Consider the following 57,671-nt stretch of genomic DNA (forward strand, 5'->3'; position numbering starts at 1 on the left):
TGTTCAAACTTAAAATTAGTTAGTTAATAGGTTAAAGATAAAAAAAAAATACAATTAAAAAATTAATTCTTTTTCAGCGCAACAGGCGGTTTTAAGGTATTTCCGAGCTATTCACTGAATAATAACCGGCTGTTTAGACCAGCCGGTTATTAGCAGAGAGGAAGGGATTCGAACCCTCGATGCACTTTTGGTGCATACACACTTTCCAGGCGTGCGCCTTCGACCACTCGGCCACCTCTCTAAGGGTACTAAATTAAGGGGTTCAATAAACGAAAAATTTATTATTCCACGAAATTTGCCAGGTTAATTTTTAGCTCATTTCGCCTCTCAGAGATGTTTCGAATATGGTTTTAAAGGACTTAGCTGAAACCTTATTTCCCAAGAGGTACATTAATTTGGTGATCGCAGCCTCCGTAGTAATGTCTGCACCGCTAATTATTTGGATTTCCCGGAGGGCCTCGCTGGTCTCATATTGCCCCATTAAGACACTTCCCCCGGAACACTGGGTGACATTCACCACTTTTACACCCCTTTCAATGGCTTCTTTAAGCGCGTTGACAAACCAGGATTGGGTAGGAGCATTACCCGCACCGTATGTTTCCAATACGAGGCCCTTGAGCCCAGGGATATTTAACACGCTCGTCAACACCTCCCTATTAAGACCCGGGAAGAGTTTCAGGATAGCTACATTGGTATCGAGATCCTTGTGCACTAAAAGGCCTTTTCTCCTGGAACCCCTATAGAGGGCATCGTAATTTACCTTCAGGTGCACCCCTGATTCTGCCAGTGGCGGATAATTTAAAGAAGCGAAGGCTTCAAAATGTTCTGCATTGATCTTGGTGGTCCTGTTGCCCCTGTATAATTTGTATTCAAAATAAAGGCACACCTCCTGTATTACGGGACGCCCTCTTTCCTGCAGGGATGCCACCTGAATTGCAGTAATTAAATTCTCTTTAGCATCCGTACGAAGGTCTCCTATCGGCAGTTGTGATCCGGTTAGTACAACAGGCTTTTTCAGGTGCTCCAGCATATAGCTTAAGGCAGAGGCGGTATAACTCATGGTGTCGCTACCATGCAGCACCACGAAGCCCTCGTACTTCTCGTAGTGTTCCTCGATCAGGCCAGCGATCTTTACCCAATGACCCGGGTCCATATTAGAGGAATCCAGGGGTTCCTTAAAAGAGACACTGTCTATAGTACAATCTAGCTGGCCAAGTTCGGGGATCTTTTTTTCCAGCTTGTTAAAATTAAAAGCCTTCAGTGCCCCTGTATCGTAATCCTTGATCATACCTATAGTACCCCCGGTATAGATCAATAATATTTTTGTCGGACTATTTACCATAACCATATATTATATGCCAAAAACCTCTTTGGAATTAGCCGTGGTGATCCTGGCTACTTCTTCCTCGCTTATACCGTATACTTCAGCAACTTTCTCAAGCACATTGAGCAGGTAGGCACTTTCGTTTCTCTTTCCACGGTAGGGCACCGTGGCAAGGTAAGGGGAATCTGTTTCCAGGACAATATGCTGCAGGTCTACTTGATCCAGGAAGGTATCTATTTTACCATTTTTAAAGGTCACAACCCCACCTATCCCCAATTTCATATTAAAACCGATCGCACGTAGGGCCTGTTCATGAGTACCCGTAAAGCAATGAAAAATGCCCGAAAGCCCATCGGTCCCTTCTTCGTCTAACACTTCGAAGATCTCGTCAAATGCTTCCCTGCAATGAATAACTATGGGTAAAGCATAATCCTTAGCCGTTTGAATCTGCCTGGCAAAAGCCTGCTTTTGCTGTTCGATAAAACTTTTATCCCAGTACAGGTCTATCCCTGTTTCCCCGATCGCATACACCTTATGTTCTGCAACTACTCGCTGCACCTGCAGTAACTCTTTTTCAAAATCCTCATTAACATGCGTCGGGTGCAAACCTGCCATCAGGAAAATATGTTCCGGGTATTGCTGTTGCAATTGTAGCATCCCGGGGACATATGATGAATCGATCGCAGGAAGAAAAAATCGACTTACCCCTGCTTTCATCGCTCGTTCAATTACCTGCCTCCTGTCTTCATCAAAAGCTTCGCTATATAAATGGGTATGGGTATCGGTTAAAATCATGGAACAAAAATAGGACTATCTTTGACATTAAAAGAAGCTCTTATGCCCAGTCTTAAAAAGTTTTTAAAATCTAAAAAATATTTGCAGGTACCAATGAAGCTCACCTCCACCAATCACCTGGAGGTGAAGGCAGAGATCAATGGGAACCCCGGCAGGTTCATCTTAGATACGGGAGCCTCTAGCACCTGCGTGGGTATTGAGCAGGCAGAGCGATTTGAGCTAGTTTCAGAACACTCGGACATCATGGCCGCAGGAGCTGGTGCCTCTGACCTGGCGACCAGGATATCTGAAAAAAACAGCATCTGTTTAGGAAAATGGAAGGATAGAAAAGCGCAGATTGTAATACTGGATCTTATGCATGTGAACCAGGCTCTGTTGCTGCATGAAGCTGAGGAAGTAGACGGCATCATCGGGGCCGATTTGCTGGAAACCGGCCGAGCGGTGATCGACTACCATAAAAAGATCCTGTACCTTAGGAAAAAGTAACTTTGAGATGCTTTCGGCTTGAAAATCAGACCTTTCGTCGAACTTTTTCTATATTTCATCAAAACATCATCGGTCTTTTTTAAATTCACTACAAGCCTCCACAACCAAACCACAACCGATGAAATTACTAAGACCGATACTGAGCGGTCTGTTGGTATTTACCGCAATCAGCTGTCAGATAGACTCTGACCTCCAGACTCTTAGTCCTTCCGATGAATTAGCCGGGCAGATCCGGCAACAGTTTGGAGCCATAAATACTTTGAGAATGCCGGATAGCGACGACTTCGGCAGGATCCCGGCTGATCCCAATAATCCTTTGAGCGCTGAAAAAGTGCGCCTGGGCCAATTCTTATTTCACGAAACGGGAATAGCGCAAAACCCAAAGCAAGAGATCGGAAGAGGGACATATTCCTGTGCAAGCTGTCATAACGCAGGGGCGGCGATGCAAAGCGGAAGGTTGCAAGGTATCGCAGAAGGAGGTGAAGGTTTCGGGATCAGCGGAGAAGCAAGAAGGATGTCCTCAGCTTACGACGCGACCAATGTAGATGTGCAGCCTATACGCGTACCTTCTGTATTAAATTCGGCCTACCAGGAAGTAGTTCTGTGGAATGGTCAATTCGGCTCCTTCGGCCCTAACAGCGATACCCAAAGCCAGTGGACCGCCGGCACGGTTAAGGAAACCAATCATTTAGGATTCCAGGGCCTGGAAATACAAGCCATAGCCGGGCTTGGCATGCACCGCATGTTGATTAATGACACCCTGATAAAAGAAAGTCCATACCAGGCTCTTTTTGATGAGGCTTTCCCCGAAGTTGATCCCGGCCAGAGATACAGTAGTTTTACGGGTGGACTGGCCATTGCTGCCTATGTGAGAACACTACTTGCCAACCGCTCCCCATTCCAGCAGTGGCTGAAGGGTACTGATGAGGCGATGACGGAAGAAGAGATAAGAGGCGGCATATTATTTTTCGGTAAAGCAAGATGTTATCAATGTCACAGTGGCCCCGGTCTTAATGGCATGGGATTCCACGCCCTGGGTATGAAAGATCTGGATAATGGCGCAATGATCGGAAGTGTAGATGAAGCAACACGGAAAGGAAGGGGTGGCTTTACCGGCCGACCCGGAGATGATTATGCTTTCAAGACCCCGACACTTTACAACCTGAAAGATGTAAACCATTTAGGGCACGGCGGAAGTTTCAGCAGCATCCGGGAAGTGATCTCTTATAAGAATAACGCTACCCCTGAGAACGAACAGGTCCCGGGAGATTACATCTCTGCCGACTTTAAACCGCTTAATCTCTCTGAACAGGAAATCGACCAACTGGAACAATTTATTTCTGAAGCATTGTACGACCCAGACATCCAGCGCTACATTCCTGTCAGCACTCCGTTTAACAGCTGCTTCCCGAATGCAGATCCACAATCCAGGATAGACCTGGGATGTGATTGACGAATCATCTTAATGGGAAGCAGAACAACTTTTTACCTTATAGACCGTTCCTGTATATCTAAATAAATATTGCTATTCCACCTACCTTTTATTCACTTTTTTAAATTTGCCAGGTTTTCCTGAGAACTACCGGTAATCCTATTTGCATATGTCACATCTTAAATCTGTATATTTCCTCTTTACCTGTTGTATCGCTTTTCTATTCATCAGCTGTGGCCCGGATGAGGAAATCTCCAATCTTGATCCCCATTTTAGCCTGGATGTTCAGTTAGAATATTTGTACGGTGACAGTCGGGCCCTGATCATCCCCGACAGTGAAGACCTTTCCTCTATCCCTTTTGACCCAAAGAACCAATTGACAGAAGAAAAAGTATTGCTCGGCAAATTCCTGTTCCATGAAACCGGACTGGCTGTAGTTCCTAAAACTGAAGCCGGCAGGGGAACATATTCCTGTGCCACTTGTCATCATACAGCTGCAGGATTCCAGAGTGGGATCTTACAGGGTCTGGGTGAAGGCGGATCCGGATTTGGCATGATGGGAGAAGGCCGGCTCCTGGGAGAAGGCTATGACAAAACCAATACCGATATGCAACCCATCAAATCACCAACTATCGTGAATACCGCCTACCAGGAAGTAATGCTCTGGAACGGGCAATTCGGAGCTTTGGGCATAAATAAAGGAACAGAAAACCAATGGAGCGCAGGGACCCCCAAAGAAACTAACCATCTCGGGTTTTCCGGTTTGGAAATCCAGGCCATTGCAGGTCTCGGAGTTCACAGGATGGACTGCCAGCCAGAAATGATCACCCAAAGCAATTATAAGACCTATTTTGATCAAGCTTTTCCCAATGTACCACAGCATGAGCGATATACCAAGATCAATGCAGGTTTGGCAATTGCAGCTTATGAGCGCACTGTTCTGAGCAATGAAGCCCCTTTCCAGTTTTGGTTGAAGGGTGACCGGGGAGCTATGACAGATGAACAAACCGAGGGAGCGCTTCTATTTTTCGGCAAAGCCCGGTGTTATGAATGTCATGACGGTCCCGGACTCAATGGAATGGGATTTCACGCCCTTGGCATGAAAGACCTGGATCACACCAGCATTCTCGGGGAAGTAGATGAAAACACCAGGAAAGGTCGTGGTGGTTTTACCGCGAGGCAGGAAGATGATTACAAGTTCAAGACCCCTACACTGTACAATCTTAAGTCTGCGAGTCACCTAGGTCATGGCGGAAGCTTTTCCACGATCAGGGAGGTCATTGAATATAAGAACAATGGCGTGCCCGAAAACCATGAGGTACCGGTTTCTAAAATTTCATCAAAGTTTAGACCTCTGGGTTTGAGCACTATAGAAATTGATCAGCTCGAAGCGTTTGTAAAGGAAGCTCTATTTGACCCCAACCTTCAGCGCTACACTCCGGAATCTACCCCTATGAACAGCTGCTTCCCGAATGCAGATCCGCAATCCAGGATAGACCTGGGATGTGATTAACAAGAAATTACCGAGTATTCCCTAAAAAAAAAGCTACCGTTTTCGCGGTAGCTTTTTACTTCTGGTCACATATATTTTTATAGTTCCAGCGCTTTTTTCACGTTACCATCCATCAATAATTCTGTCGGGTCTTCCAGGGCCTCCTTAATGGCTACCAGGAATCCTACAGATTCTTTCCCATCGATGATTCTGTGATCATATGACAATGCTACGTACATAATCGGAGCAATGGCAATTGCACCATCGCGGACGATTGGTCGCTCTACGATATTGTGCATCCCCAGGATTCCGCTTTGAGGTGGATTGATAATAGGAGTTGACAGCATTGAACCAAATACTCCACCGTTAGAAATTGTAAAAGTTCCACCGGTCATCTCATCTACTGTAATCTGCCCATCCCTTGCTCTTATAGCCAGGCGTTTAACTTCGGCCTCAATTCCGCGGAAACTAAGGTTTTCGGCATTCCTGATAATAGGAACCATAAGGCCCTTAGGCCCTGATACTGCAATACTGATATCACAGAAATCATAAGTTATCATCTCTTTGCCGTCTATCATAGAGTTCACGGCGGGGTACATCTGCAATGCGCGTATTACCGCCTTGGTAAAGAATGACATAAAGCCGAGACCAACCCCGTGTTTTTCCTTGAATTGCTCTTTATACTCGTTCCTCAATTCGAAGATAGCAGACATATCTACTTCGTTAAAGGTGGTAAGCATTGCGGTCTCGTTCTTCGCAGAAACAAGACGTTCCGCAACCTTCCTTCTGAGCATAGAGAGTTTAGTGCGCGACTCACCACGGCTTCCACCGCTTGGAGAACCCATAGATGGAACAGCCTGTTCAGCATCTTCCTTGGTGACACGACCATCTCTGCCTGTACCTTTTACCGATGAAGCGGCAAGTCCTTTTTCTTCCAGGATCTTACGTGCAGCCGGAGAAGCCACCCCAGACGCATAGGTTTCCTTGGTATCGGCAGGTTGAGGAGCTTTTGCATCCTTGTCGGTTCCTGCTTCTTTCTGCTGTTTAGCCAGGTCTTTTTCCGCATCACTACCCGATCCTTCATCGCCTCCTGATGCGGTATCCGCACCTTTACTGGCGCCTTCAGGTTTGTCGGCACTGGTATCGATAAGACAGACTACTTCCCCTACTCCAACAGCATCCCCTACCTCAGCTTTAAGGGTAATAACACCACTCTCCTCGGCAGGTAATTCTAGTGTAGCTTTATCAGAATCAACTTCTGCGATGGCCTGGTCCTTCTCTACATAATCCCCGTCTTTCACCAACCATTCCGCTATTTCTACTTCGGTAATAGATTCCCCGGGTGAGGGGACCTTCATTTCTAATATCATGCTGTGTTAATTTGTTGTACTGGTTCTTGATATGTTAGACCGCAAATTGTCCTTGCTCTTGTCAAATACGTAATCTATAACTTGTTGATGCCGCATTTTTGATCGAACAGCGCTTCCCGCGGCAGGTGAAGCGTACATTCTCCTGGAGGCAACCCTCAGCTTATGGGCATCTTCAAAATGCATCATCATATGACTCCATGCACCCATATTTCTCGGTTCTTCCTGTGCCCAAACCAGGTCATCTGCATTAGTGTATTTTTCCATGATCTTCTTCATCTGTTCTGTTGGAAGCGGGAACAGTTGCTCAATTCTAACCAAAGCCACATCTTCTCTCCCGTGTTCCTCGCGAGCTGCCAGGAGATCATAATAGAATTTCCCGGTACAAAACACAAGCGATTTTACCTTAGAAACATCAGCTGAGGAATCGTCTATGACTTCCTGGAACTGACCATCGACAAGTTCTTCTACCGTGGACACGGCTTTTGGATGACGCAACAAACTTTTGGGTGTGAATATGATCAACGGTTTCCGGTAATTCACCATCATTTGCCTCCTCAGTAAATGAAAGAGGTTAGCCGGTGTGGTACAATCGGCAACGAACATGTTATCCCTGGCACATAGCTGGAGATAACGCTCCATACGGGCCGAAGAATGTTCTGCTCCCTGTCCTTCATACCCGTGGGGCAGGAACATGACAAGGCCGTTCTGTAATTTCCATTTGTCCTCTGCGGCAGATATGTACTGATCTATCATGATCTGGGCCCCGTTACTGAAGTCACCAAACTGGGCTTCCCAAATGGTCAGGGTGTTAGGGCTGGCCATGGCATAACCATAGTCAAAACCGACAACTCCGTATTCCGATAAGAGGGAATTGTAAATCTGGAACTTGCCCTGGTCCTCAGAAATATGGTTGAGCAGCATTACTTCCTCTTCACTCTCCTCTACTTTCATAACTGCGTGGCGGTGAGAGAAGGTTCCCCTTTCCACATCCTGTCCGGACATGCGAACTCCATAGCCTGAATCCAGAAGCGTTCCATAGGCTAGTAATTCACCCATAGCCCAGTCTAAAGAATTCTTTTCGAAATACATATTCTTCCGGTCCTTGACCAGTTTCTCTACTTTCCTCAGGAATTTTTTCCCTTTAGGAAGTTCGGTGATGGTCTTGGCAATTTTGTCCAGTTGCTTCCTGTCACAGCTGGTATCTACCTTTTCCATCATTTCCCATTCGCGTACATCATCAAATCCGCTCCATTCGTCAGCCATGAATGGAGTGATCTCTGTTTTATCTATTTTCCTGGAATCCTCCAGGTCTTCTTCGAGACTGGCTTTATACTCCTGTTCCAGCTTAGCGACATACCCATCGTCTATGACACCTTCTTCTATCAGCTTTTTAGCATATATATCCCTCGGGTTTTCATGCTGAGCGATGGCTTTATAAAGTTTTGGCTGGGTAAACCTGGGTTCATCCCCTTCATTGTGGCCGTACTTCCGGTACCCTAGTAGATCCAGGAAAATATCGCGTTTAAATCGCATACGGTATTCCAGTGCAAAGATCGCTGCATGTACCACAGCTTCTGCATCATCCGCATTTATGTGTAATACAGGGCTTAGGGTAACCTTAGCCACATCCGTACAATATGTAGAAGTACGAGCATCGAGGTAATTTGTTGTAAATCCGATCTGGTTATTTACAACAATATGTATAGTTCCGTTTGTTTTATAACCGTCCAGGTTTGCCATCTGCACTACCTCGTATACAATCCCCTGACCGGCAATGGCGGCATCCCCATGTACTACGATCGGCAGTACTTTTGAAAAATCATCCGGGTAGTGTACATCCTGCTTTGCCCTGGTAATCCCTTCTACCACTGCACCTACAGTTTCCAGGTGGGAAGGATTAGGCGCAATATTCATATTGATCTGGCTACCGGAATCCGTTTCGCGCAGGGAGGTCCATCCAAGGTGGTATTTTACATCGCCGTCAAAAATTTCCTGTTCGTAATCTTTTCCATCAAATTCGCTAAAAATATCTTTAGCAGATTTTCCGAAAATATTGGTCAGCACATTGAGTCGTCCCCGGTGTGCCATCCCCATGACAAACTGCTTTACCCCCATCCCGGCCGCATGCTCTACGATAGCGTCCAGTGCAGGTATCAATGATTCATTCCCCTCTAAAGAGAAACGTTTCTGACCCACATATTTAGTGTGAAGAAAGGCTTCAAAAGAAACGGCCTCATTCAATTTTTTCAGGATCTGCTTTTTCTTTTCAGGAGTAAACCTTGGGTGGTTGTCATTGACGTTCAACTGCTCCTGAATCCATTTTACTCGTTCGGGGTTCCGGATATACATATACTCTACCCCGATAGCATCACAGTAGATATTCTGTAGATGCCCTACAATTTCTTTGAGGGTGTTCTTCCCGATACCGATAATTTCGCCTGCACTGAACTCCGTATCGAGATCTGCTTGTGAAAGACCAAAGTTATCTAAATCAAGTGTAGGTGAATATTTACGTCGCTCCCGAACGGGATTGGTCCTGGTGAACAGGTGCCCCCTACTCCGGTATCCATCGATCAAACGAATTACCTGGAATTCTTTTTGCAGTGATTCCGGCATAGCAACCTCCTGGCCGTTCCCTAAAACGGCGGTTCCAGAGGCAGTATCTATACCTACTTCGTCCAATGCACTTTCCATACCAAAATCGAATCCCTGGAAGAAAGCACGCCAACTTGGCTCTACACTATCCGGATTCACTAAGTATTTATCGTATAAATCTGCAAAGAAGGAAGTATGTGCAGTATTTAAAAAAGAATATTTATCCATGAAAGCTGTCGCTGATGTTTCTAAACTGAATATTAGATCAAAAATACAACATTTAATACATTCCGAAATATGTGTCTAACTGAATCTTAACAAAATCAAGAGGGATTGATATTTTTCGCTTAGAATTACCGGTAAAAAAGGGTTGTGCGAATAAAAAACACCGGAGATCAGTCGCTCATTTGCGATCGCAGCCACACTTTTTGCCATTCTCGTTTTAAAACCAGGTAGGTGACCTCACGGGATACCTCTACAGCGTCTGATGCCCTGATCTCTTTTACCGCTTTTTCCGGTACGTCGATAACATATAACAAATTCAGGTAATCAGCGAATTTCTCCAATAGCAGCACGTAGATCTTTTCATGAATTGCCGTGGCCAAGGCGGCAGCATCCTGGTCCTCACTCAACGGTAATGAAACATTAGCCCGTTCAAAATCTTTCCGCAACTGGGCCACGGTCTTACCATAGAGACTATGCGAAGCTGCATTCTTGAGCAATGCGATGGAACGGCTATTAGGTTCACTCATGGTTCAGGCAGCGTAATCCGGGTTTAATTTTTAATTATCTCCCCATCTTTCATCACGAAAGTGACTTCTTTCAGAAGCTCAACATCCTGGAGTGGGTTCCCGTCAACCGCGATAATATCGGCTAAGAAATCTTTTTTCAGCTGCCCTAAGGACTGTTCCATTCCAAGGAGCATTGCATTGGTTAGCGTGGCTGATTGTATCGCCTTAATTACCGGCATCCCCGCCTCTGTCATATAAACGAATTCCCGGGCATTCTCTCCGTGGGGAAATACTCCTGCATCGGTACCAAAAGCAATCGGTACTCCAAGCTCGTAAGCTTTTTTAAAGGTATCCTGGATCATGGGTCCGATTTCCGATGCCTTTTTTGCGATAACCGCAGGGAAATACCCCTCTTTTTTAGCATTCTCTGTCACTTCTTTCCCGGCCGTAATGGTGGGAACCAGGTAAGCGTCATACTCCTTCATCAATCGCATGGTTTCTTCACTCATCAGCGTACCATGCTCAATGGTTTTCACCCCTCCTTTTACTGCCCTCTGCATACCGTCATCGCCATGGGCATGTGCGGCAACATGGTAACCGTAATCTGCAGCGGTTTCGGTGATCGCCTTTATTTCCTCTAAAGTGAATTGTGGATTCTGCCCGTTTTTTGCAACACTCAAAACCCCTCCGGTAGCGGTAATCTTTATAAGGTCTGCACCATTCTTGTAACGCTGCCTGACCGCCTTACGGGCATCGTCAACGCTATTGACAACTCCCTCTTTTGGCCCCGGGTCACCCACCAGGTCTTCACGATACCCATTAGTAGGATCTGCATGTCCCCCGGTTGTACCTATTGCTTTCCCTGCGGTAAAAACCCTTGGGCCTTTTATCTTTCTATTTGCTATGGCATCGCGTATGGCAATATTGACCCCGCTGCCGCCCAGGTCGCGCACCGTTGTAAAGCCGGCCATCAGGGTTCTTTGAGCAAAGCCTACAGCGTTAAATGCAATATCTGCTTCATTAAGCGTGTATGCCTGTAGGTAGGCCTTGGGGTTACTTTCACTTTCTATATGCACATGCATATCAATAAATCCCGGCATCACAGTTTTAGATCTTAGGTCGATAATCTTATCCGATGCTGTTCCCCCTACATAACCATCTTTGATATCACTTATCTTATTCCCGTTCACCACGATGGTTTTTTCGGGCAGCAGTTTACCGGTTTTGGTATCGAGTATTGATCCGCATTGCAAATATGTAGTTTGTGCACTCAGCGCGAATGTGGATAACAACAATAGTAAAAGTATCAGGTTCTTCATTGGTATGATCTTAAAATTATCCTCTTATTTTTTGTTCCCATTTCCAGGCCGAAGCCATTGCATCATCCAGGGATGAACTGGCTTTCCAGCCAAGCACTTTGTTCGCCTTAGCCGTATCAGCATAAGCTTTTGTGATGTCGCCCGGCCGCCGGTCTACCACCTTGTAATTGAGTTTCTCCCCCGAAACCCGCTCAAAACTTCCGATAACCTCGAGGACAGAACTACCGGTACCGGTACCTACATTAAATACCTCGTAATTGGTGTTGTTCTTCGCGTCGAGCAGTCTCTGCAATGCAAGGACGTGAGCCTTGGCGAGGTCTACAACATGAATATAATCACGGATACAAGTGCCGTCTTCCGTAGGATAATCGTCTCCGAAGACCGACAACTGCTCCCGCAGGCCAATTCCGGTCTGAGTAATAAACGGCACAAGGTTCTGCGGCACTCCCATAGGAAGCTCCCCGATTTCTGCTGACGGATGTGCCCCAATGGGGTTAAAATAACGAAGTGAAATAGCATTCAAATGGTCGTATACCTTACAGCTGTCCCGAATGATTTCTTCGCCGATCTGCTTCGTATTACCATAAGGGGATTCAGCGGGTTTTACAGGAGCATCTTCGGTTATCGGCATCTGATCTGCCTGCCCATAAACCGTACATGATGAACTGAATATAAAATTAGCCTTATCCTTAGCAGAGAGCTGTTGCAAAAGGTAAACCAGGGTACCCAGATTATTCTCATAATACAATAGCGGATTCTCCACACTTTCACCAACGGCCTTGGAAGCCGCAAAATGAATTACCCCGGAAATATCTCCTCGTTTACTGAAAAATTCCTGCACTGCGCTTTTATCACGAAGATCCATCTTCACAAACTCGGGTGTTTTTCCCGAAATAGCACTTATTCCCCGGAGCACATCTTCACTGGAATTAGAACAATTATCGATGATGACCACCTCGAAACCGGCTTGCTGTAACTCAACGACGGTATGAGAGCCAATAAACCCAAGACCACCGGTAACTAGTATTTTCATATTATTCATTGATAAATCGGATCACCGTATTAGTAATAAAATCAATTTGCTCCCGGTCCAGTTCGGTATGCATTGGGAGGGAGATCACTTCTTTTACCAATTGGTTGGTCACCGGGAAATCGGCTTCATTATACCGGGGATCCGCATAGGCCTTTTGTAAGTGCAGGGGAATAGGGTAGTAAATCCCGAAAGGTATGCCGGCCTGGCTTAAATGAGCCGCCAGGGCGTCTCTCTTGCCATTGGTAACCCGCAAAGTATATTGGTGAAAAACATGGCAGTCGCAGGTATCACAAATACCTTCACACCTGTTCACCGTTTTTGGAGTGATAAGGTGTTCCTGCTCTTTAAAAGCCTGGGAGTACAGACGGGCCGCCTGTCGGCGACTTTCGCAATAGGCATCCAAACGAGGGAGTTTGGCCCTCAGCACAGCGGCCTGTATCGTATCTAATCGGGAATTTACTCCAATAACGTCATGATGGTAACGCTCGTACATGCCGTGGTTCACAATACCCCTGATAGTATGGGCCAGGGAGTCGTCATCTGTAAAAATTGCGCCACCGTCTCCATAGCATCCCAAATTCTTAGACGGAAAAAATGAAGTGGTTCCCACATGACCCATTGTACCTGCCTTCTTCTTACTTCCATCACGGAAGGTATGGTTGGCACCAATTGCCTGGGCATTGTCTTCGATCACATAGAGATTGTGTTTTTCCGCTATGGCAAGGATCTCATCCATGTTTGCACATTGCCCGAACAAATGCACGGGAACGATGGCCTTGGTTTTTGGCGTAATTGCCGACTCTATAGCTTTAGGATTGATGTTAAAGGTATCGGGCTCTACATCGACCAGTACGGGTGTTAACTGCAGTAGTGCAATAACCTCGACCGTTGCTGCAAAGGTAAAATCTGCAGTAATCACCTCGTCTCCCGGTTTTAAATCGAGTCCCATCATCGCGATCTGCAAAGCGTCAGTCCCGTTTGCACATGGAATAACATGTTTTACGCCCAGGTAGGACTCCAGGTCGGCCTGGAATTCGTGAACATCCGGGCCATTGATAAAAGCAGCATTTTCCAAGATACTGCTAATAGACTCGTCTACCTGTTCCTTGATCCCCTGGTATTGCCCCGTAAGATCAACCATCTGTATTTTCTTCATCATCTGATATTGAGGAAACAATATTACGAAATTAGACAGGGTCGGACAACGAATTCGGCTAAAGAAGCTATTTTAGCGGGAAACTTTAACCACGTGTTTTTCCTATACAATTTAGCCAGTCATATCACCTATTTTCTTTTGCGAATTTTGGCCATCTTTCATCCAAAGATCAAGCTGTTCGTCAAAGGACGGAACACAACCTTTAAGACGCTCAGGGACTCAATCAAGGAAGAGGACAAGGTGATCTGGATGCATACAGCATCGCTGGGAGAATACGAGCAAGGCTTACCGATCCTGAAGGAGGTACGTAAAAAATATCCACAGCATAAGATCCTACTCACATTTTTCTCTCCGTCCGGATATGAGATCAAGAAAGATACAGCAGAAGCGGACATTACTGTTTACCTGCCCGGTGATACCCGGGGAAATGTAAAAGAGTTCCTACGGATTGCCCACCCTTCGGCAGTGATCTTCGTGAAATACGAGATATGGCCTAATTTCCTGGATGCCCTGGGTAAGAGTCAAACACCAACCCTGCTCGTTTCTGCCATCTTTAACAGGAAGCAAGTTTTTTTTAAGTGGTATGGAAAATTCATGAAAGAGTCACTGGAGAATTTCACCCACATATTTGTTCAAGATCAAAACTCCAGAAAGCTGCTCGGGCAGATCGGCATAGTCCCGGTGAGTGTTAGCGGAGATACGCGATTTGACAGGGTCAACGAAATCCTGGAAAGGGACAACAGGCTTAGTTTTATGGAAAAATTTAAAGACGGGCAGCTCTGCGTTGTAGCGGGAAGTACCTGGCCAGAAGATGAATCGATAATCACCGGCCATATTAACAGAAGCTCAGGCCATGAGAAATACGTCATCGCCCCACATAAAATGAATCCCAAAAGCTTAGAAAAACTTTCTGCCTCTATTGACAAAAAAACAATTCTGTACTCGGAATTGAATTCAAAAAACATTGGAGACCATCAGGTCCTTATCCTGGACACCATAGGCCTACTGACCAAGGTTTACAGTTACGCAGATATAGCTTATGTAGGCGGAGGCTTTGCCACCGGCCTTCACAACACCCTGGAACCTGCTGTTTTTGGAGTCCCTGTAATCATTGGACCTCAGTATGATTCATTTAAGGAAGCAAATGAATTGGTGGAATTGAAGGGGATTAATGTGGTCAGGGACCAGGAAGAGTTTTCGCAGACCCTGGAATCTTTACTTTCAAAACCTGAATACAGGAAGGAACAAGGTCTTATCAACGAACGATACATTCATTCTAACAAAGGAGCAACAACAATGATTATGGACTATTTCGTTGAGCTCGTTTAATGAGATTCCCTATTACTAATTCCTACGAGCCATCACATAACCCAACTGTAAAAAGCAGGAGCAATCGTATTTTTTTGTAGATTTATAGGAATGGCAAATTTAGAAACCCCTGAACTCCATGGTCATGGGCAGTGGAAATCCTGATCCGTTTACCAGGAAAATTTAGACAATTCTTTCGCCGTTCGGTTTAGGTACATGCAAGTTCCCTCATGTGGTTAGCAACGTTAACGACACAAAATTATTGCCAGCAACCCCGGTGGGTCGTAGATAAAATTAAACATTTGGTCGATTAAAATTACGCGTGGAATTAAATCTATGGTATTATGCGTAAATTAAATGAAATCTTAGGTGTTATGGAGGAGAATTTGGACATGGGAACTCGGGTCCTGAACGGTTTTTTGAGTATCATGGTCGTGATACTGGTATTTATACTACTTTCCGTGGTGGTCGGCCTGATTGCGGCTGCACTTGGCTTCTTCTAGCCCATACGTGAACAAGTAACAACCCAAGCGTCGCTCAGACCAACTTCACTCAGACCCCTTCAACAGGCAAGTATATCCTGAAGGTAGCTCCTTTGCCGGGTTCACTCTCCGCTGTTATTCCTCCATTGTGATTCTGAACAATTTTCTTAACAATTGCCAGCCCTATCCCGGTACCCTCAAACTGATTACGGCCGTGCAATCTTTGAAATACCTGGAAAATGCGTTCGCCGTACTTGCCTTCAAAACCGATCCCATTATCCGAAATCGTAATTTGACAGTACATTTTCTTAGGATCCAACAGTATCTCGGTGATGTTCTTACCGGCAACTTTCTCACTGGAAATATGAATCTCCGGGTCCACGTCTGGTTTCGAAAATTTGATGGAGTTCTCCAACAGGTTGATCAGCAATTGGTGAACCTGAAAAGGAATCATTTTAATCTCGCAGAGTTCCCCGGTGACAATACTGGCATTAGCCTCCTGGAGTTTATCAGAAAGGTCTTCTTTGACTTCTTCCAAAACATCAGCGATAGGCATCATCCGGAAGTCGCCCTGGCTGGTAGAAGTTTTGGAAAAGGCCAACAGATCCTCTATAAGGGTTCGCATCCGTGTAGCTGCAATTATAATCCTGGAAAAATCCTGTTCGTCCCTATCCGTGAACTTAGCACCAGATCGCTCTTTGATACGCGACGTGAACACTTGGATCTTCCTTAGTGGCTCCTGGAGATCATGGCTGGATATGTAAGCGAAAGACTGTAATTCTTCGTTGGTTTGCTCCAGCTCCCGGATGGAATCCCTTAATTGTAGATTAGTTTTATTCAGCAATTCGGTTCTTTCGTAGACCTGTTTCTCCAACTCTTTGGAAAACTCCTCCAGCTTTTTCCGGGAATGTACTTTATCGGTAACATCGTTTACAGTAACCATTATCCCAGAAACGGTTCCGTCCAGCTCCCGGAGTGGTGCGTAATCGTAATCCAGATAAAATTCCCTGGTACCATCGTTTCCTTCTATCCTCGCATGCGATTCTTTTACGGTGAGCGTTTCACCTTTTGCGATAATCTTATTGAGAAGCTCAGGATACTTCTGATCTACAAGCCCGGGAAATATATCCAGCAATTTCTTGCCAATTACCTCTTCCTTATCTTTACGCCAGATTATATCGATCATGATATCATTGGCCATCTCGATGACAAATTCCGGTCCTCGGAGTATGGTCATAGGGATAGGTGATTGGATTACCAGATTCCTGAATTGCTTGGCACTTTCCTTCAATTTATTACTCAGCAGGACCGATTCCGTGACCTCTGTAGCCACACACATTACCCCGGTGACCAGGTCATCCTCATCCTTGACGGGGTAAAAAATAAAATTGAAGTAACGAGTTTCCTTTTTGCCGCGTTTCTCTATGGCAATTGGAAAATTGGTCCCCCTGCTTGATTTGCCCGTCAACAGGACTTCATTAAGCATAGGCATCAAGGTTGCCTGTGTATCGGGCAGGATATCGAAAAATGGCACCCCCAGTACCTGCCGTTCTTCCTTTTTCACAATGGCTAAGGCGGTAGTGTTGGCAAGTTCGACCAGGAAGTCCTCCCCTTTAAAAATTGCAATCCCCACGGGTGCCTGTTTCACTAGGTTCCTGAATTTCCTTTCCTGCTCCACGATCCGGTCCAGAGCGAGTTCTAACTGAGCCTCCCTAGCCCTTTGTTCTTCGATATTTGTGCTAACGGTGCCGTAACCAAGAATTTCCCCGTTGTGCGGATCCTTCACAACGACCATGTTCCATTTTAACCAAAATGGTTTTTTACTTGCTTCGTCGAAAAATCGAATCTCAGTACTGAAAAATCCTTTATCAGGGAGATTTGCCAATAAGTGTTCGGCCTTGGTGCGATCTTTCTCGTATACGAAATCGATTAATTTCCGCTGGTTGATATTTTCCCAGCCCAACATATTGACAGCTGCTGCATTTGCGAACTGTAATTGCTGATCCGGATCGGCCAGAGCAATGAACTGGTTACTGGAGTCTATGAGGGAGATCAGCTTATGCCGCTCCTTATCAATATTATGTTGTGCCGTAATATCCTGAACAATACCATTAAATCGGTAAGGCTGCCCGTCTTCGTTAAACCACGCACGACCCAATGCTCTTAAGGTCCGAATATCACCTTCTTCGGCCTTGCGTATCCTGTAAACCACATCATAGTTTCCATCGGATGAATTAGCCAGGGTATCCTCCACAGCCTGTCGAACCTGCTCGCGATCTTCTTCAATAATTTTTTCAAATATATCTTCCAGGTCTTCATTAGGTCCCGGGGGCAATCCAAACCACTGCTGTGCTTTTTTATTGGTTGTAAAAGTTCCTTTCTGCGGATCCAAATCCCAGGCCCCCATGTGAGCAGCTTCAAGAGCGTTACTGAGTTGCTCCTCGCTTTGTTCTAGTTTTTTCAGGTACTGCACCTTTGAAGTGGTTTCAGCCAATGCCACAAAGACCCCTTCTACTAATCCGGAGACTCCAAAAGCAGGGCTATAACTGAAAGTCCAGTATGCGTCGTCAATTTTCCCATTACGGTAAATGGGTATAAGCTGGTCCTCACTCCATGTGGACTCTCCTTTATTATAAACTTTGTCAAGCAGGGGTTTGATAGTTGGCCAGATCTCGGGCCAGGCAACTACCGCAGGCTCCCCCAAAATGTAAGGATGCTTTCCTTCCTTTCCCAAACTAGGTCGATAAGCATCATTATAAAAGCAGATCCATTCGTCGCCCCAGAAGAGAAACATGGGAAACCTGGAATTGAGGAGGGTATTGAGAAGAACCCGGAGTGATGACGGCCATTGAGAAGGATTTCCAACAGAGGTCTCGGACCAATCCTTATTGCGTATGATGTCTCCCATTTCGCCCCCACCCTTTAGAAAGTGGGTCGACTGGTCTTTTTTGAGAAATTTCATAAGAAAGTATTCCTATTTGATGACAAAGTCAGCCTCTTGTGCTGTCTTTTCACCCTCTTCCATCACGGATTCAATACTGCGTTGTAACACCATTTTTAACTGATGAAAATAAGCAGGCTTCTGAATATAATAATTAGCCCCTCTTTTACGCAGGGTCTTCACCTTGTCCAAATCTAAAGACGTACTGTATATAATGATAGGAATACGCTTAAGATCCGGTTCATTCCGGATATCCCTAAGGCACTCTTCTCCATTCATCAGAGGCATATTCAGATCTAGAAAAATAATGTCCGGCAAGGGTTCATCTGATATCAAATAGGCCATAAGGTCTACCCCGTTATCAAACGTAGTTACCGTTGCGGTGATGGAAGTTTCTTCCAGCGCTTCGGTAAATAATAGACGATCATCATCGTCGTCGTCCGCCAGAACAATATGAAGAGGTTTGTTGTTCATGAAATAAAGATACTTATTCTAGTAAAAAATACAGGTCAAATTTAAGCTGAAAAGCTAACAATAAGATTCATGGACTTCACGGAGAACTAAATTGTATCCGAAAGAAGTTCCATGACCTGTCAGAATCCCAGCTAACACCAATCACCGGGAGAGCAGCGTAAATATTAAGCATATTATCCTGCTGGTTTATCCTTGAGGGATTGAATCAGAAAGCAATGTAGCTCAAGGAATACTTGGGTTTTGTTTCAAAAAAATTAATTACTGACTCGGAAAATTCGTGTCGTGCAGCCAAACCACTTTCTTTTCCCTGTATTCCTCATATTTTGCCAAATATTTCACCAATTTTGATAATTCTCTTAAATTTATTTTTGGAACTTTCATACCTTGCGGTGTAAGCAGAATGTTATGATGAAAATTTCGATTGATTACGATCTGAAATTTCTTCTGGATAAAGTTTTAGATCCCTTGTTCAAAAAATACGGGCTGGCATACGAATTTCATTCCCTGGCTGAGATAGGCATAAAAGGCAGCCCTTCTCCCCAGGTGATGATCGATCTCCAGGCGGATTTGTCTGCCCTGGGTATAACTATCATCAACGACCATAAACACGGACTGGTTCAAAAGATCAAAAAGGCCATAACCACTTACCTCGTTGATGGCGAAGCCGTTAAAGATGTAAAACTATCCACTTACCTGGCGGATACCTGTAATTATTCCTACGCTCACTTATCGAGCACTTTCTCAGAAGTAACGTATTCCTCGATCGAGAATTTCGTTATCCTGAAAAAGATAGAGGTCGCTAAAAAACACCTCAATACCGGAAATTATACTTTAACCGAGATCGCACACAAACTTGGCTATAGCAGTGTAGCCCATCTCTCTAACCAGTTTAAGAATACGACTGGACTATCCCCTACGTTATACAGGGAGATAATTCGTCAGAAGAAAGAGAGTGATCAATTAAGAAAGCGAGAATATACCCAAATTGACAATGAAAATTGACCTATTGACTGTTGCCCTGGCTGACGATGATGAAGACGACAGATTATTGTTCGAGGATGCAATAAACGAGCTGAAGATCAAGACGAAACTCCTGCTGTTCAAAAACGGGCTGGAGTTAATGAATTACCTGAAAAAACCGGACGTGGAATTACCCCAGGTACTATTCCTGGATCTGAATATGCCGGTAATGGACGGTATGCGCTGCCTGGATGAAATCCGCCGTGACTCCCGTTTAAAGAACCTCTCCGTCGCTATCTACTCTACCTCTTCCTCGGAAAAGGATATAGTAGAGACCTATGTGCGGGGCGCTAACATCTATCTCACCAAACCATCAGATTTTAAGAAGTTGCAAAATGCGATCCAGAAGATCCTGAGTATTAACTGGCAGTTCCATTCTTCCAACCTTGATAAGGATAATTTTATCCTGAGGATCTGAGTCCGCAGCTATTATTATATCGCTTAGGAGCGTCCAGCCCGGTGAAATAGATATGCCGAGAGAAAGAAGAGAAGTGAAAAGAAAGCGCTGACCACAAATACCCCGAACACTCCAGGTGACCAGGAGATAAGGGGTGGCGGCCAGACCATCAGGGCCACTACAGGGGTCAGCAGCTGCACTATTCCCATGGCTATCATGGTCCTGGACATCCCACGAGAATTTAAGCGCGTATAAAGGGATCCCAATAATCCTGTAACAAATACAGCACCGTATAAAAGATTTGCATCCTGCCCCTCGTCTCCTATAATACCTACGGCGGCATTTACCCAGAAAAGTAAGAAAAGGCCCAGGAGGCCAACTACAAATGCAGCCCTATAATAAGGTGTAGCAGATCTGGCGATAACTTCGTATAATAACCCAAGTATTGACAAGGCAGATCCCATCAGTATAAAATCTGTCAAATCCCATTGCACCTCTTTTGAATACATGCCAGCAACAGCAGGAATCATTAATAGCACGAAAATGATGGTAGCCCAGAGTACAATGCGATGAGTAATTAGTTTCATTCTTTATATGTTTCTGATACCAGAATAATGACTTCCATTGTGCTTACCACTTCCAATATCGGTAAGTCACTACACATCAGCCACTTGTTAAATTTATTAAATTTTAAGCTTCTTCAACTAATTCTTCACATTCCTATATACTAACAATCCAGGATATCACACAATGTTCGACAAGCAATTTCCACAAATATTGATGCTCAAAATTACCCCTATCAAGGGGTCCTCCGTGATGGGATTAAGAATTCATTTTCCGGGAACTTTATAACGCACTTTGGACATCAATTTATCGATATCTCCCTAATTCACTGAATATTACATCTGCTGGTACTATTTAAAAAATTGCCCCAATAAAGCAACAAATTGACGTAAATACGGTAATACTGTAAGTTCTTCCAGTAATTGTGTAATGCATTTACGTCTTGTTTACAGGACCTTTACATTATTGAATCAGGAGGTAGATCCAAGCCCAATTCCATCCGAGTAATCAGACCGAATTCAGTCCTTTTCTCCACCTGTTTCAGACGAAGATTCACAACAATTTAGTGTATCACAAAAAACCCATGTAAAATGAATAATGTAGCTATATCTAATCCAATGTCAAGTATCTTCAGTTTCTTCGAGGAGAACATGAATGGTACTCTTAACACCGAAGCCGGTGAATATAATTTAACTTTTAATAACGAATTAGGAAAAGGAAAACTTAAAGGTATTAAGCTTAACGGCCCAATATCTTTTATCGAGTTCGACGTAACCTTTAACCAGGATTTCGAGATCAGTACTGAGCCTAAAGATGCGCAATCCCTGTTCTTGGGATATTGCAGCCAGGGAAGTCTTCGTTTCGGATTTGAAGGCGCTAAAACCTCTGGAGTCGTTGAGACCTACCAGACAGCTATTTTGAATAGCGAAGAGGATAAAAGCCTGATGTTGAAATTCAACAAGCAGACAGAAACCAAGATCTCCCTGATCATGGTCGATAAAGTAGTTCCTCCAATGTACAGTTATCAAGGTGAAAGCCTGAGCAATAAACTGGTTCAGCTTTTCAAAGGTTCTGAAGAAGGAAAGGATTTCCTGTATATCGGCTCCTATAATATCCGTATTGCAGAGCAGATCGAAAGACTGAATAATATTGAAGCAGAAGGAGTTGTCAGAAAAGTAATGACTGAAGGAATACTTCATGTTATCCTGGCTATGGAGCTTCAGCAACACGCCAGCGATGAGCACCAGAGAGAACATCCAATGGGGTCGCTGACCACAAGGGAAATGAAATTGGTAAAGAAGATATCGGATTCTATCAAGAAAAGCCCAGAATACCCTTATTCAATTTCCAGCCTTTGCCAGGAAAATGCTTTATCTCCTGCAAAACTTCAGGAAGGATTTAAATTACTGCACGGTACAACCGTGGGTGATTACATCAAGAACCTGAGGGTAGAGAAAGCTGAAGAATTGATCAGAACCACTGATCTGAATATCTCTGAAGTAGTATACTCTGTGGGACTAAGCAGCCGCAGTTACTTTTCTAAAATTTTCAAGAAAAGATATAAGTGTAGCCCAAAAAATTATCAGAGCCACCAGGTACCGGTATTTGCTACCGCCTGATAGAAAAATAACATTCTGCACTCGCTCAAGGAAAGGCCTGACCAATGTAAATTGGTTAGGCTTTTTTAATGTTAGATACCTCGAATACATCCCACGCCTAAATCCCCCCTTCTTTTCCTGAGGCTCAGAACTTATCCCCGCCGCCCCTTTTGGTAGTAGCCCGGGAAGCCACTGCTATGATCAAATTCATGAATTTGATCATCCTTTAAGGGCGATTAGCTTCTTATTCACAATGATTCCGATAACTTGGTTCCGGCTGCGGTTCAATATACCGCCCCAATATTCGGGGGACCTCCTCGATAAAACAAACCAATACATAACCATAAACCGGATTTTTATGAAGCTTTCGCACCTTAAATTCCTTATGCTGACAAGCCTGATTCTTATTGCAGGGACTGTCAGTGCACAGTCCATCTCCGGTACTGTCTCCGATGCAACAGGACCCCTTCCCGGGGCAAACGTCATTGAGAAGGGTACTACAAACGGCACACAAACCGATTTTGATGGTAATTACCAGTTAAACCTCAATAACCCCGATGCGGTAATCATCTTCAGCTATATCGGGTACAAACAAAAAGAAGAAGCGGTTAACGGCCGATCAGTGATCAACATTACCCTGGAGGAGGATGCAAGCCAGCTTGATGAAGTGGTGGTTACCGGGTACGGCACCCAGTCTAAAAGGGATGTAACCGGTTCTGTTGCCATTGTGGATTCTGAAGATCTCCTCGCAGTTCCTGCCACGACCTTTGCCCAGCAACTGCAAGGAAGGGCGGCAGGTATTGGAATTGTGAACGACGCAACACCAGGGGGTGAGGCCACTGTAAGGATTCGTGGATTTGGTACCATAGGTAATAATAACCCACTTTATATTATTGATGGCGTGCCATCTGAATCTCAATCCAACCTTAACCCGAATGATATTGAATCGCTACAGGTTCTTAAAGATGCATCTGCTGCTTCGATCTATGGATCAAGGGCTGCGAATGGAGTTATTATCATCACCACCAAGAAAGGTAAAATGGGGAAACCCACGATCAGCTACAATACCTTTTACGGGCTACAATCCCCTGCAGAGGATATAGATGTACTTAATGCCGAAGAGCTGGGTACCTACTTATACCTGGCCGATCTATACGCCGGTAAAACGCCAAGTCACGGGCAATACACCTTTGGACCTAATGGAGAAGTTACCGTACCCGACTATGTATTCCCAAGTGGAGCCATGGAGGGGGACCCGGGAACCGACCCTAGTTTATATGCATTGGAACCTGGAAATATCTACGCCATCACCCGTGCTGCCGATACGTACTGGTGGGATGAAGTGACCAGGTCTGCTCCTATAGTAAGTCACCAGGTTTCAGCCTCGGGGGCTACAGAGAGCGCACGCTATGCCTTTAACCTCGGGTACTTCTCTCAGGATGCCATCACGAAGTTCGTCAGCTATGACCGAGTTTCATTACGGGCGAATACTGAATTCCAGGCCTTGGAGAATCGCCTGACTGTCGGAGAGAATTTTACGGTTTCTTTTGATAACCGAAAAGGAGGCTTTGGTAATAACCAGGAACAAAATGCTGTATCCGGTTCTTACAAGCACCATCCACTACTACCGGTCTATGACATCGCCGGAAATTTTGCAGGTAGCCGGGGGGCGAACCTGGGAAATAATTTTAACCCTTTTGCAGTACTGTCCAGGGCACAGGATAACCGTCGTTACAGACTACGTACTTTTGGAAATGTATTTGCTTCATACGATATAATTCCCGAGCTCCAGGTAAAAACGAGCTTTGGTATTGATGCCAATATACAGCGTGAAAGGCAACTTGGGAGACCTCAGCCCGAATATGTTGAAGGTAACTTCATCAACAGCTCTACCGCCAGGGAGGCTTACGAATACCAGTGGGTTTGGAACAGTGTATTGAGCTATAGTAAGACGTTTAAAGAGCTCCATAAATTCGATGCCTATGTCGGGGTTGAAGCTATTCAGCAATTTGGTGAGGTTTTCGGGGCAAGCCGGCAGCGGTTCGCTTTTGAAACCACCGATATCCTGAGCTACCTGGACCTGGGAGACGCCACAACAGCCTCTAACTACGGTAGCGTGTTTAAGGATTATACGTTGTTTTCAGAATTCGGTAAACTAAACTACAGCTACGACAACAGGTACCTTGCTCAATTTATTCTAAGGAACGACGCTTCTTCACGTTTTCTTTCGGCCTCTCAGAACGCTATCTTCCCAGCTTTTAGTTTAGGATGGAGGATCTCTGATGAGTCCTTTTTCCAAGAAGCCCTTCCTTTTATAGACAATGCCATGTTACGATATGGCTGGGGTAAAACAGGAAACCAAGCCATCGGTGATTATAATGCTTACACCACCTATCGCTCCAATATTTTTAATGCAGGATACCCTATAGACGGGTCCGCAGGCTCACCGACAATTGGATTTGATGTTCAGAGTTTCGGAAACCCGGACGCACAATGGGAAACCACCACTTCTAACAATATCGGTCTAGATTTAGCCATGTTTGACAATAAGGTAAACTTTGCATTAGACCTGTGGAACAGGGTGACCACAGATATGTTATTCAGGGTACCGATTACCTTCTCTGCGGGTGACGCAGCTGCCCCTTCATTCAACGTCGGGCAAATGACCAACAAGGGAATCGACCTAAACCTTACATTCTCTGATTCTAAAGGAGATTTCGGGTATAGCATCAACGGAAACCTTTCGGCTTATAAGAATACAGTTGATAGATTGGATGAAAGTGCAGATACAAGATTCTTCGGGTATTCTTCCCGGGTTCCGGCACTAACGGTTTCACAAGCCGGTTCACCAATTTCATCATTCTACGGATTTAAGACTGTTGGAATCTTTCAGTCACAGGCCGAGGCTGATGCCTGGCCTACCTATGGGTCTTACAATGCACCGGGGAAATTCAAAGTTGCGGATATCAACGGAGATGGTGTAATCGACGATGCTGACAGAACTATTATCGGAAGCCCTCACCCGGATTTCACTTATGGAATCAGTCTTGACCTCAACTATAAGAACCTGAGTTTAAATATCTTCGGTAATGGATCTGAAGGCAATGACATTTACAATTATGTACGTTATTTCGCCGATTTCAACACCTTCCAGGGTAACCGATCCAGCAGGGCACTTTACGACGCGTGGCAGCCGAGTAATCCTTCTGCTCCTCAGAGCGAATGGGTAGCCGCCAATCCTAACGCCTCAGCGCCAATCATGGATGCCAATGACCAGGTAAGTAGCCGCCCATCCTCATACTTTATTGAAGACGGGAGTTACTTCAGGATCAAGAATGTACAGTTGACTTACAATTTCACCGAGGAAATTTTATCTAAATTAGGGCTTGCAACCGCACAGTTGTATGTACAGGGTCAGAACCTGCACACCTTTACAAAATACAGCGGACTCAACCCGGAAATCCAGGCTGGTACAGAGAGTGACCCCACACTTGGTTTCGACGGAGGATATATGCCCGTAGCGAGGACAATCACCCTGGGCTTTAATGTATCCTTCAAATAATTAAAAAAAACGCATCAGATACTTGATATTATGAAAAGAATCAAAACAATAATTTCGGTTTTTGCCTCCCTCGGATTCCTAGCCCTGGGATGTAACGATGAGTTCCTGACAAGGGAACCACAGGGCCAGTTCAGTACCAACAGTCTTAACAGCGAGGATGGGATTGAGGGAATACTTATAGGAGCCTATAAAATGTTGAACGGCCTGGGATTAGACGGACAGGCTCCCTGGAACAATGATGTACAGAATTGGGTCTTCGGGGGAATACCTTCTGACGATGCCCTGAAAGGCACGGATGCCGGGGATCAACCGGAACAATCGTTTATAGAAGCGTACGACTTCCAGTCCTTTAACGGGCATATTACCAACAAATGGAGAGGGCTTTATAAAGGAATCGCGCGAACTAACGATGTCATTACCTCATTGGAAAATGCCGAGTCTATCAGTGAGGACAGGAAGATACAGATCAATGCCGAGGCGCGTTTCTTAAGAGGTTTCTTTCATTTTGAGGCCAGGAAGATGTGGAGAATGCCTCCTTATATCGGGGACGATGTCTACGATATAAATGATGTGGAAAGCACTAAAGTTCCCAATGATCGTGAGATCTGGCCACTGATCGAAGCAGATTTCGCTGCTGCGGCAGATGTTTTACCGGATAGCCAAACAGACCTGGGAAGACCAAGCAGGTGGGCAGCTTTGGCTTTCCTTGCAAAAGCAAAAATGTACCAGGGATGGACTTCAGATGGGGCTGCCAATATCAGCAAGCTGCAAGAAGCTAAGGTTATCCTGGATGAGATTGTCAATTCAGGCCAATTCATGCTTGTCGATGATTTTGAAGAGAATTTCCTGGTTGCAACCAGGAACAATGCAGAATCCATCTTTGAAATCCAGTACGCCATAAGCAGCTCCAACGACCAGGCATCTAACCAGGGTATAGGCCTTGCACATCCTTATACCGATCCTTGGGGATGCTGCGGTTTCTACCAGGTATCACAAAACTTAGTTAATGCTTATAAAACGGAGAATGGTCTGCCACAGTTAGATAATTTTGACAATAATGATGTGACCTGGGAAACAGAGTACACCGGAACCTTGGACCCGAGACTTGACCATACTGTAGGAAGACCCGGAATTCTATATAAGGGATTCAAAATATACCAAACTGATTTTGTCCGGGATCTATCGTACGCAGGACCGTATTTCTCTAAAAAACACGTAGCTGAACCCGAAGCATTTGGAGTCGGAGGCTGGGGGAACCTCTCGGCCAACAATTACAGGATTATGCGTTACGACATGATTTTGCTTTGGCTTGCGGAAGCAGAAGTTGAACTCGGAAACCTGGAGCGTGCCAGGGAATTGGTCAACATGATCAGGAGTCGCGCCGCTAACCCTGTAGGCTTTGTCCCCAAAGCCACGCAAGGAGCTGACAGGAACGATTATACCATAGTTGAGGGAGAAGCAGCTGCCAATTATGACATCGCTACTTATGATACTCCATGGACAGACCAGGATATGGCAAGAAAAGCAGTTCGTTTTGAAAGCCGACTGGAGTTCGCTATGGAAGGACACCGCTTTTTTGACCTGCAGCGATGGGGAGTGGCCGCAGAAGTATTGAATGCTTACCTCGACAGTGAAGCGGAGCATCGCACCTACCTGGAAGGCAAAAGCTTTACACCAAATAAGAACGAATATTACCCAATACCAATTGAAGCTATTGACCGTTCTTACCTGAATGGAGAACCAACTTTAACTCAGGATCCGGCCTATTAATAAATAGGTAGACGATAAACTTTGAAATAATAAAGGGGGGCAAATAGTCCCAAAATTACAGATAAAGCCATAGGGAGTTAAAATCTCCTTCATGGCTTTATTTTTTATAGGGTGTTATCTTATATTTGAGGAGCAAACCAGCACCTCAATTACAGCAACCAACCCATTTAATGACCTTCTTATGAGAAAATTAAGCCTGTTTTCTTTTCTTATCATTTTTATTTGTTCCTGTGAAGAAGAACCTGAGACCTTATTTAAGCTCAGATCAGCAGAAGAGACGGGGATCACATTTAACAACCAGATTGTTGAGACCGACAGCGCGAATATCCTTACCGAAGAATATATTTTTAACGGGGGAGGTGTAGGTGTTGGCGATTTTAATGCTGATGGGTTACCCGACTTGTTCTTTTCGGGCAACCAGGTCCCCAACCAATTGTATCTGAACCAGGGCGAGTTTAAATTCCGGAATGTCTCAAGAGAAGCTGGGATAATGGCCGAAGATCGATGGAATACAGGGGTGACCGTGACCGATATCAACACGGATGGCCTTCCGGATATATATGTTTGTTCTGCCCGGGAAGAAGGAAAGGAAAAAAGGGCTAACCTTCTTTTTATCAACCAGGGGACCAACGATAAGGGAATTCCCGTATTCAAAGAATCTGCGGCTGAATACGGCGTTGATGATTCCAGCAACAGTATGGGGGCCGCATTTTTTGATTATGACAAGGATGGTCACCAGGATCTCTATGTCCTGAACAATGAACAGGTGCATGTACTCCCCACCAATTACCGGACAAAAATTACCGATGGAACGGCAATCAGCAATGACCGCTTATTTCACAATAACGGAGATGGAACCTTTACCGATGTCACCCAGGAAGCGGGGATCACCATCGAGGGATTTGGATTAGGAATTGCCATTGCAGATCTCAATTACGATGGATGGCCTGATATTTATATCACCAACGACTATCTTACCAATGACCTGCTCTATATCAACAATGGAGACGGAACATTCAGGAACGATATCAAAGATCGGATCAGGCACCAAAGTAAGTTTTCCATGGGCTCTGATATTGCCGACTATGACAATGACGGTCTTTTAGATATCATCACCCTGGACATGCTGGGTGAGACAAACAGCCGTATGAAAACCACTATCGGTAATAACCCTTATATCACAACAATTATGAACCGGAAGTGGGGCTATGAAGAACAATACAGCCGAAATATGCTTCATAAGGGAAATGCAGCTGAGCTGCCATTCAGCGAAATAGGATTGATGGCCGGTGTTGCGAAGACAGACTGGAGCTGGTCTCCACTATTTATGGATGTTGATAATGACGGTTACAGGGACCTCCTGATTACAAATGGGTTTCCCAGGGACATTACGGATAAGGATTTTGGAGATTTTCGTGTTGGGGTAAGCCGTTTCCTGAGCCCTAAAGATATTCTTGACTCCATCCCAATCGTTAAGATCCCGAATTACGCTTACAGGAATAAGGGTGATTGGACATTTGAGGACAGTGGGAATGACTGGGGCCTGAACATCCCATCTTTCTCCAACGGAGCTGTGTTTGCCGACCTGGACCTTGATGGGGACCTGGATTATGTAGTGAACAACATCAACGACCCTGCATTCGTATTTGAAAATCGGCTTGACCAACGAGCTGATGCTGCCAATTACCTGAATGTACGCCTCAAGGGACCCAAGAGCAATCCGATGGGAATAGGCGCTAAATTACGTCTAAAGGCCAGTGAAGATCTAATACAGTACCACGAACAACAGGTGACCAGGGGATATATGTCTTCTGTAGAGGACCTGATCCATTTTGGTACCGGTGCATATAAGCAATTAGAGCAATTGGAAATCTGGTGGCCAGACGGGAGACACCAAGATTTAGGTAGTCTGAAAGCGAACCAGACCTTAGTGATTTCTTACGCGGATGCTACTGCAACAGAACAAAAAACAGGGCCTAAACCGTTCCGGGATTCTCAGCCGATACTCACTAAGGTACCCAGGGATCAAGGATTGGCCTTTAAGCATCAGGAACAGGATATGATCGATTTCAATATTCAAAGAATCCTTCCACATAAACTGACCCAGAACGGACCCGATATGACGGCGGGGGATATGAACGGCGATGGCCTGGAGGATTTTATCATCGGTGGATCTAACGGTCATTCCCCTACCCTGTTTTTCCAACAAGCAGATGGATCATTTATACAAGAACCACTATTTACCGATAAAGAAGACCTGGAATACGAAATAGAAAGCATGGCTTTGTTTGACCTTGATAATGACCAGGACCTGGATCTTTACCTTGTGTCCGGAAGCAATGAATTTGAGAGGGAAAGTAAACATTACTCGGACCGACTTTTTATCAATGACGGTAGGGGCAATTTCAGTTCAGCCGAACACCTAATGCCTGTAATTAATGCCAGCGGATCTGTAGTTACCACTGCGGATTTTGACGGGGATGGATATACTGATCTCTTTGTGGGTGGACGCACGCCCATAGGCAGATATCCCTTGCCGGAAAAAAGTTTCCTCTTACGCAATAACAAGGGCCAGTTAGAAGATGTTACCGCTGCCAAAGCCCCCGGTCTTTCTAACATTGGTATGGTCACCGATGCGGTTTGGGCCGATATTGATGGGGATCAGCGAAACGACCTAATTCTCGTGGGTGAATTCATGGGCGTTACCATATTCAGGAATGAAGAAAATACGCTGACTCAATTAAAGGGCACAGGGCTGGAGGAACAGAAAGGGTGGTGGCAATCCATAGCCTCTGCCGATATGGATAATGATGGCGATATAGATCTTATTGTCGGGAATTTAGGTTCCAATAATTTTTACCAGGCCAGTGAGGACCGGCCGGTTTCTGTGCTGGCCAAAGATTTTGACAATAATGGCAGTGTAGATCCGGTAATGTTCGCATATTTTAAAAACGACGAAGGGGAATACGAATCTTTCCCGGTTCATTTCTGGGGAGACCTTTACGGACAAAGCCCATTATTCCGTAGTAAATTCGATTTTTTTAAGGACTATGCGAAAGCTACCCAGGATAATCTTTTCAAAGACCGAGAATTAGAAGGAGCAGTTCATCTCAAAGCAAATACGGATAAGAGCATCTATATAGAAAATAAAGGCGATGGCACCTTTAAAATAAGACCGCTACCCACAGAAGCACAATTAGCCCCCCTAACAGACCTGCTGATCGAAGACCTGGATGAGGACGGGCATAAAGACTTAATGTTAATTGGAAATGACTACGGGAACGAACCTTTTATAGGGAAATACGATGCCTTTAATGGTTTATTGCTGAAGGGAGACGGCAAAGGAAACTTTTCCGCCGTACCGACACCTGAAAGCGGATTTGAAGTCACCGGTGATGCCAAATCACTCATTCGTATAGAGGGTGCGGATAAGAGCTTTAAATACCTGGCCAGCCAAAACAGGGACAGCCTCCTGATATTTACCAGGAGGACTGCCGTGCTCAACTAGTATAAGTAGTGTATAAATTCATGAATTTTATAGCGGTTTAAAGGGTTTGTATATGGTAGAATCACTGATTCGGTTAACTTAGGATCAGATTCCTAGACCAGATTGCAGGCTTACCATTACGAATAGATAAACGGAAATCTCCGAAGATATAGAGTGGTCCAGTTCCCCCGGGCCTGTTAATTCTGAAAACAGAGTTAGTTGATTTTAGATTGTTGAGTTGGAGCAGCGTTCTTTGTTAAGGCGCTGCTTTTTTCATTTAAAAAAGATCACTCAGATTCTACCTTAGCTTGGTTGAGTTCTTTTATAAAATAAGACGGGAGTATACCCTGTCTTTTCTTAAAAGCCGAATTAAAGGTGTTGAGGGTATTAAAGCCTACAGTTGTGGCGATATAACACAATTTACTATTGCGCAGGTCCTCATCCTCTATGAGTTTAGGAATAAGGAAATCTATCCTAAGGCAGTTTAAATAGTTATTAAAATTACACCCTTTCTCCTGGTTGATGACCTGGGAAAGGTATTTAGGGTTGGTCTTGAGTGATTCTGCAAGGGAATGCAAGTTGCAGCAGGGGTCCAGGAAGAAATTTTCACATTCCAAATTCTCAAGTTTGGCCAGGATGATGGCCTTAACATCATCATCCATCGTTTGGCAGTTACTGCCAGCTTCCTTCTTGTCTTCCACTAAGACCGAATTTATTTCCCATGTCCGTAATTTTTCTTTTAACTCTGACTGTACTTTGGCCAGCTCTAACGCCTTATTATAAAGTAACTTGTTCTTGGACCTGACTTTGAAGTATGAATATACGGAGAGTCCACTTATCGTTAATACGAGCATAAGCAAGGTAAACAGGGTATTGAAATTAGCCTGCTGTTTTTCATTCTCCAGTTCCAGTATTCTTTTTCGCTGGCTGATTTCTTTAACGTTTCTCTTTGTTTCAAGTATAACGATCTTTTGTTCCTGCTCATTAGTAAAAATCGAATCCCTGATGGTCTCAAATAACGCCTTGTACTCTGATGATTTTCCAGGCTGATCTGTTTGTTGGTATAACTGGCTTAGGATTTCGCTATTATCCTTGACCACATCAAAAGCATTAATCTGCTCTGCCGCTTCAAGACTTTCCTCGTAAGACTTAATAGCATTAACAGTATCATTTTGTTTTAATAAAAGCTGTCCTTGAAGAATGAGTGCCCTTGGGATCCGAAAGCGGTATTGCTTTTCGTAATTCTTCTCCAAAGCCCGCGATAAATAGGCCTGAGCCTTGTCAAGATTACCTGACATAAGGTAAATGTCGGCCATGTTCATATGCACCGCACTCTCAATGTAATCCCCTGGAGGCGGCATTTTTACTTCTAATTTTTCATAAAATGCATAAGCTTTTAAAGCCGACTGAACATCACTAAGCTTAGATTTCATTCGAGCTATCTCGTCGATCTTGGGAAAGAAATACTGGGTTTGTCCTAACCTGATTATGAAGGGAATGCCTTTTAGGCAATAGGACAATGCCTTTTCATAATTCTCGGTACGCAGGTAATAATGTGATAAGGCCGCATATGCCCTCATATAAAGATGATCCGTATGATGAGTTTCTGCTATATCCAGGAGCTCTAACCCTGTCTGAAGTGCTTTATCATAATGTCCTTTCTCGCTATATATATCCGTTATAAGGGTGAGAACATCCCCTTGCTCTTCCAAAAAATTGTTCTTCCCTGCAGTGGACAGTACTTCGGATGCCAGCGTAAAAGACCTGTCAAAATCACCTCGAATAAACAATAGGTATGCCTCCTGGTATTTAGATTGTAATATGCCTTTTTTAAAACCGAGTTCAGAGGATAAGATCAAGGCTCTTTCTGAAAAGGTTTTAGCCGCATGGATATCCTTGTACATGTGGGCTTTACTCAGATCTAACAACAGCTGTACTTTTTCCCGTCCTTCCACATGGCGCAAAAGGGACTCACGCTCAGTAATGGAGATTCGCTCTCCGGAATGCTGATCAGCAAATTCCTCCATTTTATTGAAGAAAAAAGAAACAGAATCATTTTGTACATCCTGGGCACATAGTATGGAGATAGCACCCATGAACAGGAAGAAGGTAAACCTCGTGGACCAGGTATACATAGGTTGGCGTTGATTAGAAGAGTTGAGTAATAGTTGAGACCCCTAAAAGTATCTAAAATCGTTAAACAAAACTTATTAAATTATCACCCTTCCCTCTATTATTTTACCAATTTAACGAAATGGCATTTCCACAATTAACTATATCTCATGATTTTAAGATATTTATGCACGTGGCAATGATAAACTCCTGCGCCTTGTTTAACTAACCGGATTTCTTTACATATTTTGTGAGGATAACAATCTGCTGCCCGTTAACTTTACCTTCAATGCATTCGGCATTGTCGTGAACCAATGAAATATTTCGGACCGCGGTACCGCGCTTGGCAGTAAAACCAGCTCCCTTAACGTTCAGATCTTTGATCAGCACCACCTGATCTCCCTGAGATAACAGAGCCCCATTGGTATCCAAATGTTCAAGGGCTTGCTCATCTTTAAGCTCATCCCAATTCCTGGCCCATTGTTCTGTTCCCGGTTCCATATAAAACATCTGGAGGAGATCTAGTGCCCATGCCTGCTCTTTTAAACGGTTCAGCATCCTCCATGCTACTACTTTCACTGCATCAACCTCGCTCCACATGCTCTCGGATAAGCCTCTCCAGTGATCGGCTTGCATCTTATCTCTATCTTCAATTTGCTCAAAACAATTAGTACAACAAATTATAAAGTTTTCTGAATGTTCTTCCGATTTTGGCGGAACCAGGTATTGCTGTAGTTGTTCTGCGGACTTACATAGCTCGCATTGCGCTCCACTTCGCTGCTCCAGTTCTTTTTTTACACTCATGGTATAGTATTATGGGTAGATTGGCAAAAGTATTAAAAGGCACCATCAATTTCGATTATTCCCAACTAAAAGGATTTAATTCCAGGGTTTAGATAGTGACAGGCAGCCACAAAAAAACCGAGATATTTAATCCCGGTCTTTTGAAGAAAATACGAATCCTGATATGTTTAATATCGTTCTCCTCTTAGCGCTTTCTCTATAGGGGTGTTACCTTGCAGGATCTCAAAAGTTTCCCCTTTCCTTACATTATCTTCCAATACCGTAACGAGAGCTTTCGCTACATCTGCCCTTGGTATTTTTCCTTTTTCGGCAAGTTTTGTTTCCAGTTTTATCTGACCCGAGGCATCGTCATTAGTAAGAGCTCCGGGACGCACAATGGTATAAGGTAATTCACTACCCCTCAAATACTCATCCGCGTTGCGCTTAGCTTCCAGATAGTCTTTTAATTTCACGTGCCGGGCTGGTTCGTCAGCTCCCATTGAACTGAGCATCACGAATTTTTTTATGCCTTCTTTTTTACCGGCTTCAGTTAATTTCTTGGCACCTTCCTGGTCTACCTCAACCACCTTTTCCCCTCCGGATCCAGCGGCAAATATGATCTTATCCACACCTTGTACCGCATGGCTTACTTCTTGCTCAAGATCTGCCAAAACGACCTGGATATTATTCTTTTCAAAATCTTTTTTCTGTTCTTCTTTACGCACCATAGCAATAGGCTGGTAATTAGCTGAATCTTTAAGAAGATTCACGACAATATTACCGGTTGTTCCTGTTGCACCGGCAACCAATATTTTCTGTTTTTCCTTACTCATGTTTTAGCCAATATTTTTTGGGGCAAGCTCCGGTAGTGGAATAATAGTTCTGCATCCCGGAAAAAGCCTCTGTTGAATTAATTATACTTAAGATATCATAAGCGGGGGAAGAAGTTGATGGAGAAGCGTAAAATATGGATGCAGAAGCAAGTTTGGCTACGGTGTTTTCTGATTGGATTACAGTACTTGGGATACACTACATAATTAGGAGTTGTAGTAGTAATCATACCTGTCCCCGGCTTTGAATGGGAAAAGGAAGCAGGTGGCTGCCTGGTCAAATGCTAAAGTATTGATCTGTAACGAATAACCGCAGAGACTGAATGTAGAAATGATTCTTCGCAAAAAGAGGGGGCTCAAAACCCCACCCCGGTTTTAAGTTAAAGTCTTTCACTGCAGGAAGCTTGCAGTCTGTAAAGGGACATAGGTACATAGGTACAAAGAGACAAAGTTACAAGGTTACTAGGATACAGAGGGTCAAAAGGGAATAGGCGATGCTAGTTCTGAGTTAATACTACAAAAATCTCTTTTGCCAACTGGGGCCTCTTAACCCCACCCCGAGCTTAAGATAATTGTTTACACTGCAGGAAGCTTGCAGTCTGTAAAGGGACATAGGTACAGAGGGACAAAGGTACATAGGTACATAGGGACAACCCGCCCGAACGTGCCGTTCGGTACGGGCGGGAGGGACAATCCATCTCATATACGAGCTGTTAAGGAAAATACTGCATACTTCTAACTTAGAACTGCTGACTTTTCACCCGGGGGGCACTTACCCCCTCCCCGGTTGTAAGTTATCCCTTTAGACTGCAGTAAACATGCAGTTTACTTTAATATAATTGACGGTGCGTGATTTTTGGTATGTGCGTTGCAGTTGCTTACTCACCACCTTATTTTTAGGCATAAAAAAAAGCCCTCTTGTTAAAGAGAGCTTCTGAAGTACAGGTGAGAGGAATCCCCGTATCGCGAAGCTCACGGGACAGGCCCTGCCTATCGGCAGGCGAGTTCTCGTCCTCTCTTGACCTAAAACCATTTCGTATATGTCCATAAAAAAAGCCCTCCTGTTAAAGAGAGCTTTTGAAGTACAGGTGAGAGGACTCGAACCTCCACGGATTGCTCCACTAATACCTGAAACTAGCGCGTCTACCAATTCCGCCACACCTGCAAATCCGCTGCAAATTTAATCATTTTTTAAAATATCCCATCTTTTTATGCAAAAGGATTTCTATCTGGAGTAACCACAACTACATTGACGAGTTTTCCCAAAATACCTCTTTACCGCACATGAGAATGAAAAACCTTCCATAGGAATATTGATTCAACGCCTGATGCATCTCTCTGCCAAAATCAGAGCATATCATAGGATCAATAACCGTTCTCCCGATTTCCGTAATAGCAAACGTAAAAAATGTCCTTCTGCTTATAAGGGCTTTTCACGTTATACAGGCGGAGAAACTTCCCTTGTCTACGCTCGGGATAAACTTCTCGTCCCTCCTAACTCCTTCGGTTCAGGACATAAAAAAAGCCCTTCCACTAAGAAGAGCTTTTTACGTTGTACAGGCGGAGAGACTCGAACTCTCACACCTTTCGGCACTAGATCCTAAGTCTAGCGTGTCTACCAATTCCACCACGCCTGCATAAACTATTTCAATGTTGCGATGCTTAATCTTATTATGTATCCCCGATACACGCTAGACTTCTAGCGTGCCCACCCGACTGAACGCCGTTCGGGCGGGTCTACCAATTCCACCACGCCTGCAACAAATCCCCCCAGACTTGCTAAGGGAGTGCAAATATATAGTAATTTTTGAATTTAAAAATACTTCCTCTTTAAAATTCCAATGTTCTTTTCTATTTTTAAAAGATAAACAATTAAAAACCTATGCAAGACCCGTCAGGCTATATCCAGGAACACAAAGAACGTTTTATAAATGAATTAATCAATTTATTAAAAATACCCTCCGTAAGTGCCGATTCTGCACATTCCCAAGATGTAATCAATGCCGCTGAAGCCATTGCCGTCGCCCTTTCCGAAGCCGGTTGTGACGAGGTAGAGGTCTGTGAAACTTCGGGATACCCTATTGTCTACGGTGAAAAAATTATAGGCCAGGACCTTCCTACAGTCCTCGTTTACGGTCATTATGATGTGCAACCACCAGACCCCCTGGATCTTTGGGACACTCCTCCCTTTGAACCTGTGATCAAAGAAACTGAACTGCACCCGGAAGGTGCTATTTTTGCGCGGGGGGCCTGTGATGACAAAGGGCAAATGTACATGCATGTGAAAGCCCTGGAATACATGGTAAGGAATAACAACCTCCCGTGCAATGTTAAATTCATGATCGAAGGGGAAGAAGAAGTAGGCAGTCCCAGTTTGGTCACCTTCGTGAGGGAGAATCGTGAGAAATTGCGAAATGATATTATCCTGATCTCAGACACCGGCATGATCGCACCAGATGTCCCGTCAATCACAACTGGTCTTCGCGGACTCTCCTATGTCGAAGTAGCTGTGACCGGTCCTAACAGGGATCTGCACTCAGGACTCTATGGCGGAGCCGTGGCCAATCCTATCAATATCCTGGCTAAAATGATCGCTTCGCTCCATGATGAGAATAACCATATTACCATCCCCGGCTTCTATGATAAGGTCCATGAACTGTCTGCAGAAGAAAGACGTGCCATGGCCGAAGCTCCATTCAGTTTGGAAGCCTATAAGAATCACCTGGATATTAAAGACGTCTATGGAGAGAAAGGGTTTACCACTAACGAAAGAAACTCTATTCGCCCTACTTTGGATGTAAATGGGATCTGGGGAGGCTATATAGGGGAAGGTGCAAAAACCGTTATTGCCAGTAAGGCTTTTGCAAAAATTTCCATGCGCCTGGTGCCAGACCAGGAGTGGCAAGAGATCACAGAACTTTTTACAAAACACTTCACAAGTATTGCCCCGGAAGGGGTTAAGGTAGAGGTAACACCTCATCACGGGGGACAGGCTTATGTTACCCCTATCGATCATATAGGTTACCGGGCGGCGAGCGAAGCCTATAAAACTACGTTTGGAAAAACACCGATCCCACAACGCAGTGGAGGGAGCATACCCATTGTTTCGCTGTTTGAACAAGAACTCGATAGCAAAACCATACTAATGGGGTTTGGCTTAGACAGCGATGCTATACACTCTCCGAACGAACACTATGGGATAAAGAATTACCTGAAAGGCATAGAAACCATCCCGCATTTCTATTCGTCCTTTACCAGGATGTCTGAAGCTGAATAAACTGCTTTCTTCCGTCGATATAAAAAGCCGCTGTTGCGGCTTTTTTTGTTTTCACGTAATATCCCAAATAATTTATGACCAGATCCAGACCCTCTAAAACACTAAGGATCAGTAAAATTTAAAGGGTATCACATACCAAAACGCAGAATTCACAGTTGTACCCGTATACATCATCATCAATCAAAAAACACCATATCATGATTCAAAAGTTCTTTATTCTCTGCTCCGGGGCAGATACCCATATCCTAGAAACTTGTTCAGAGGGCGAAAAAAATAAGTACGCCGGAATCGGGGCTACCGTATTCTTTACAGCCCTTATGGCCTTTATTGCCGCCAGCTATGCTCTTTATACCGTATTTGACAATGTATATTCTGCTATTTTTTTCGGCTTCCTTTGGGGACTGCTGATTTTTAACCTGGATCGTTTTATTGTCTCTACGCTGAAAAAACGGGATCATTTCGGGAAGGAATTACTACAGGCTAGCCCTCGTATTGTGCTAGCTATAATCATTGCGGTTGTCATTTCTAAACCCTTGGAGATGAAGATTTTTGAAAAGGAAATCAACCAGGTTCTACTGGAGCAAAAGAATTCGCTCACCTTAGCCAATAAAGACCAGATCGCTTTACAATATCAACCAGCTATTGAAGAACTCAATACTCAAATTGCCGCTTTAAAAAATGAGGTAGTGGAGAAAGAACGCAGCACGAATGCCTTATACGACACATATATTGCTGAAGCCGAAGGGCGGCAGGGTACACAACTCATAGGAAAAGGCCCGGTATATAAGGAAAAACGTGAAAAACACGATGCATCCCTTGCTGATCTACAAGCCTTGAGGAATACCAATACCGATAAAATTGCTGCGGCTGAAGCCGAAATAGACAGGCTGAATACAACATACCAGCTTGCTGTAACCAATTCACAACCCATTATTGATGGCTTTGACGGGTTAATGGCAAGGATCAATGCTTTATCCGAATTACCCTGGTTCCCGTCATTCTTTATATTCCTGTTATTCCTGGCCATAGAAACCTCTCCTATCCTGGTTAAGCTGTTAGCTCCAAAAGGACCTTACGACCTGAAAATTGAAGAGGAAGAATCTATTGTTGCGACATGGGTAGCCCAGAAAGTCAATGAGCGCAAACACATCCTGGCCACGGACACTGCACTGAATCATAAGATCTATTCAGAGATTGCTGAGGAGGAGGCAATATTTGCTTATAAAAAGCAAAAAGCAGAGGAGTTAATGCGCCTGCAAGCAGACAGTTTTCACAAATTACAAGTCAAGAATTTATAAACCGAAGAGCTCGTCTTTTTGTTTCCTTGTGAGCTTGTTTACCACAAGATCATAGGAATGATCAATTAGTTCTTCTAATAATTGCGTTGGGAGTTGATCCAGGTAAAGGGTGTTCCAATGCCGTTTATCCAAGTAGGCCAAGGCCGGGATAATACCAGCGTGCCGATCGCGAAGATCAATAGCCCTTTCGGGATCGCATTTCATGTTCACTTGCGGTGGGGAACGCTCCAAAGGTGTAAAGACAAATATCTTCCCCATTACTTTGAACACCAGGGTATGTTCATCAAAAGGAAGCTCTTCTGTAACTCCTTTTTTACAGATGCAGTACTCCCTGAAACTTTCTATATTCACCTTTACTTGATATTAATTATTGAACGGCCCCCTGGGCATCATATACGACAACCTTTTCCCATAAGGAGGACGCATCCTCAATGAATTTGAGGTGTGCTACCTCCGTTTGGTAACCTTCCTGGGCTTCGGCCGATTCAAAAGTGAGGGTTAGCTGGTAGGTAAATGAATCATCTACCACATCCCTTGTCGCCTTTGGTGCCACCCCTACAAAATTGGTCTTGGCAAATTTTGAATCCCTGAGTAAAGTAGCCAATGCAATCTCAAAATCTGCACGATCCGCACTACTGTCCGGATTCTTCAACCAGAAAAAGACGGTATGTACAAAGGAAGGGTCAAAATTGCGGGAGGCATCCATCTCCTGCGCAAATCCTTTGAAAGCAAAAAACAGGAGTAATATTGTAATTGATAGTTTTTTCATTTTAGTCGGTTTTATTTTTTAATTGTTTCTTGTTAAACTCCAATGCACTGTAGTCTAAAGTCCAACCAATGGTCTCTACAATCTTCTCAATAAGCAGAACGGCTTCCAGGGCCTCTTTATTGGCTGTTTCCATCAGTCCGCTTTCCGGGATCTTTTCCAGTATGTGCTTACGGGCCTCTTTGTTAAGCGAGGTAAGATCATCGGGGGTGAACGCATTAAATATGCCGTTCCTGATATCATAAAATTCCAGTTCCGGCTCAATGGTCAGCACTTCCGGTGCGGGGAAATTTTCTAAAATTATTTTTTTTCGCTCGTTATCGGCATGCATGAATAATTTTTTAAGGTCATAGCCGATCTGGGCCTTTGCTTTGATGACGATAAGGGCACGTTTCTTACTGCTGATCATACTCATAAAACGGGACCTGGTATTTTCATACCTATAAATTTCGGCAAAATCACCTTCCACCGTGATCAGCTTGCAGACGCTCCTTATTTTTTCAAGGATCACCGTACTCTGGTGCTGGGTCAATTCCCGTCGACTTCGTCTCCTGATATAGGAGAAGATCCAGTACATCAGGATCGCGCCTAGGGCAAGCCCCAGAAAGATTTCCAGTACATCATTCATCCTTCAGTATTTTATATAAGACCGGGCGGCTCGGAGCTGCATCGTTTTCAAAAGCAGCGGTCTGCAACTCCAGCAAATACGTCCCGTCCAATACCTTATTGGGGACATATATAAATTCAGTTATTGTTGCATCCACGCGTTTCTTCCCTTCCATGTTCCAGAATGCCCGGTGGGAAACCAGGGCACCGTCATCTTTTTCTTTATCGATAGACGGAAGGTCGATTAATAAATGCTGAACATTGCGCTCAACCAGATAACGTGTGGCATCTTCGAGGAGGTAAGGTGGATTTTTGTGCGAATAGTGCCTGGTCTTTTTTTGTCCTGTATTGGGTAAAGTACGGATCACCACAGCAGTACAGTCGCGATCTTTTAAAGCGTACTCCAATTGAACCCTTGAAATACAACGATCTTCACCGTGTCCTTCCGGAGCAATGGTAATAACCTCGGCCAGGCAAAAGAATTTTTTTAAATGTTTATTGATAGGATAGGATTCAGCGGTAATATGCCCCACTGTTTCCGTATGGGTTCCATGAGCATGGGGATTAAAATAAATATCATTAAAATTGATTGATGCTCCTTCACTGACACTCGCGACAAATTCACCTTCCTTATAAGGGGTTATCTTGGGTGGATCGGCATACCAGGCATTCACATTTTTTCCTGTTCCCCGAATCGGGATAGACAGATCTAAAGGCGCATTCAGGTTTACCTTAAATTCTCTTTTATTTAGTTTTATACTGGCTATCATTTGGTTTTTCATTCTTTACAGTAGGTGTTTTTCAGGAATTGTCTTTCAAGTTAATCATAAACAGGTCTGCTGCAATTCCGTCGGTTAAAAATTTTCCTTTAGAAGTCACGTGCAGGGTATTATCGGTCTGCTTCACCAATTCTAATCGTATCAGTTTCTCTGCCTGTTCTATAAGATAATCCTTGTATAAGGATCCATATTCTGTAGCAACCTTCTCAATCGACACCCCCCAGATAGTTCTCAGGCCGGTCATTACGTATTCATTATACCGGTCCCGTTTGCTAAGCTCTTCTATCGAAATGGGCAATTCCCCCTCTTGAATTGCTTTGATGTACTTGGTATTATTACGGATATTCCATCCCCTGCTTTGCCCGTCATAGGAATGTGCAGAAGGGCCTATACCCAGGTAGTGTTTCCCCAGCCAGTAGGCCGAATTGTTCTCTGAGAAATATCCGGGCATAGCAAAATTAGACAGTTCGTAATGTACAAAGCCTCTATGTTCTAAATAACCAACCATATGTTTAAAATGCCTTTCCGCAGCTTCATCATTAACCGGGGGAACCTGGCCTTTCTCAATCATGTGCTTAAGCGCGGTACGCGGTTCAACGGTCAGGGCATAACTGGAAATATGAGGGATATTGAAAGAGGTGGCAGTTTGCAGGTTGCGCTCCCAACGCTCCATATCCATTCCGGGAATACCGTAAATGAGATCCAAAGAAATATTGTCAAAATAGTCGGAAGCCAGTTCCAGGCATCTTTTTGCCTCTTCGGCATTATGCGCCCTGTTCATCAGCTTCAGGTCTTCCTCAAAAAAAGACTGTACACCAATACTGAGACGGTTAATATGTGAGTGTGCCAGGTCTTTTACCTTAGCTGAGGACAGGTCATCCGGGTTAGCTTCCAGGGTTATTTCGGGTTCGGCAGAAACGGGGAAGTGTTTATGCACCGTATTTATGATACGGTCCAAATCCTCAATTCCCAGTAGGGAGGGTGTTCCCCCACCAAAATAGATAGTTTTTATTTCCTTGTTTCCCAGTTCATCTTTACGCAACAACAACTCCTTCTGTAGCGCTCCAACCATACTTTCCAAGTGCTTGGTATTAGTACTGAAATGAAAATCGCAGTAGTGACAAGCTTGCTTGCAAAAAGGGATGTGGATGTAGATTCCGCTCATTCTATACAGGGACAAAGGTACAACCCGCCCGTACCGAACGGCACGTTCGGGCGGGAGGGACATAGGTACAAGGGGACAAAGTTACCTTGCTGAGTACAAAGGTAAGGATTACGGCACTTACCTTCTTCTCGATTGGTTGTCAGTACTTACTTTCTGAAATAAATAATGTTCTGACCCTTTTTTCTTCAGAAGCCTTCGGTATATAAAGCAATCGATACCGTGAGGCCGGGGTTCTTAACCCCGCCCCGGTCTTAAGTTATTCGAGGCTACTGCAGAATACAAGCAGTTTAGTATTAAATAAACAGACTTTGGGTTTACCCTAATATAAAAGGCCTGATCACGACTTGCTGTCCAGAATTTACTGCTTTATGTTTATAAAATAAAAATAGGGTGCACTGCCTACTTCTTAACCCTTTTTTCATTCTGCTTTACGAAAGCATCCCAGCCGGAATAGCCTTTTCCCGTATCAATTTTACCCTCGTTATAGAAATGGCACACCGCTGCAGCAAGGCCATCTGTACTGTCCAGGTTTTTAGGCAACTCTTTCAGACCCAGGGTGCTTTGCAGCATTTTAGCCACTTGCTCCTTGCTGGCATTCCCGTTTCCGGTAATGGCCATTTTTATCTTCTTTGGTAAATACTCGGTGATCGGGATTTGTCGTGATAGCCCGGCAGCCATTGCTACACCCTGGGCACGACCAAGTTTCAGCATGGACTGCACATTCTTACCAAAGAAAGGGGCTTCAATAGCGATCTCATCGGGGTGGTAAGTGTCAATGAGCTCAATGGTACGTTCAAAGATCAATTTAAGCTTGGTGTAGGGGTCCGAATATTTCTGCAGCAATAATTCGTTCATCTGCACAAACTCCATTTTCTTTCCCTGGATACGAATAATCCCGAAACCCATGATGGTAGTTCCCGGATCTATCCCTAATATGATCTTTTCAGTACTCAATGTTTGGTATTTAAGATGATGGGGACCCGGAATTTCGCACTGACAGGTATTCCTCTTTTCAGAGCCGGTTCAAGTTTAGGCAGACTTTTAAGGCTTTCAATGATGACCCCGTTAAATTCCGGAATCTGGTTGCGGATTGCAGCATTCTCTTCCATATCAAGAACACTGATGGCACCGGTCTTATCTACCAGGAAATCCACATAGAGGGTATCGGCAACATCATTGGCCAGTTCAAATTCGAACTCGCTTAATATCTCGGAGAAATGTTTTAGCAGGGTACGTTCAAAACAGGCGCGCTGTACGGCTTTGGGCACGGTTTCGTCGCAATCGAGAAAGAGTGGGTACTGGTCCACATCGTTCCAGTTGATACTCTCTAATTCTGCAGCTACCATTTTTTGGGTTTGCACCTCCGGGGATTCAAACCAGGCACAGGAAGAAAGCAGCCCACAAAAAATAATGATCCCCAACTTGCGCATTCCGGTTGTTTTACCGGGGAAAATTACGACTTTTTAAAGAACCACCTATAATGCTTCGCAAGGATTCCAATTTGCAGGTACTAGCATAACATGATCTTTAATTCTTTTCATCCATTTCCTTAAGATGTAAAATCCTGCCTATATTAGAGCCAAGACGAATTAGCATTACAATGGATATACTATTCCTGATCTTAGGATTCATATTAATACTCGGTGGAATTGTCGGAAGCTTTCTACCCGTGCTCCCCGGCCCGCCACTGGGATGGGTGGGATTGCTGATCTTATCCCTGACCGAAGCCATTCCTACAGACTGGTGGTTTTTGACCATTACCGGCCTGGTAGCCCTGGCCGTTTTCGTGGTAGACTATGCTATCCCTGTTATGGGAACAAAGAAATTCGGCGGGAGTCGTGCCGGTATGATAGGGACGACTATTGGCCTGGTTATTGCCATCGTATTCCCCGTACTCGGGATCTTCGGGATCGTCATATGGCCGTTTATCGGAGCCTTGGTCGGAGAGCTACTGAACAGGGCCGATCAAAAAACTGCTTTAAAAGCGGCATTCGGATCCTTTCTCGGTTTTCTCACCGGGACCTTCCTGAAGTTTTTGGTCAGTGTAATTTTTCTGGGATTGTTTATCTCCAAAGCCTGGGAATATCGTGAGGCTCTATTCCCATATTTTTTCAGCTAGTTACAGCCATTGTACTTTCCCGGCGATTGGATTCCGGCTCCCTTTCTCCAGCTCTTCGTCATAATACCCCATATAGAAGAACCCAAGGCATTCTTCTCCTTGCTCCATCGGCAAGAATTCATCCATATACCGGATCAGCCCGGGAGAGCTCCAATAGCACCCTATTCCCATTTCGGTACAAGCCAGCCACATGTTCTGCACGGCCATCGCGGTTGCCGCAACCTCTTCCCAAACGGGAAGGCTTTCTGCAGGATCGCGCTGCATACAGATGGCGATCACTGCCGCAGCCTTTTGAGGGTTTTCTAGTAGTTTCCGGGTTTTTATCTTCTTCGGGCGGTCTTCAGTCGCAGTGTATTTGTTCGAGAGGAATACGCCTAACTTTTCAAGACTGTCCCCTGTCATCACTTTGAACCTCCAGGGTTCTGTCTTTCTATGAGTAGGAGCCCAGTTCGCCGTTTCCAAAATCTTTTCTATTGTTTCTTTGGCGATGGGTTTACCATTATACTGGTCCGGGAATACCGATCTCCTGTTCCTGATCAAATCAAATATCATACACATTTTTTTCGGTTATAAAAATACTACATCCCACTTACATTCTCTGGCCATAATAACTTTAAGCATTGGTCCAGAGCCTGGTTCCGGTTATCCTCTTTCCAGATAACAGAGAGTACCGCTCTCTGAGGTATGCTTTTCAGTTCTATGAATTTTACACCCATGTTAAACCCGTGCTGCAGGGAAGTAGGTACAATAGAGATTCCAAGTCCATTCTCTACCAGTTTAAAAATGGTCTGTGCGTGCACCGATTTATGGGATACCCTGGGACTGAATCCTTGCTGTTCACAGATACTCATCACCGTGTCGTAATACAATGGGCTGTAATCCTGTGCAAAAAGAATAAAATTCTCTTCAGCGAACTGTCCAATATCACGGAATGTTTCCACAGCACACCAATGATCTTCCGGGAGCACCAATGAAAACGTATCCTCGAATACGGGTTTCAATTTTAATCCCTCCGGCACCCTGGCCAGGCGGACAAAGCCAATGTCTAACCGGTCTTTTAAAATTGCACTTAACTGGGCATTATTAGACAATTCCTCCAGGCTGGTCCTGATATTTGGATACTGCTGCTGTAGCTCTACCAGCAAATCAGGGATCACCTGCTGCATGGCAGATCCTAAGAAACCGATCCGTACTTCTCCTAACTGCCCCTCCCCGATCAATTTCAACTGACGAGTGGTGACCTCAATATGGTTGAGCAGAAATTCCACCTCTTCTTTCAGGTACTCCCCTGCCCTGGTCAGGCTCACCTTTTTTTTATTCCTGTCAAATAAAGGGGTCCCGACCAAATCCTCCAACTGGCCGATCTGTCTGCTAAGCCCGGGCTGTGAGATAAATAATTTTTCTGCAGCCTTCCTGAAATGCAACTCCTCGGCCACCATCAGGAAATAACGCAGGTGTCGCAGTTCAATATGATTACTTGTAGTTATCAACTGTTGACTATTTTGATATTGGTAATTATCAAACATAATCAATAATTTTAAGCCAACAAATCATTGAAACATGGCGGAATTACAACAAGGCTTTAATTATGGTGAACACCACCTGAGTGCCGGTCTCGCACTATCATTGGCACGCGGGCATATCAGCGGAAAACTAACACCCCAAACCCGTAAAAAAGTCAGGGAAAGTGCTCAGATCGTGGCACGGATCGTCGATAAGGGTGAGCCGGTCTACGGGATTAATACCGGCTTTGGCCCTCTCTGCACCACGCGCATTTCTAAGGAGGAGACCAGGATACTACAGACCAACATTCTAAAAAGCCACAGTGTTGGTGTGGGAAAACCAATTGAAAAGGAGATTGCCAAACTGATGCTGGTATTAAAGCTCCATTCCCTGGCCAAAGGCTATTCCGGGATTGCAGAAGAAACCCTGGACCGCATACTATGGCACTTAGAAAATGATGTAACCCCTATAGTGCCCGAACAAGGCTCTGTAGGTGCTTCCGGGGACCTGGCGCCGCTATCGCATCTCTTCCTGCCCTTGATCGGGCTTGGGAAGGTATGGTATAAGAATGAAGTCCTTACAACCGAGCAGTTATTCAAAAAGAAGGGGATAAAAGCCCTGGAACTCGGTCCAAAAGAGGGCCTGGCATTGATTAATGGCACCCAATTCATTGCCGCCCATGCCGTAAAGGTTATTGCCAGGATGCAACGATGTCTCTCACAGGCGGATATCATAGGTGCAATGATGGTCGAGGGATTGCAAGGTTCCATAAAACCATTTTATACAGAATTGCATCAATTGCGCCCGTTTAAAGGAAATATACACGTGGCGCACCGGATCACTTCGCTGCTTAAGGATTCCGAGATCATGGAAGACCACATAGATTGTGACCGGGTGCAGGATCCCTATTCACTTCGTTGTATGCCACAGGTGCACGGCGCATCAAGGGCAGCCTGGCTTCACCTAAAAGAATTATTGGAAACCGAGCTGAATTCGGTTACCGACAACCCCATAATCATCGATGACGAGCTGACCATTAGTGGGGGCAACTTTCACGGTCAACCCCTGGCGATGGCCTTGGATTATGCCTGTCTTGCAGCCTCTGAAATCGGGAATATTTCGGATCGGCGTACTTACCTCGCCCTGGAGGGAAACAGTCCCGGCGTACCTAAGTTACTGATGAAGGAGACCGGTATCAATTCGGGCTACATGATCTTACAATACACCACGGCAGCGCTTGCCAGCGAAAATAAAGGTTTATGCTTTCCCTCAAGTGCTGACAGTATTCCTACCTCCCTGGGGCAGGAAGATCACGTAAGTATGGGGTCTATCAGTGGGCGCAAGGCGCTGCAGGTTATTGAGAACGTAGAGAAAATCCTGGCTATAGAATTATTGACTGCGGCACAGGCGTTCGAATTCCGAAAACCTCTTAAATCGGGAAAACTATTGGACGAGGTTCACCGGGCCCTGCGCAAAAAAGTTCCATTTGCAGAAAAGGACAGGGTCTTTTCCGAAGATATTGAGAAAGGCATTCAGATGATACGGGAGGGCAGCCTGCTGCAGTTAGTCCGCAATGCTGCCGAGAAAGAAAATTTATCAATAGAGTCCCCTTATTCGGCTGAATTTGAGGTATTTTAACAGCAGTAATTCCTGCTGCCGAATTTATAAACAGAAATTATCCAATGAAATTAATAGGTCCGTTCAGGCAAATAATTACCATGGCAAACCTCCCACTTAAAGGAGCTTTGCAAGATGAGCAATTAAATATTATTGAAAATGGCGGGATCATTGTTGACGAAGGCATTATTCAACGCATAGGTTCTTATCAGTCCCTTCAACAAGAGGCTGAGGAAGAAGGTTTTCAAATACAAGCCTTAACTGGGGATCACGTTTGTATTCCCGGGTTGATAGATTCTCATACACATATCTGCTTTGGCGGAAGCAGGGCAAGGGATTACGCCTACCGTAATGCCGGGAAAACCTACCTGGAAATCGCGAAGGCCGGAGGGGGTATATGGGATACCGTTATGCAGACCCGTGCTTCCAGTGAAGATTCGCTGGTCTCCCTTATAAAAGAAAGGGCGGAGATCCTCCTGTCAAACGGGGTTACTACCATAGAGGTAAAAAGCGGCTATGGATTAACGGCGAATGAGGAATTGAAAATGCTGAGAGCCATTAAAAGAGCTTCCGCGGATCTTCACCCCGATCTTATACCTACTTGCCTCGCAGCCCACATGCTGCCGCGAGATTATGATAAAGGAGCAGAAAGCTACCTCGATGAAATGTCTGAACATTTATTTCCTGTAATCAAAGAAGAGGGGCTAGCATCCCGGGTGGATGCCTTTGTGGAGGAAAGCGCCTTTAGCCCGGAGCAGATAAAGCCATATTTTGAAAAGGCCAGGAATTTAGGCTTCGCCATTACCGTCCATGCTGACCAATTCTCAGTGGGTGGCAGCCAGGTAGCCATTGATTGTGGAGCAGTAAGCGCAGACCACCTGGAGGCAAGTACCGAAGACGAAATAAGGAAACTCGCTGCCAGCGATGTGATTGCAACGGCCTTACCCGGAGCGACAATCGGGCTCGGATGCGGATTTACTCCTGCCAGGAAATTGCTGGATTCAGGAGCTGCGCTGGCCATTGCCAGCGACTGGAACCCCGGCTCTGCACCAATGGGCGACCTACTGACCCAGGCTGCTATCCTGGGAACTTTTGAAAAACTGACCAATGCAGAGGTCCTGGCCGGAATTACCTTCAGAGCAGCCGCAGCCCTGCAGCTCAACGACAGGGGTATAATCGGTACGGGTAAAAAAGCCGACTTTGTCGCTTACCCTACTGCCAATTACCAGGAGATCTTATACCGGCAGGGAAGTCTGACTCCTTCAATGGTATGGACAGACGGAGAGCTTTCTTTTGATTCAAAAGACAAATAAGCATGGCAGAAACTTCAACATCGCAATTCCGACAACTGATCCAACAGGGGATCCCTGAACAACTTCCTCCGGCCCGGTATCCGGACCCTGCTGTTCCTCACGCACCTCTCCGCAAGGACATTCTTTCTAAAAGTGAAAAAATACTGGCCATACGCAATGCTCTCAGGTACTTCCCAGAGGAATGGCACCGGGAGCTGGCTCCGGAATTCGCACAAGAGCTCAATACCTATGGCCGAATTTATATGTACCGGTTTATGCCTGAGTACCCCATGTTCGCCAGGCCCATTAAGGACTACCCGGCGAAAACTTCACAGGCGGCGGCCATAATGCTTATGATACAGAACAACCTGGACCCTAATGTGGCCCAGCACCCCCAGGAATTGATCACCTACGGTGGGAACGGAGCAGTGTTCCAGAATTGGGCACAGTATTTACTCACCATGAAATACCTCTCCGAGATGACGGAGGAACAGACCCTACACATTTACTCCGGGCACCCCATGGGATTATTTCCATCTTCTAAAGATGCTCCCCGGGTGGTGGTAACCAACGGGATGATGATCCCAAATTATTCCGAACCCGACCATTGGGAACGATATAATGCCCTTGGGGTGACCCAATACGGCCAAATGACCGCCGGGTCTTATATGTATATCGGACCGCAAGGCATTGTACACGGAACCACCATCACCGTGATGAATGCCTTCAGGAAAGTACTTCAGTCTAATGAGACGTCTGCCGGCAAGGTATTCCTTACTTCCGGCTTGGGTGGAATGAGCGGTGCGCAGCCTAAAGCCGGAAATATCGCCGGATGTATAACGGTCTGTGCCGAGGTGAATCCTGCAGCTGCTCATAAAAGGCATGAACAGGGCTGGGTGGATGAATTGGTTACCGACCTGGATAATCTCGTTAAACGCACCAGGCAGGCCATCAGTGGTAATGAAGTAGTTTCCCTCGCCTTTATCGGTAATATCGTAGAAGTATGGGAACGCTTTGATGAAGAAGACATTTTTGTTCACCTGGGATCTGACCAGACCTCCCTTCACAATCCATGGGCGGGAGGATATTACCCCGCCGGACTCACTTTTGAAGCCTCTAATACCATGATGAGAGAGGAGCCGGAAAAGTTTCGAAAAAAAGTACAAGAATCCTTGCGCAGGCAAGTAGATGCCATCAACAGGCATGCCGAAAAAGGCACCTATTTCTTTGATTATGGTAATGCCTTTCTCCTGGAAGCATCCCGGGCGGGTGCATCCATTATGGATGAGAACGGTTCTGAGTTTAAATATCCCTCTTACGTTCAGGACATCCTTGGTCCCATGTGCTTTGATTTCGGTTTTGGCCCTTTCCGATGGGTCTGTACTTCGGGTAAACCCGAAGACCTTAAACGATCAGACGAGATAGCGCTCCATGTCATGCGCAGCATTCAAAAAGAAGCCCCGGAAGAAATCAGTCAGCAGATGCAAGATAATATTCGCTGGATAGAAGAAGCCGAGAATAATAAATTAGTGGTGGGTTCACAGGCCCGAATCCTTTATGCCGATGCAGAAGGTCGCGCAGCCATCGCCCAGGCTTTTAATGAAGCTGTTCGCAGCGGGGAGATCAGCGCTGCAGTAGTTCTCGGTCGGGATCATCACGATGTAAGCGGAACCGACTCCCCTTATCGCGAGACCAGCAATATCTACGACGGAAGTAAGTTTACAGCAGATATGGCTATACATAACGTTATTGGGGATAGTTTCCGGGGGGCAACCTGGGTCTCTATCCATAATGGTGGTGGTGTTGGTTGGGGAGAGGTGATCAATGGAGGATTCGGAATGGTTCTCGATGGTTCTGAGGAAGCTTCACGGCGCCTGAAGAGCATGTTATTTTACGACGTAAATAATGGAATTGCACGGAGAAGCTGGGCGCGTAACAAGGGTGCCTTATTTGCGATAAAAAGAGAAATGGACCGCAGCCCGGAACTGACTGTTACTGTACCCAACTTAGTTGATGATGATATTTTGAATAAACTGTTTTAATCTTATAAGACCCATGGCGAATTACACATTGGCCAAGACTGAGCTCTGGCAGGGACGCGAGTCCGAAGAACAACTTTACCTTCATGAAAAGGTGAAATTTGTAGATCTTGAGTCACCGGAGCTTCAATTGCCGGAAAAAACCGTTGCAATTCTCGGTTATGCCTGTGATGTCGGGGTCTCCCGTAACAAGGGAAGGACAGGCGCCGTGGATGGGCCTGATGCTTTTAGACGCCAATTTTCCAAACTCCCGAACCATTTACATTACCATACCGGTTTAGTAGATGCGGGCAATATAGAGTGCCGGGATAATAAGCTGGAGGAAACCCAGGAGTTACTCGCGGAGAAAATCACATCACTATTGAGAAAAAGGGTGTTTCCCATAGTGATCGGTGGTGGGCATGACATGGCGTACGGTCATTTTAAAGGTCTGTTGGGATATACGGGAACTAGACGCACCATTGGCATCATCAACCTGGATGCACACCTGGACCTGCGTTCCAATGAGAATGGAAATCATTCCGGGAGTCCTTTTTACCAGATCGGAATGGAAAGCAAGGAGCAGAATTTCCCATTTAAATATATGTGTATGGGTGTGAGGAGTGATTCTAACGATCGTTCCCTTTTTAAAACTGCAACTTCTTTAAGAGTGGAGATCATTCCGAGAGAAGTCTTTTCCATTCACAGGAGGGAGGTGGTGATCAGCCAGTTACAAAAATTTATCAATACGACGGAAAACCTCTACCTGACCATAGACCTGGATGGGTTCTCTTCTGCTTTTGCCCCCGGGGTGAGTGCAGCTTCTCCCGTAGGTTTTTCTCATGATATAGTCATGGAGGTTCTGAAGACGATTATAAGTTCAGGCAAATTACTCAGTATGGACATTGCCGAACTCAATCCTGCTTTTGATATAGACCAGCAGACCGCCAAACTGGCGGCCACACTGGTACATAGAACAATTCATAGCTTACCCTTAAGGTAACCAGGACTTATAGTAAGCGCCATTATCAATATCAAGAGCGGCCTGGGTAACCTGTAACGGTTTAAACGTATCGATCATAACCGCTAGTTCCTCAGTACCTTTTTTACCGATACTGGCCTCATAGGTTCCGGGGTGCGGACCATGGGGTATTCCTGCGGGGTGCAAGGATATATACCCTTTATCTATTCCCTTCCTGCTCATAAAGTCCCCATCCACGTAATAAAGGACCTCATCAGAATCTATATTAGAGTGGTTGTAAGGTGCGGGAATGGATTCCGGGTGATAATCATATAACCTGGGCACAAACGAACATACCACGAAGGCACTGGTTTCAAAAGTCTGGTGTACTGGTGGCGGTTGGTGCACCCTCCCGGTTATGGGTTCAAAATCATGTATAGAAAAAGCGTATGGGAAATTGTACCCATCCCAGCCCACAACGTCAAACGGGTGTGTCGCATACACCAGCTCATGTAATTCTCCTTGCTTTTTGATCTTCATCACAAAGTCACCCTTTTCATCATGTGCTTTCAGGTTTCTCGGCAATTTAAAATCGCGCTCACAAAACGGGGAGTGTTCCAGGTGCTGACCAAACCAGTTGCGGTAGCGCTTGGGTGTATATATTGGATGGTAGGATTCTGTCACCAGCAGCCGGTTAATCTCCGTATCAAACTCGATCTGGTAGATCATACCCCTGGGAATCAGGATATAATCGCCATACTCAAATGGAATTTCACCCAAAAGTGTTTTAAGTGTTCCGGTCCCTTCGTGAATGAACAGTAATTCGTCCGCATCCGCATTCTTGTAAAAATAATCTGTCATGGATTTACGCGGGGCAGCCAGGCCAATATGCACGTCCGAGTTAAAGAGTACCGTAGTTCTGCTTTCCAGGAAATCATCCTTGGGTTTTACCTGGTACCCCTTTAATAATCTTGATTTTATATTGTGCTCTACAGCAGCTTTAGGCCTCACATCCTTGCTCTCCCGGACTTCTTTTACCTGTGTTGGCCTGTGAAGATGGTATAATAAGGAAGACATCCCATCAAAGCCGATGGTTCCGAAGAGCTGCTCGTAATGCAGGCTGCCGTCCGGTTTTTTAAATTGGGTGTGCCTTTTATGAGGGATCTTTCCCAGTTTATGATAAAGTGGCATAGTTTAAAGTTTACAGTTCTGTTTACCTGCACTTGTATCCTCCTGTACGCAACCTATTTCGGTTAACAGGTGCAGGGGCTTAAAATTACGATAATTATGAATCTAAATGAAATCGATCAAAATGGATAGTAGCCCGTAGCTTATAGAGAAGGATTAGTTTGAAATGCATCAATTTTTGCGGCATTCGCACAAGGGATACTGATTTACGAAGCGTAATTTATGCAAGGATAAAAATGATTTGAACATGGAAAAGAATAAAGAAAATAAAAACCCTGGTTACAATCCCGAAGTGACCAAGGAAGACCTGCAAGCCCTTGGAAAAAAGGGACTAAGTATGGATGCCCGGGACGACCGCAAATTACAGCAGCGTGAAAAGCAGGTAGACTTTACAGGGAAAGACCTGGACGTCCCCAAAGGCAAACAAAACATCCTGGATAATAACAGCAAGGTTAAAGATGAAGAAAACAAGTTCTACAGCCAGGGAGGAGAACGAAAGAATAACCTTGAAGAAAGAAAAGACAGTTAAACCTAAAACCTTCGTATTATGTCAGATGATAATGAGAACTTAATAGAACAAAAGAAAAAGCAGAGCCTGGAAGAGCGGGCCATAGACGAATCGGCAACACATGGAAAAGAAATAAATCACCAGGTGAAGGATAAAAAGAACCATCACCAACCACGTGACACAGCATAACACATCTACTTGTGCTACGCCATCAAAGAATGGGAGGTCTTAAAAGAAAAAAAGCCTCCCATTTTTTTTGGAAAGCCTTTCATTGGTCCGAGCCGGTTTCCCGGTCACATTCCATGCACCTTAATTAAGATGCACAACACAACACGGCAAATATAGGAAAGCTTTTTTATTTCTCCGACTTAAGCATCAACTTTCCCCTTTCCGGTTATAGGTCCGAACGATCAATCGTGCTGCTTTATCATAGTTGATATAGTTATAAACCCAATTAAAAAAGACCACTACCTTGTTCCTGAAACCTACCAGGGCCATCAGGTGCACGAACATCCATATCAACCAGGCAAAAGTTCCTGAAAAACTACCTCGACTTGGCAGATCTACCACCGCTTTATTCCTGCCGATAGTAGCCATGGTTCCCTTATCAAAATAGCTGAAAGGCTCCATTTCCTTCCCTCCTAGTAAGCGTTCAAAATTAGAGGCCAGGTGTTTTCCTTGCTGAATGGCTGGTTGCGCTACCTGTGGATGTCCCTCAGGGAAATCCTCAGTCTCCATATAGGCTATATCCCCAATAGCAAAGATCTCCTCAAATCCTTTTACCTGGTTAAAGCGGTTTACTTTAAACCGGTTAAATCGCTCTAACAATGCCTCTTCAGGCAGGCCCGGTATTTTAGCGCCGGTGACTCCTGCTGTCCAGATGAAATTCCTGCTGCTGAATTCATCTCCCTGGTTCGTTTTTAATACCGTGCCGTCATAGCTCTCTACCATGGTATTCAGGTGAACAGTCACCCCCATATTTTCTAAAAATTCCTGTGATTTTCTTGAGGATCTTGGTCGCATCGGTGGCAGGATACGATCGGTGCCTTCAAAAAGATGGATCTCCATTTCAGCCACGTTAAGATGTGGGTAATCTCGCGGGAAAACATTCTTTTTGAGCTCTGCAAATGCCCCGGCTAATTCCACACCCGTTGGGCCGGCGCCGATAATACAAAAATTCAATAAGGATAGTCGCTCCTGCCGGTCTGTAGAATCGTCGGCTTTTTCGAAATTCTGTAACATATAGCTACGGATATTTAAAGCCTGGGGGACACTTTTCATGGGCATGGAATACTCCTTAAAACTCTCGTTCCCAAAATAGTTGGTCCTGGTACCTGTGGCCATCACCAGGTAATCATAACTGACTTCTCCTTTATTGGTCACTACTGTTTTCTTCTCCGGTTCTATCCGTTCAACCTCAGCCCACCTGAAATGAAAGTCTTTTAGTTTCTTGAGGATTTTTCGGATAGGATAAGCAATTGAGTCCGGTTCCAGTCCCCCGGTAGACACCTGGTATAATAAGGGTTGAAAGGTGTGATAGTTATTCCGGTCGATCATTACGATCTGTACTTTCTGTCCTTTCAGGGATTTCGCGAGGTTAATACCGGCAAAGCCACCACCAATAATTACGATTCTTTTAAGTTCTGACGCTGGAATGTTCATGGGGTACTTTTTACATAAAAATACTTAAAGTAATATGAACTAGATGTATTTACAGCTACTATATCCACTAGACAAAATTCCAGAATTCCGGATAAAAAGAATTCGCGGGGTTGTTCATCTGTTCAAGTTGTGCATTGGTCGTAATCTCAAGGGGTACAGGAAGATAAACGCTATTTTTACTGCTGCTACCTAAACACCCACGCATGAATAACCTACGATTGATAATAACCACTGCACTGGCTCTAACCTTTTTACTGTCTTCGTGTACAAAGGAGTCGCCACTACTGCAGGAAAAAGAATATGAAGTCCTGGAGGCGAAGACCTCTGGTTCTAAAGTAAAAAATAATAATGGTCAGCAGTCACAGCCAAAGATCCTCTCGTGGGTAAAAAGCATGCAGCATCCCAATGGACTGTTAGAAAGTGCAGAATATACAGATTACGTGTCTCTTTATGACAATTCCCTGGCTGCTATTCTGTTCATTAACACCGGTAATGTGAACCGAGCTGAGTACATATTTGATTATTTCAATGAACGCCTTGAGACCGAGTTTAAAGTAGGGAGTGGGGGTTTCTATCAATCTAGGGGAGTTTCCGGTCTTCGCTCTGAACGTAGATGGATGGGAGATAATGCCTGGTTATTAATCGCATTGAATTACTACGAAAAACAGACAGGAAATAGTACATATAACGCCATGCAACAGGCACTTGAAGATTGGCTAAGACAATCACAGGACGCTGATGGCGGAATCCGTGGGGGATACAATGATGACGGAACTCCAATACATAAGGTAACGGAAGGAATCCTGATGGCATACCATGCGGTAAAAGGGTATGACGACTTCCACAAGGGCATCCTTAACTTCCTTAAAGAGGAACGTTGGGACTCAGATACCCAGGACCTGGTGACCGGTTCTGATGACGACCGCTATAATTTCGCGATGGATCTTCACCCCTTGGGTTTCCTGGTCTTAGAAGACTTTCCTGAAGCTTCTTTGGCTAATCTGGATCGTTATTATAACACCCAGGAAAGCACCATGACAGGTACCATGATATCCGGTTATTGCTTTGATACAGACCGGGATGTGGTTTGGATTGAAGGGACGGCGCAAGCTGCAGTAGCTTACAATATGGCCGGGAGTCGTGGAAAACAAAAACAGATCCTGTCCGAGATTGAAAATAATTTGATATCAGGCAGTTATTTGCCGGGAACTCAGGGATTGCCTTATAGTGTAAACCCGGGCACGACATTCGGAGCCGCCTACCTCTGGGAACATGCGGATTTATCTCCGGCACTTTCGTCAACGATATGGTTTCTCTTTGCCGAACTGGACATTAATCCCTTCGGTTCTGACAACAAAGATCTGCCCAGCTCGGACAAATTCTGGAATGCTTCTATTTAGAGGGTATTTTAAAAGTCACTACAGGGATATTGGAATGATTCGCAATATCTTCTCCTATACTGCCCATGAAGAAATGGGATAAACCCTTTCGTCCGTGTGTAGAGATCCCGATGATGTCCGCATTGTAATCTTCGGCAAAATTGAGCACACCCTGCTCTACCGAATAGTCCTGGTATATTTCGACAGATTCCCCAGAAACGGCTTCCGATTGAAACTCAGAAATCTTTTGGTATATCTCACGGGAACTGAGGAAATCGTCCCCCGGGGTGTTCACAAATAGCGGTTTTACATCCATGTTTAGCAGCTTAGCAAAGTCTTTTGCTCGCTTAAAGGCAGGCACGGATTCCATTTCAAAATCACTGGCAAAGATCATGGTCTTCGGCTGAAAATCTTCAATCTTCTTTTTGATCACCAATACCGGAACCGTGGAGTGACGTACTACTTTTTCTGC

General features: G+C 44.8%; 47 protein-coding genes and 3 tRNA genes (1 of these 50 only partly in view). 21 read left to right on the plus strand and 29 right to left on the minus strand.

Annotated elements, in window-relative coordinates:
* Nucleotides 1-153: 153 nt before the first annotated feature.
* The 3 genes from PP178_RS01535 to PP178_RS01545 form a co-directional block, all read right to left on the minus strand.
* Nucleotides 154-241: transfer RNA gene (locus PP178_RS01535), tRNA-Ser, on the minus strand.
* A 69-nt stretch (nt 242-310) separates the two neighbouring features.
* Entirely contained in the window at nt 311-1,342 is a 1,032-nt protein-coding gene (locus PP178_RS01540; RefSeq protein WP_272592545.1) for an asparaginase, read from the minus strand.
* A gap of 9 nt (nt 1,343-1,351) precedes the next feature.
* Entirely contained in the window at nt 1,352-2,119 is a 768-nt protein-coding gene (locus PP178_RS01545; protein ID WP_272592546.1) for a TatD family hydrolase, read from the minus strand.
* Nucleotides 2,120-2,212: 93 nt separating this feature from the next.
* Here PP178_RS01545 and PP178_RS01550 point away from each other — a divergent pair, with 93 nt between their 5' ends.
* The 3 genes from PP178_RS01550 (at nt 2,213) to PP178_RS01560 (ending at nt 5,550) form a co-directional block, all read left to right on the plus strand.
* Nucleotides 2,213-2,605, plus strand: a complete 393-nt coding sequence (locus PP178_RS01550) for a retropepsin-like aspartic protease family protein (protein ID WP_336298510.1) — start codon at nt 2,213-2,215, stop codon at nt 2,603-2,605.
* Between the two features lie 118 nt (nt 2,606-2,723).
* Complete coding sequence (locus PP178_RS01555) at nt 2,724-4,058, plus strand: cytochrome-c peroxidase (RefSeq protein ID WP_272592547.1); 1,335 nt, start codon at nt 2,724-2,726, stop codon at nt 4,056-4,058.
* A 148-nt stretch (nt 4,059-4,206) separates the two neighbouring features.
* The gene (locus PP178_RS01560) at nt 4,207-5,550 is read left to right on the plus strand and encodes a cytochrome-c peroxidase (protein ID WP_272592548.1); all 1,344 of its coding nucleotides are present in this window, start codon (nt 4,207-4,209) and stop codon (nt 5,548-5,550) included.
* 77 nt (nt 5,551-5,627) lie between these two features.
* On the opposite strand, the gene odhB is transcribed toward PP178_RS01560, so the two are convergent.
* The 6 genes from odhB to PP178_RS01590 form a co-directional block, all read right to left on the minus strand.
* Nucleotides 5,628-6,899, minus strand: coding sequence for a 2-oxoglutarate dehydrogenase complex dihydrolipoyllysine-residue succinyltransferase (odhB, locus tag PP178_RS01565; protein ID WP_272592549.1), 1,272 nt, complete (start codon nt 6,897-6,899; stop codon nt 5,628-5,630).
* A gap of 6 nt (nt 6,900-6,905) precedes the next feature.
* A complete protein-coding gene (locus PP178_RS01570) occupies nt 6,906-9,722 on the minus strand; it encodes a 2-oxoglutarate dehydrogenase E1 component (RefSeq protein ID WP_272592550.1) in 2,817 nt (938 codons plus the stop codon).
* 167 nt (nt 9,723-9,889) lie between these two features.
* On the minus strand, nt 9,890-10,246 hold the full coding sequence (locus PP178_RS01575) for a hypothetical protein (RefSeq protein ID WP_272592551.1): 357 nt from the start codon (nt 10,244-10,246) through the stop codon (nt 9,890-9,892).
* 23 nt (nt 10,247-10,269) lie between these two features.
* Nucleotides 10,270-11,544, minus strand: a complete 1,275-nt coding sequence (locus tag PP178_RS01580; protein ID WP_272592552.1) for a metal-dependent hydrolase family protein — start codon at nt 11,542-11,544, stop codon at nt 10,270-10,272.
* 16 nt (nt 11,545-11,560) lie between these two features.
* Nucleotides 11,561-12,577, minus strand: a complete 1,017-nt coding sequence (gene galE / locus PP178_RS01585; RefSeq protein WP_272592553.1) for a UDP-glucose 4-epimerase GalE — start codon at nt 12,575-12,577, stop codon at nt 11,561-11,563.
* A gap of 1 nt (nt 12,578) precedes the next feature.
* Nucleotides 12,579-13,733, minus strand: a complete 1,155-nt coding sequence (locus tag PP178_RS01590) for a DegT/DnrJ/EryC1/StrS family aminotransferase (protein WP_272593607.1) — start codon at nt 13,731-13,733, stop codon at nt 12,579-12,581.
* Between the two features lie 93 nt (nt 13,734-13,826).
* Between PP178_RS01590 and PP178_RS01595 the strand changes: the two genes are divergently transcribed.
* Together PP178_RS01595 and PP178_RS01600 are read left to right on the plus strand one after the other, a co-directional pair.
* Complete coding sequence (locus tag PP178_RS01595) at nt 13,827-15,062, plus strand: 3-deoxy-D-manno-octulosonic acid transferase (RefSeq protein WP_272592554.1); 1,236 nt, start codon at nt 13,827-13,829, stop codon at nt 15,060-15,062.
* A gap of 323 nt (nt 15,063-15,385) precedes the next feature.
* A complete protein-coding gene (locus PP178_RS01600; protein WP_272592555.1) occupies nt 15,386-15,544 on the plus strand; it encodes a hypothetical protein in 159 nt (52 codons plus the stop codon).
* A gap of 49 nt (nt 15,545-15,593) precedes the next feature.
* Here PP178_RS01600 and PP178_RS01605 read toward each other — a convergent pair whose 3' ends face one another.
* Both PP178_RS01605 and PP178_RS01610 read right to left on the minus strand, forming a co-directional pair.
* A complete protein-coding gene (locus PP178_RS01605; RefSeq protein ID WP_272592556.1) occupies nt 15,594-18,485 on the minus strand; it encodes a PAS domain-containing sensor histidine kinase in 2,892 nt (963 codons plus the stop codon).
* Nucleotides 18,486-18,497: 12 nt separating this feature from the next.
* Nucleotides 18,498-18,938: a response regulator gene (locus tag PP178_RS01610; RefSeq protein ID WP_272592557.1), complete on the minus strand. Its 441-nt coding sequence runs from the start codon at nt 18,936-18,938 to the stop codon at nt 18,498-18,500.
* A 405-nt stretch (nt 18,939-19,343) separates the two neighbouring features.
* Between PP178_RS01610 and PP178_RS01615 the strand changes: the two genes are divergently transcribed.
* Nucleotides 19,344-19,940, plus strand: coding sequence for a helix-turn-helix domain-containing protein (locus tag PP178_RS01615; RefSeq protein ID WP_272592558.1), 597 nt, complete (start codon nt 19,344-19,346; stop codon nt 19,938-19,940).
* The gene (locus tag PP178_RS01620) at nt 19,930-20,376 is read left to right on the plus strand and encodes a response regulator (RefSeq protein ID WP_272592559.1); all 447 of its coding nucleotides are present in this window, start codon (nt 19,930-19,932) and stop codon (nt 20,374-20,376) included. The genes PP178_RS01615 and PP178_RS01620 overlap by 11 nt, the downstream gene beginning before the upstream one ends.
* A gap of 23 nt (nt 20,377-20,399) precedes the next feature.
* Here PP178_RS01620 and PP178_RS01625 read toward each other — a convergent pair whose 3' ends face one another.
* Nucleotides 20,400-20,942 carry a hypothetical protein gene (locus PP178_RS01625; RefSeq protein ID WP_272592560.1) on the minus strand — a complete coding sequence of 181 codons (543 nt, stop codon included), beginning with the start codon at nt 20,940-20,942 and terminating at the stop codon, nt 20,400-20,402.
* Between the two features lie 594 nt (nt 20,943-21,536).
* Here PP178_RS01625 and PP178_RS01630 point away from each other — a divergent pair.
* The 4 genes from PP178_RS01630 (at nt 21,537) to PP178_RS01645 (ending at nt 31,357) form a co-directional block, all read left to right on the plus strand.
* Nucleotides 21,537-22,538, plus strand: a complete 1,002-nt coding sequence (locus PP178_RS01630; RefSeq protein ID WP_272592561.1) for an AraC family transcriptional regulator — start codon at nt 21,537-21,539, stop codon at nt 22,536-22,538.
* A gap of 337 nt (nt 22,539-22,875) precedes the next feature.
* Nucleotides 22,876-26,079: a SusC/RagA family TonB-linked outer membrane protein gene (locus PP178_RS01635; RefSeq protein WP_272592562.1), complete on the plus strand. Its 3,204-nt coding sequence runs from the start codon at nt 22,876-22,878 to the stop codon at nt 26,077-26,079.
* A 30-nt stretch (nt 26,080-26,109) separates the two neighbouring features.
* Entirely contained in the window at nt 26,110-27,849 is a 1,740-nt protein-coding gene (locus PP178_RS01640) for a RagB/SusD family nutrient uptake outer membrane protein (RefSeq protein ID WP_272592563.1), read from the plus strand.
* Nucleotides 27,850-28,030: 181 nt separating this feature from the next.
* The gene (locus PP178_RS01645; RefSeq protein WP_272592564.1) at nt 28,031-31,357 is read left to right on the plus strand and encodes a VCBS repeat-containing protein; all 3,327 of its coding nucleotides are present in this window, start codon (nt 28,031-28,033) and stop codon (nt 31,355-31,357) included.
* A 266-nt stretch (nt 31,358-31,623) separates the two neighbouring features.
* Here PP178_RS01645 and PP178_RS01650 read toward each other — a convergent pair whose 3' ends face one another.
* The 5 genes from PP178_RS01650 to PP178_RS01670 all read right to left on the minus strand — a co-directional run bounded on the left by PP178_RS01650 (nt 31,624) and on the right by PP178_RS01670 (nt 36,698).
* The gene (locus tag PP178_RS01650) at nt 31,624-33,471 is read right to left on the minus strand and encodes a tetratricopeptide repeat protein (RefSeq protein ID WP_272592565.1); all 1,848 of its coding nucleotides are present in this window, start codon (nt 33,469-33,471) and stop codon (nt 31,624-31,626) included.
* Between the two features lie 202 nt (nt 33,472-33,673).
* Nucleotides 33,674-34,252, minus strand: a complete 579-nt coding sequence (locus PP178_RS01655) for a PhnA domain-containing protein (RefSeq protein ID WP_272592566.1) — start codon at nt 34,250-34,252, stop codon at nt 33,674-33,676.
* Nucleotides 34,253-34,419: 167 nt separating this feature from the next.
* Entirely contained in the window at nt 34,420-35,064 is a 645-nt protein-coding gene (locus PP178_RS01660) for an SDR family oxidoreductase (protein WP_272592567.1), read from the minus strand.
* 1,080 nt (nt 35,065-36,144) lie between these two features.
* A tRNA-Leu gene (locus tag PP178_RS01665) sits at nt 36,145-36,226 on the minus strand.
* A 390-nt stretch (nt 36,227-36,616) separates the two neighbouring features.
* Nucleotides 36,617-36,698: transfer RNA gene (locus PP178_RS01670), tRNA-Leu, on the minus strand.
* Between the two features lie 245 nt (nt 36,699-36,943).
* On the opposite strand from PP178_RS01670, the gene PP178_RS01675 reads away from it, so the two are divergent.
* Both PP178_RS01675 and PP178_RS01680 read left to right on the plus strand, forming a co-directional pair.
* Complete coding sequence (locus PP178_RS01675; RefSeq protein ID WP_272592568.1) at nt 36,944-38,338, plus strand: dipeptidase; 1,395 nt, start codon at nt 36,944-36,946, stop codon at nt 38,336-38,338.
* A gap of 197 nt (nt 38,339-38,535) precedes the next feature.
* Nucleotides 38,536-39,636: a DUF4407 domain-containing protein gene (locus PP178_RS01680; RefSeq protein WP_272592569.1), complete on the plus strand. Its 1,101-nt coding sequence runs from the start codon at nt 38,536-38,538 to the stop codon at nt 39,634-39,636.
* Here the strand turns inward: PP178_RS01680 and PP178_RS01685 are convergent.
* From PP178_RS01685 to PP178_RS01715, 7 genes are all read right to left on the minus strand, one after another.
* The gene (locus PP178_RS01685) at nt 39,631-39,987 is read right to left on the minus strand and encodes an MmcQ/YjbR family DNA-binding protein (protein WP_272592570.1); all 357 of its coding nucleotides are present in this window, start codon (nt 39,985-39,987) and stop codon (nt 39,631-39,633) included. The genes PP178_RS01680 and PP178_RS01685 overlap by 6 nt on opposite strands.
* Before the next feature lie 16 nt (nt 39,988-40,003).
* The gene (locus PP178_RS01690) at nt 40,004-40,405 is read right to left on the minus strand and encodes a Dabb family protein (protein WP_272592571.1); all 402 of its coding nucleotides are present in this window, start codon (nt 40,403-40,405) and stop codon (nt 40,004-40,006) included.
* Between the two features lies 1 nt (nt 40,406).
* The gene (locus tag PP178_RS01695; RefSeq protein ID WP_272592572.1) at nt 40,407-41,030 is read right to left on the minus strand and encodes a DUF4230 domain-containing protein; all 624 of its coding nucleotides are present in this window, start codon (nt 41,028-41,030) and stop codon (nt 40,407-40,409) included.
* Nucleotides 41,023-41,778 carry a cyclase family protein gene (locus PP178_RS01700; protein WP_272593608.1) on the minus strand — a complete coding sequence of 252 codons (756 nt, stop codon included), beginning with the start codon at nt 41,776-41,778 and terminating at the stop codon, nt 41,023-41,025. Before PP178_RS01700 ends, PP178_RS01695 begins: the two co-directional genes overlap by 8 nt.
* A gap of 31 nt (nt 41,779-41,809) precedes the next feature.
* Nucleotides 41,810-42,952, minus strand: a complete 1,143-nt coding sequence (gene hemW, locus PP178_RS01705; protein ID WP_272592573.1) for a radical SAM family heme chaperone HemW — start codon at nt 42,950-42,952, stop codon at nt 41,810-41,812.
* Between the two features lie 399 nt (nt 42,953-43,351).
* The gene (gene ruvC, locus PP178_RS01710; RefSeq protein ID WP_272592574.1) at nt 43,352-43,906 is read right to left on the minus strand and encodes a crossover junction endodeoxyribonuclease RuvC; all 555 of its coding nucleotides are present in this window, start codon (nt 43,904-43,906) and stop codon (nt 43,352-43,354) included.
* Nucleotides 43,903-44,382 carry a hypothetical protein gene (locus PP178_RS01715; protein WP_272592575.1) on the minus strand — a complete coding sequence of 160 codons (480 nt, stop codon included), beginning with the start codon at nt 44,380-44,382 and terminating at the stop codon, nt 43,903-43,905. The genes ruvC and PP178_RS01715 overlap by 4 nt, the downstream gene beginning before the upstream one ends.
* A gap of 170 nt (nt 44,383-44,552) precedes the next feature.
* Here PP178_RS01715 and PP178_RS01720 point away from each other — a divergent pair, with 170 nt between their 5' ends.
* Nucleotides 44,553-45,071, plus strand: a complete 519-nt coding sequence (locus PP178_RS01720) for a DUF456 domain-containing protein (protein WP_272592576.1) — start codon at nt 44,553-44,555, stop codon at nt 45,069-45,071.
* Here PP178_RS01720 and PP178_RS01725 read toward each other — a convergent pair whose 3' ends face one another.
* Together PP178_RS01725 and PP178_RS01730 are read right to left on the minus strand one after the other, a co-directional pair.
* Nucleotides 45,072-45,623, minus strand: coding sequence for a nitroreductase family protein (locus PP178_RS01725; protein ID WP_272592577.1), 552 nt, complete (start codon nt 45,621-45,623; stop codon nt 45,072-45,074).
* Between the two features lie 26 nt (nt 45,624-45,649).
* Complete coding sequence (locus PP178_RS01730) at nt 45,650-46,597, minus strand: LysR family transcriptional regulator (protein ID WP_272592578.1); 948 nt, start codon at nt 46,595-46,597, stop codon at nt 45,650-45,652.
* A gap of 34 nt (nt 46,598-46,631) precedes the next feature.
* Between PP178_RS01730 and hutH the strand changes: the two genes are divergently transcribed.
* The 4 genes from hutH to hutG all read left to right on the plus strand — a co-directional run bounded on the left by hutH (nt 46,632) and on the right by hutG (nt 52,504).
* Nucleotides 46,632-48,212, plus strand: a complete 1,581-nt coding sequence (hutH, locus tag PP178_RS01735) for a histidine ammonia-lyase (protein ID WP_272592579.1) — start codon at nt 46,632-46,634, stop codon at nt 48,210-48,212.
* A gap of 80 nt (nt 48,213-48,292) precedes the next feature.
* Complete coding sequence (hutI, locus tag PP178_RS01740) at nt 48,293-49,504, plus strand: imidazolonepropionase (protein WP_272592580.1); 1,212 nt, start codon at nt 48,293-48,295, stop codon at nt 49,502-49,504.
* Between the two features lie 2 nt (nt 49,505-49,506).
* Nucleotides 49,507-51,525: a urocanate hydratase gene (locus tag PP178_RS01745; RefSeq protein ID WP_272592581.1), complete on the plus strand. Its 2,019-nt coding sequence runs from the start codon at nt 49,507-49,509 to the stop codon at nt 51,523-51,525.
* Between the two features lie 13 nt (nt 51,526-51,538).
* The gene (gene hutG, locus PP178_RS01750; protein WP_272592582.1) at nt 51,539-52,504 is read left to right on the plus strand and encodes a formimidoylglutamase; all 966 of its coding nucleotides are present in this window, start codon (nt 51,539-51,541) and stop codon (nt 52,502-52,504) included.
* Here hutG and PP178_RS01755 read toward each other — a convergent pair.
* Complete coding sequence (locus PP178_RS01755; RefSeq protein WP_272592583.1) at nt 52,496-53,653, minus strand: homogentisate 1,2-dioxygenase; 1,158 nt, start codon at nt 53,651-53,653, stop codon at nt 52,496-52,498. The genes hutG and PP178_RS01755 overlap by 9 nt on opposite strands.
* Before the next feature lie 244 nt (nt 53,654-53,897).
* Here PP178_RS01755 and PP178_RS01760 point away from each other — a divergent pair, with 244 nt between their 5' ends.
* Entirely contained in the window at nt 53,898-54,179 is a 282-nt protein-coding gene (locus tag PP178_RS01760) for a hypothetical protein (protein WP_272592584.1), read from the plus strand.
* Between the two features lie 18 nt (nt 54,180-54,197).
* Entirely contained in the window at nt 54,198-54,347 is a 150-nt protein-coding gene (locus tag PP178_RS01765) for a hypothetical protein (RefSeq protein ID WP_272592585.1), read from the plus strand.
* 186 nt (nt 54,348-54,533) lie between these two features.
* Here PP178_RS01765 and PP178_RS01770 read toward each other — a convergent pair whose 3' ends face one another.
* Nucleotides 54,534-55,820 (minus strand): NAD(P)/FAD-dependent oxidoreductase, encoded by a 1,287-nt coding sequence (locus PP178_RS01770; protein WP_272592586.1) that lies wholly within the window; start codon nt 55,818-55,820, stop codon nt 54,534-54,536.
* 203 nt (nt 55,821-56,023) lie between these two features.
* Here PP178_RS01770 and PP178_RS01775 point away from each other — a divergent pair, with 203 nt between their 5' ends.
* The gene (locus tag PP178_RS01775) at nt 56,024-57,220 is read left to right on the plus strand and encodes a hypothetical protein (RefSeq protein ID WP_272592587.1); all 1,197 of its coding nucleotides are present in this window, start codon (nt 56,024-56,026) and stop codon (nt 57,218-57,220) included.
* Here the strand turns inward: PP178_RS01775 and PP178_RS01780 are convergent.
* Nucleotides 57,213-57,671: the 3' portion of a universal stress protein gene (locus PP178_RS01780; RefSeq protein WP_272592588.1), read on the minus strand. It continues 372 nt past the right edge of the window; only the last 459 of its 831 coding nucleotides appear in the window; its start codon lies beyond the right edge, outside the window; its stop codon occupies nt 57,213-57,215. The genes PP178_RS01775 and PP178_RS01780 overlap by 8 nt on opposite strands.

This window comes from Zeaxanthinibacter sp. PT1 (assembly GCF_028464225.1).
In the GTDB taxonomy this organism is placed as follows: domain Bacteria; phylum Bacteroidota; class Bacteroidia; order Flavobacteriales; family Flavobacteriaceae; genus Zeaxanthinibacter.

Excerpts from the sequence above, each read along its gene's own strand:
- PP178_RS01540 (WP_272592545.1), bottom strand. The coding sequence starts at position 1,342 with ATGGTAAATAGTCCGACAAAAATATTATTGATCTATACCGGGGGTACT.
- PP178_RS01545 (WP_272592546.1), bottom strand. The coding sequence starts at position 2,119 with ATGATTTTAACCGATACCCATACCCATTTATATAGCGAAGCTTTTGAT.
- PP178_RS01550 (WP_336298510.1), top strand. The coding sequence starts at position 2,213 with ATGAAGCTCACCTCCACCAATCACCTGGAGGTGAAGGCAGAGATCAAT.
- PP178_RS01555 (WP_272592547.1), top strand. The coding sequence starts at position 2,724 with ATGAAATTACTAAGACCGATACTGAGCGGTCTGTTGGTATTTACCGCA.
- PP178_RS01560 (WP_272592548.1), top strand. The coding sequence starts at position 4,207 with ATGTCACATCTTAAATCTGTATATTTCCTCTTTACCTGTTGTATCGCT.
- odhB (WP_272592549.1), bottom strand. The coding sequence starts at position 6,899 with ATGATATTAGAAATGAAGGTCCCCTCACCCGGGGAATCTATTACCGAA.
- PP178_RS01570 (WP_272592550.1), bottom strand. The coding sequence starts at position 9,722 with ATGGATAAATATTCTTTTTTAAATACTGCACATACTTCCTTCTTTGCA.
- PP178_RS01575 (WP_272592551.1), bottom strand. The coding sequence starts at position 10,246 with ATGAGTGAACCTAATAGCCGTTCCATCGCATTGCTCAAGAATGCAGCT.
- PP178_RS01580 (WP_272592552.1), bottom strand. The coding sequence starts at position 11,544 with ATGAAGAACCTGATACTTTTACTATTGTTGTTATCCACATTCGCGCTG.
- galE (WP_272592553.1), bottom strand. The coding sequence starts at position 12,577 with ATGAAAATACTAGTTACCGGTGGTCTTGGGTTTATTGGCTCTCATACC.
- PP178_RS01590 (WP_272593607.1), bottom strand. The coding sequence starts at position 13,733 with ATGAAGAAAATACAGATGGTTGATCTTACGGGGCAATACCAGGGGATC.
- PP178_RS01600 (WP_272592555.1), top strand. The coding sequence starts at position 15,386 with ATGCGTAAATTAAATGAAATCTTAGGTGTTATGGAGGAGAATTTGGAC.
- PP178_RS01605 (WP_272592556.1), bottom strand. The coding sequence starts at position 18,485 with ATGAAATTTCTCAAAAAAGACCAGTCGACCCACTTTCTAAAGGGTGGG.
- PP178_RS01610 (WP_272592557.1), bottom strand. The coding sequence starts at position 18,938 with ATGAACAACAAACCTCTTCATATTGTTCTGGCGGACGACGACGATGAT.
- PP178_RS01615 (WP_272592558.1), top strand. The coding sequence starts at position 19,344 with ATGATGAAAATTTCGATTGATTACGATCTGAAATTTCTTCTGGATAAA.
- PP178_RS01620 (WP_272592559.1), top strand. The coding sequence starts at position 19,930 with ATGAAAATTGACCTATTGACTGTTGCCCTGGCTGACGATGATGAAGAC.
- PP178_RS01625 (WP_272592560.1), bottom strand. The coding sequence starts at position 20,942 with ATGAAACTAATTACTCATCGCATTGTACTCTGGGCTACCATCATTTTC.
- PP178_RS01630 (WP_272592561.1), top strand. The coding sequence starts at position 21,537 with ATGTCAAGTATCTTCAGTTTCTTCGAGGAGAACATGAATGGTACTCTT.
- PP178_RS01635 (WP_272592562.1), top strand. The coding sequence starts at position 22,876 with ATGAAGCTTTCGCACCTTAAATTCCTTATGCTGACAAGCCTGATTCTT.
- PP178_RS01640 (WP_272592563.1), top strand. The coding sequence starts at position 26,110 with ATGAAAAGAATCAAAACAATAATTTCGGTTTTTGCCTCCCTCGGATTC.
- PP178_RS01645 (WP_272592564.1), top strand. The coding sequence starts at position 28,031 with ATGAGAAAATTAAGCCTGTTTTCTTTTCTTATCATTTTTATTTGTTCC.
- PP178_RS01650 (WP_272592565.1), bottom strand. The coding sequence starts at position 33,471 with ATGTATACCTGGTCCACGAGGTTTACCTTCTTCCTGTTCATGGGTGCT.
- PP178_RS01655 (WP_272592566.1), bottom strand. The coding sequence starts at position 34,252 with ATGAGTGTAAAAAAAGAACTGGAGCAGCGAAGTGGAGCGCAATGCGAG.
- PP178_RS01660 (WP_272592567.1), bottom strand. The coding sequence starts at position 35,064 with ATGAGTAAGGAAAAACAGAAAATATTGGTTGCCGGTGCAACAGGAACA.
- PP178_RS01675 (WP_272592568.1), top strand. The coding sequence starts at position 36,944 with ATGCAAGACCCGTCAGGCTATATCCAGGAACACAAAGAACGTTTTATA.
- PP178_RS01680 (WP_272592569.1), top strand. The coding sequence starts at position 38,536 with ATGATTCAAAAGTTCTTTATTCTCTGCTCCGGGGCAGATACCCATATC.
- PP178_RS01690 (WP_272592571.1), bottom strand. The coding sequence starts at position 40,405 with ATGAAAAAACTATCAATTACAATATTACTCCTGTTTTTTGCTTTCAAA.
- PP178_RS01695 (WP_272592572.1), bottom strand. The coding sequence starts at position 41,030 with ATGAATGATGTACTGGAAATCTTTCTGGGGCTTGCCCTAGGCGCGATC.
- PP178_RS01700 (WP_272593608.1), bottom strand. The coding sequence starts at position 41,778 with ATGATAGCCAGTATAAAACTAAATAAAAGAGAATTTAAGGTAAACCTG.
- hemW (WP_272592573.1), bottom strand. The coding sequence starts at position 42,952 with ATGAGCGGAATCTACATCCACATCCCTTTTTGCAAGCAAGCTTGTCAC.
- PP178_RS01715 (WP_272592575.1), bottom strand. The coding sequence starts at position 44,382 with ATGCGCAAGTTGGGGATCATTATTTTTTGTGGGCTGCTTTCTTCCTGT.
- PP178_RS01720 (WP_272592576.1), top strand. The coding sequence starts at position 44,553 with ATGGATATACTATTCCTGATCTTAGGATTCATATTAATACTCGGTGGA.
- PP178_RS01725 (WP_272592577.1), bottom strand. The coding sequence starts at position 45,623 with ATGATATTTGATTTGATCAGGAACAGGAGATCGGTATTCCCGGACCAG.
- PP178_RS01730 (WP_272592578.1), bottom strand. The coding sequence starts at position 46,597 with ATGTTTGATAATTACCAATATCAAAATAGTCAACAGTTGATAACTACA.
- hutH (WP_272592579.1), top strand. The coding sequence starts at position 46,632 with ATGGCGGAATTACAACAAGGCTTTAATTATGGTGAACACCACCTGAGT.
- hutI (WP_272592580.1), top strand. The coding sequence starts at position 48,293 with ATGGCAAACCTCCCACTTAAAGGAGCTTTGCAAGATGAGCAATTAAAT.
- PP178_RS01745 (WP_272592581.1), top strand. The coding sequence starts at position 49,507 with ATGGCAGAAACTTCAACATCGCAATTCCGACAACTGATCCAACAGGGG.
- hutG (WP_272592582.1), top strand. The coding sequence starts at position 51,539 with ATGGCGAATTACACATTGGCCAAGACTGAGCTCTGGCAGGGACGCGAG.
- PP178_RS01755 (WP_272592583.1), bottom strand. The coding sequence starts at position 53,653 with ATGCCACTTTATCATAAACTGGGAAAGATCCCTCATAAAAGGCACACC.
- PP178_RS01760 (WP_272592584.1), top strand. The coding sequence starts at position 53,898 with ATGGAAAAGAATAAAGAAAATAAAAACCCTGGTTACAATCCCGAAGTG.
- PP178_RS01765 (WP_272592585.1), top strand. The coding sequence starts at position 54,198 with ATGTCAGATGATAATGAGAACTTAATAGAACAAAAGAAAAAGCAGAGC.
- PP178_RS01770 (WP_272592586.1), bottom strand. The coding sequence starts at position 55,820 with ATGAACATTCCAGCGTCAGAACTTAAAAGAATCGTAATTATTGGTGGT.
- PP178_RS01775 (WP_272592587.1), top strand. The coding sequence starts at position 56,024 with ATGAATAACCTACGATTGATAATAACCACTGCACTGGCTCTAACCTTT.